This window comes from Streptomyces sp. NPDC048352 (assembly GCF_040651895.1).
Lineage (GTDB): Bacteria > Actinomycetota > Actinomycetes > Streptomycetales > Streptomycetaceae > Streptomyces.
Window position 1 is genome coordinate 1 of sequence record NZ_JBEZKZ010000017.1, and the last position, 55281, is coordinate 55281.

General features: G+C 72.4%; 57 protein-coding genes and 1 pseudogene (1 of these 58 only partly in view). 46 read left to right on the top strand and 12 right to left on the bottom strand.

Annotated features, from left to right (window positions below; all coding sequences use genetic code 11):
• Positions 1–651 precede the first annotated feature (651 nt).
• The 3 genes from AB0D45_RS11835 to AB0D45_RS11845 all read left to right on the top strand — a co-directional run bounded on the left by AB0D45_RS11835 (position 652) and on the right by AB0D45_RS11845 (position 3311).
• A complete protein-coding gene (locus tag AB0D45_RS11835) occupies positions 652–1092 on the top strand; it encodes a hypothetical protein (protein WP_362457442.1) in 441 nt (146 codons plus the stop codon).
• Between the two features lie 1032 nt (positions 1093–2124).
• Positions 2125–2841 (top strand): hypothetical protein, encoded by a 717-nt coding sequence (locus AB0D45_RS11840; protein WP_323188313.1) that lies wholly within the window; start codon positions 2125–2127, stop codon positions 2839–2841.
• Positions 2838–3311 (top strand): MarR family transcriptional regulator, encoded by a 474-nt coding sequence (locus AB0D45_RS11845; RefSeq protein ID WP_123996001.1) that lies wholly within the window; start codon positions 2838–2840, stop codon positions 3309–3311. The genes AB0D45_RS11840 and AB0D45_RS11845 overlap by 4 nt, the downstream gene beginning before the upstream one ends.
• A 160-nt stretch (positions 3312–3471) precedes the next feature.
• On the opposite strand, the gene AB0D45_RS11850 is transcribed toward AB0D45_RS11845, so the two are convergent.
• The 5 genes from AB0D45_RS11850 to AB0D45_RS11870 all read right to left on the bottom strand — a co-directional run bounded on the left by AB0D45_RS11850 (position 3472) and on the right by AB0D45_RS11870 (position 9447).
• The gene (locus AB0D45_RS11850; protein ID WP_361603416.1) at positions 3472–4026 is read right to left on the bottom strand and encodes an XRE family transcriptional regulator; all 555 of its coding nucleotides are present in this window, start codon (positions 4024–4026) and stop codon (positions 3472–3474) included.
• 3 nt (positions 4027–4029) lie between these two features.
• The gene (locus AB0D45_RS11855; RefSeq protein ID WP_362457609.1) at positions 4030–6312 is read right to left on the bottom strand and encodes a helix-turn-helix transcriptional regulator; all 2283 of its coding nucleotides are present in this window, start codon (positions 6310–6312) and stop codon (positions 4030–4032) included.
• 121 nt (positions 6313–6433) lie between these two features.
• Complete coding sequence (locus tag AB0D45_RS11860) at positions 6434–7342, bottom strand: ParB/RepB/Spo0J family partition protein (protein WP_361603419.1); 909 nt, start codon at positions 7340–7342, stop codon at positions 6434–6436.
• The gene (locus AB0D45_RS11865; protein WP_361603422.1) at positions 7339–8592 is read right to left on the bottom strand and encodes a ParA family protein; all 1254 of its coding nucleotides are present in this window, start codon (positions 8590–8592) and stop codon (positions 7339–7341) included. Before AB0D45_RS11865 ends, AB0D45_RS11860 begins: the two co-directional genes overlap by 4 nt.
• 159 nt (positions 8593–8751) lie before the next feature.
• On the bottom strand, positions 8752–9447 hold the full coding sequence (locus AB0D45_RS11870) for a ScbR family autoregulator-binding transcription factor (protein WP_362457447.1): 696 nt from the start codon (positions 9445–9447) through the stop codon (positions 8752–8754).
• A 585-nt stretch (positions 9448–10032) separates the two neighbouring features.
• Between AB0D45_RS11870 and AB0D45_RS11875 the strand changes: the two are divergent.
• A pseudogene (locus tag AB0D45_RS11875) lies at positions 10033–10239 on the top strand (IS5/IS1182 family transposase); the annotation flags it as partial.
• A gap of 150 nt (positions 10240–10389) precedes the next feature.
• On the opposite strand, the gene AB0D45_RS11880 reads toward AB0D45_RS11875, so the two are convergent.
• Complete coding sequence (locus tag AB0D45_RS11880) at positions 10390–10791, bottom strand: hypothetical protein (protein WP_362457450.1); 402 nt, start codon at positions 10789–10791, stop codon at positions 10390–10392.
• 122 nt (positions 10792–10913) lie between these two features.
• Here AB0D45_RS11880 and AB0D45_RS11885 point away from each other — a divergent pair, with 122 nt between their 5' ends.
• From AB0D45_RS11885 to AB0D45_RS11915, 7 genes are all read left to right on the top strand, one after another.
• The gene (locus tag AB0D45_RS11885; protein WP_361603432.1) at positions 10914–11540 is read left to right on the top strand and encodes a ScbR family autoregulator-binding transcription factor; all 627 of its coding nucleotides are present in this window, start codon (positions 10914–10916) and stop codon (positions 11538–11540) included.
• A gap of 238 nt (positions 11541–11778) precedes the next feature.
• Entirely contained in the window at positions 11779–12624 is an 846-nt protein-coding gene (locus AB0D45_RS11890; RefSeq protein ID WP_362457453.1) for an AfsR/SARP family transcriptional regulator, read from the top strand.
• A gap of 79 nt (positions 12625–12703) precedes the next feature.
• Positions 12704–13423, top strand: coding sequence for a ScbR family autoregulator-binding transcription factor (locus AB0D45_RS11895; protein ID WP_362457456.1), 720 nt, complete (start codon positions 12704–12706; stop codon positions 13421–13423).
• Positions 13424–13599: 176 nt separating this feature from the next.
• Positions 13600–14421 carry an AfsR/SARP family transcriptional regulator gene (locus tag AB0D45_RS11900; RefSeq protein ID WP_361603441.1) on the top strand — a complete coding sequence of 274 codons (822 nt, stop codon included), beginning with the start codon at positions 13600–13602 and terminating at the stop codon, positions 14419–14421.
• A gap of 56 nt (positions 14422–14477) precedes the next feature.
• On the top strand, positions 14478–14891 hold the full coding sequence (locus AB0D45_RS11905) for an SgcJ/EcaC family oxidoreductase (protein ID WP_362457460.1): 414 nt from the start codon (positions 14478–14480) through the stop codon (positions 14889–14891).
• Between the two features lie 12 nt (positions 14892–14903).
• Positions 14904–16106: an epoxide hydrolase family protein gene (locus tag AB0D45_RS11910; protein WP_362457463.1), complete on the top strand. Its 1203-nt coding sequence runs from the start codon at positions 14904–14906 to the stop codon at positions 16104–16106.
• Positions 16107–16116: 10 nt separating this feature from the next.
• Complete coding sequence (locus AB0D45_RS11915; protein ID WP_361603450.1) at positions 16117–16623, top strand: DinB family protein; 507 nt, start codon at positions 16117–16119, stop codon at positions 16621–16623.
• Between the two features lie 9 nt (positions 16624–16632).
• Here the strand turns inward: AB0D45_RS11915 and AB0D45_RS11920 are convergent, their stop codons facing one another.
• Both AB0D45_RS11920 and AB0D45_RS11925 read right to left on the bottom strand, forming a co-directional pair.
• Positions 16633–17178 carry a flavoprotein gene (locus tag AB0D45_RS11920; protein WP_361603453.1) on the bottom strand — a complete coding sequence of 182 codons (546 nt, stop codon included), beginning with the start codon at positions 17176–17178 and terminating at the stop codon, positions 16633–16635.
• Positions 17179–17291: 113 nt separating this feature from the next.
• On the bottom strand, positions 17292–17804 hold the full coding sequence (locus tag AB0D45_RS11925; protein ID WP_361603456.1) for an FBP domain-containing protein: 513 nt from the start codon (positions 17802–17804) through the stop codon (positions 17292–17294).
• 242 nt (positions 17805–18046) lie between these two features.
• On the opposite strand from AB0D45_RS11925, the gene AB0D45_RS11930 reads away from it, so the two are divergent.
• The 4 genes from AB0D45_RS11930 (at position 18047) to AB0D45_RS11945 (ending at position 20772) form a co-directional block, all read left to right on the top strand.
• Positions 18047–18607 carry a dihydrofolate reductase family protein gene (locus tag AB0D45_RS11930; RefSeq protein WP_362457467.1) on the top strand — a complete coding sequence of 187 codons (561 nt, stop codon included), beginning with the start codon at positions 18047–18049 and terminating at the stop codon, positions 18605–18607.
• A gap of 59 nt (positions 18608–18666) precedes the next feature.
• Positions 18667–18873 carry a DUF4287 domain-containing protein gene (locus tag AB0D45_RS11935; protein ID WP_362457470.1) on the top strand — a complete coding sequence of 69 codons (207 nt, stop codon included), beginning with the start codon at positions 18667–18669 and terminating at the stop codon, positions 18871–18873.
• A gap of 68 nt (positions 18874–18941) precedes the next feature.
• Positions 18942–19781 (top strand): NmrA family transcriptional regulator, encoded by an 840-nt coding sequence (locus AB0D45_RS11940; RefSeq protein ID WP_362457473.1) that lies wholly within the window; start codon positions 18942–18944, stop codon positions 19779–19781.
• A gap of 4 nt (positions 19782–19785) precedes the next feature.
• Entirely contained in the window at positions 19786–20772 is a 987-nt protein-coding gene (locus AB0D45_RS11945) for an AraC family transcriptional regulator (protein ID WP_361603468.1), read from the top strand.
• 58 nt (positions 20773–20830) lie between these two features.
• Here the strand turns inward: AB0D45_RS11945 and AB0D45_RS11950 are convergent, their stop codons facing one another.
• A complete protein-coding gene (locus tag AB0D45_RS11950; protein ID WP_362457476.1) occupies positions 20831–21304 on the bottom strand; it encodes a GNAT family N-acetyltransferase in 474 nt (157 codons plus the stop codon).
• A gap of 83 nt (positions 21305–21387) precedes the next feature.
• Between AB0D45_RS11950 and AB0D45_RS11955 the strand changes: the two genes are divergently transcribed.
• Positions 21388–22899, top strand: a complete 1512-nt coding sequence (locus AB0D45_RS11955) for an FAD-dependent monooxygenase (protein ID WP_362457479.1) — start codon at positions 21388–21390, stop codon at positions 22897–22899.
• Here the strand turns inward: AB0D45_RS11955 and AB0D45_RS11960 are convergent.
• The gene (locus tag AB0D45_RS11960; protein ID WP_361603477.1) at positions 22892–23563 is read right to left on the bottom strand and encodes a ScbR family autoregulator-binding transcription factor; all 672 of its coding nucleotides are present in this window, start codon (positions 23561–23563) and stop codon (positions 22892–22894) included. The genes AB0D45_RS11955 and AB0D45_RS11960 overlap by 8 nt on opposite strands.
• Before the next feature lie 141 nt (positions 23564–23704).
• Between AB0D45_RS11960 and AB0D45_RS11965 the strand changes: the two genes are divergently transcribed.
• Positions 23705–24553 carry an SDR family oxidoreductase gene (locus AB0D45_RS11965; protein ID WP_362457482.1) on the top strand — a complete coding sequence of 283 codons (849 nt, stop codon included), beginning with the start codon at positions 23705–23707 and terminating at the stop codon, positions 24551–24553.
• A gap of 14 nt (positions 24554–24567) precedes the next feature.
• Here the strand turns inward: AB0D45_RS11965 and AB0D45_RS11970 are convergent, their stop codons facing one another.
• Positions 24568–25494: a ScbA/BarX family gamma-butyrolactone biosynthesis protein gene (locus tag AB0D45_RS11970; protein ID WP_361603483.1), complete on the bottom strand. Its 927-nt coding sequence runs from the start codon at positions 25492–25494 to the stop codon at positions 24568–24570.
• 1242 nt (positions 25495–26736) lie between these two features.
• Between AB0D45_RS11970 and AB0D45_RS11975 the strand changes: the two genes are divergently transcribed.
• From AB0D45_RS11975 to AB0D45_RS11990, 4 genes are all read left to right on the top strand, one after another.
• Entirely contained in the window at positions 26737–27558 is an 822-nt protein-coding gene (locus AB0D45_RS11975) for an AfsR/SARP family transcriptional regulator (RefSeq protein WP_362457612.1), read from the top strand.
• Between the two features lie 311 nt (positions 27559–27869).
• Complete coding sequence (locus tag AB0D45_RS11980; protein ID WP_362457485.1) at positions 27870–28691, top strand: AfsR/SARP family transcriptional regulator; 822 nt, start codon at positions 27870–27872, stop codon at positions 28689–28691.
• Positions 28692–28814: 123 nt separating this feature from the next.
• The gene (locus tag AB0D45_RS11985) at positions 28815–29087 is read left to right on the top strand and encodes an actinorhodin polyketide synthase (RefSeq protein WP_361599273.1); all 273 of its coding nucleotides are present in this window, start codon (positions 28815–28817) and stop codon (positions 29085–29087) included.
• Between the two features lie 84 nt (positions 29088–29171).
• A complete protein-coding gene (locus AB0D45_RS11990; protein WP_362457488.1) occupies positions 29172–30134 on the top strand; it encodes an SRPBCC family protein in 963 nt (320 codons plus the stop codon).
• A gap of 184 nt (positions 30135–30318) precedes the next feature.
• Here AB0D45_RS11990 and AB0D45_RS11995 read toward each other — a convergent pair whose 3' ends face one another.
• A complete protein-coding gene (locus tag AB0D45_RS11995) occupies positions 30319–30933 on the bottom strand; it encodes a ScbR family autoregulator-binding transcription factor (protein WP_361599279.1) in 615 nt (204 codons plus the stop codon).
• A 231-nt stretch (positions 30934–31164) separates the two neighbouring features.
• Between AB0D45_RS11995 and AB0D45_RS12000 the strand changes: the two genes are divergently transcribed.
• The 25 genes from AB0D45_RS12000 to AB0D45_RS12120 all read left to right on the top strand — a co-directional run.
• Positions 31165–31938, top strand: coding sequence for a response regulator transcription factor (locus tag AB0D45_RS12000; RefSeq protein ID WP_361599282.1), 774 nt, complete (start codon positions 31165–31167; stop codon positions 31936–31938).
• A gap of 66 nt (positions 31939–32004) precedes the next feature.
• Positions 32005–32853 carry a hypothetical protein gene (locus AB0D45_RS12005; protein WP_362457493.1) on the top strand — a complete coding sequence of 283 codons (849 nt, stop codon included), beginning with the start codon at positions 32005–32007 and terminating at the stop codon, positions 32851–32853.
• Between the two features lie 257 nt (positions 32854–33110).
• A complete protein-coding gene (locus AB0D45_RS12010) occupies positions 33111–34580 on the top strand; it encodes an FAD-dependent monooxygenase (RefSeq protein ID WP_362457496.1) in 1470 nt (489 codons plus the stop codon).
• Between the two features lie 141 nt (positions 34581–34721).
• Positions 34722–35390, top strand: coding sequence for a TetR/AcrR family transcriptional regulator C-terminal domain-containing protein (locus tag AB0D45_RS12015; RefSeq protein ID WP_362457499.1), 669 nt, complete (start codon positions 34722–34724; stop codon positions 35388–35390).
• A gap of 31 nt (positions 35391–35421) precedes the next feature.
• On the top strand, positions 35422–35751 hold the full coding sequence (locus AB0D45_RS12020) for a TcmI family type II polyketide cyclase (RefSeq protein ID WP_362457502.1): 330 nt from the start codon (positions 35422–35424) through the stop codon (positions 35749–35751).
• Between the two features lie 37 nt (positions 35752–35788).
• The gene (locus AB0D45_RS12025) at positions 35789–37057 is read left to right on the top strand and encodes a beta-ketoacyl-[acyl-carrier-protein] synthase family protein (RefSeq protein WP_362457505.1); all 1269 of its coding nucleotides are present in this window, start codon (positions 35789–35791) and stop codon (positions 37055–37057) included.
• Positions 37054–38271 carry a ketosynthase chain-length factor gene (locus tag AB0D45_RS12030; protein WP_362457507.1) on the top strand — a complete coding sequence of 406 codons (1218 nt, stop codon included), beginning with the start codon at positions 37054–37056 and terminating at the stop codon, positions 38269–38271. Before AB0D45_RS12025 ends, AB0D45_RS12030 begins: the two co-directional genes overlap by 4 nt.
• Before the next feature lie 118 nt (positions 38272–38389).
• Positions 38390–38659, top strand: coding sequence for an acyl carrier protein (locus tag AB0D45_RS12035; RefSeq protein ID WP_361599302.1), 270 nt, complete (start codon positions 38390–38392; stop codon positions 38657–38659).
• 58 nt (positions 38660–38717) lie between these two features.
• Complete coding sequence (locus AB0D45_RS12040) at positions 38718–41111, top strand: SDR family oxidoreductase (protein WP_362457509.1); 2394 nt, start codon at positions 38718–38720, stop codon at positions 41109–41111.
• Positions 41112–41255: 144 nt separating this feature from the next.
• Complete coding sequence (locus AB0D45_RS12045) at positions 41256–42710, top strand: MFS transporter (protein ID WP_362457511.1); 1455 nt, start codon at positions 41256–41258, stop codon at positions 42708–42710.
• A gap of 11 nt (positions 42711–42721) precedes the next feature.
• Positions 42722–43084, top strand: coding sequence for an acyl carrier protein (locus AB0D45_RS12050; protein WP_362457514.1), 363 nt, complete (start codon positions 42722–42724; stop codon positions 43082–43084).
• On the top strand, positions 43081–43911 hold the full coding sequence (locus AB0D45_RS12055) for a 4'-phosphopantetheinyl transferase superfamily protein (RefSeq protein ID WP_362457517.1): 831 nt from the start codon (positions 43081–43083) through the stop codon (positions 43909–43911). The genes AB0D45_RS12050 and AB0D45_RS12055 overlap by 4 nt, the downstream gene beginning before the upstream one ends.
• 23 nt (positions 43912–43934) lie before the next feature.
• Positions 43935–44885 carry an ACP S-malonyltransferase gene (locus tag AB0D45_RS12060; RefSeq protein ID WP_362457520.1) on the top strand — a complete coding sequence of 317 codons (951 nt, stop codon included), beginning with the start codon at positions 43935–43937 and terminating at the stop codon, positions 44883–44885.
• A gap of 225 nt (positions 44886–45110) precedes the next feature.
• Positions 45111–45338, top strand: coding sequence for an acyl-CoA carboxylase subunit epsilon (locus AB0D45_RS12065; RefSeq protein WP_361599320.1), 228 nt, complete (start codon positions 45111–45113; stop codon positions 45336–45338).
• 250 nt (positions 45339–45588) lie between these two features.
• Positions 45589–46086: a nuclear transport factor 2 family protein gene (locus AB0D45_RS12070; protein ID WP_362457523.1), complete on the top strand. Its 498-nt coding sequence runs from the start codon at positions 45589–45591 to the stop codon at positions 46084–46086.
• A gap of 7 nt (positions 46087–46093) precedes the next feature.
• Positions 46094–46273, top strand: a complete 180-nt coding sequence (locus AB0D45_RS12075) for a hypothetical protein (RefSeq protein ID WP_362457526.1) — start codon at positions 46094–46096, stop codon at positions 46271–46273.
• 20 nt (positions 46274–46293) lie between these two features.
• Positions 46294–47232 (top strand): alpha/beta fold hydrolase, encoded by a 939-nt coding sequence (locus AB0D45_RS12080; RefSeq protein WP_362457529.1) that lies wholly within the window; start codon positions 46294–46296, stop codon positions 47230–47232.
• A 144-nt stretch (positions 47233–47376) separates the two neighbouring features.
• On the top strand, positions 47377–48066 hold the full coding sequence (locus AB0D45_RS12085) for a phosphoribosylanthranilate isomerase (RefSeq protein WP_361599332.1): 690 nt from the start codon (positions 47377–47379) through the stop codon (positions 48064–48066).
• 98 nt (positions 48067–48164) lie between these two features.
• Positions 48165–48830, top strand: coding sequence for a uracil phosphoribosyltransferase (gene upp, locus AB0D45_RS12090; protein WP_361599335.1), 666 nt, complete (start codon positions 48165–48167; stop codon positions 48828–48830).
• Positions 48830–49747 carry an EamA family transporter gene (locus tag AB0D45_RS12095; protein ID WP_362457533.1) on the top strand — a complete coding sequence of 306 codons (918 nt, stop codon included), beginning with the start codon at positions 48830–48832 and terminating at the stop codon, positions 49745–49747. Before upp ends, AB0D45_RS12095 begins: the two co-directional genes overlap by 1 nt.
• Positions 49748–49892: 145 nt before the next feature.
• On the top strand, positions 49893–50126 hold the full coding sequence (locus tag AB0D45_RS12100) for a tautomerase family protein (protein WP_361599341.1): 234 nt from the start codon (positions 49893–49895) through the stop codon (positions 50124–50126).
• Positions 50127–50137: 11 nt separating this feature from the next.
• Positions 50138–51082: a pseudouridine-5'-phosphate glycosidase gene (locus AB0D45_RS12105; protein WP_361599344.1), complete on the top strand. Its 945-nt coding sequence runs from the start codon at positions 50138–50140 to the stop codon at positions 51080–51082.
• Between the two features lie 56 nt (positions 51083–51138).
• A complete protein-coding gene (locus AB0D45_RS12110; protein ID WP_362457536.1) occupies positions 51139–52221 on the top strand; it encodes an alkene reductase in 1083 nt (360 codons plus the stop codon).
• 14 nt (positions 52222–52235) lie between these two features.
• Positions 52236–53177 carry a ribose-phosphate diphosphokinase gene (locus tag AB0D45_RS12115; protein WP_361599389.1) on the top strand — a complete coding sequence of 314 codons (942 nt, stop codon included), beginning with the start codon at positions 52236–52238 and terminating at the stop codon, positions 53175–53177.
• Positions 53178–53490: 313 nt separating this feature from the next.
• A protein-coding gene (locus AB0D45_RS12120; RefSeq protein WP_362457539.1) for an amino acid adenylation domain-containing protein crosses the window boundary here: on the top strand, positions 53491–55281 show its 5' end (the start). It continues 2058 nt past the right edge of the window; only the first 1791 of its 3849 coding nucleotides appear in the window; its start codon is at positions 53491–53493; its stop codon lies off the right edge, out of view.

A 55281-nucleotide genomic window follows, 5' to 3' on the forward strand; every position in this document is an offset into this window, starting at 1 on the left:
GCCAGAGCCGGCCTTCGGCCGGGGGCCTCCGCTTCGCTCCGGCCCACTGCCCTCGCTTCGCTCGGGGAGGGCCTCGCTGCGCTCGGCGGAGGCCCGCTCCGCGGGCCAAAGCCGGCCTTCGGCCGGGAGGCCTTCGCTTCGCTCCGGCCCACTGCCCCTCGCTTCGCTCGGGGATGGCCTCGCTGCGCTCGGCGGAGGCCCGCTCCGCGGGCCAAAGCCGGCCTTCGGCCGGATGGCCTTCGCTTCGCTTCGGCCGAAACGCCCTCGCTTCGCTCGGGGAATGGCCCGCTTCGCGGGCTGGGGGCTTTCGACTCGGTTGAGTCTCCGCTTCGCTTCGACTGAACCGCCTTGCTGCGCTCGGCAGAGGCTCACTCCGCGAGCCAGAGCCGGCCTTCGGCCGGATGGCCTCCGCTCCGCTCCGGCCAAAACGCCCTCGCTCCGGTCGGGCGGAACACCCTCGCTTCGCTCGGGGAGGGGGCCCGCTTTGCGGCCCAGAGCCGACCTTCGGCCGGTGGTCCTCCGCTTCGCTCCGGACAGTTGCTTCGCTTTGTTTCGGGGGGCGGCTCGCGCTGGGGGCTAGGAGTCGTCCTGGCGATCACTGATAAGGCGCCTCGGTGTTACTTTGCCCGGAAGTGGTAGGGGGGCACGTAGGTGGATAGGGAGTTGCGGCGTGCCGCTGTCGTGGCGCTCGGGGAACTCGGGCGAAGTCGCGACTACCGTGATCGCGCAGATGCCGGCCATGGCCTGGCGGGGTTTGCCGAGATGCAGGAGGCCCATGGGTCACTGGTGGAGTTTGTGCTCGACGCCGGTGACACCTTTGTCACCCGGGTGACCGCGGAAGCGCTGCTTCGGCGAAAGGACAGGGCGGGACTGATGACAGTCTCGTCCGCGCTGGCAGTTGCTGATCCGAATCAGGGGGACTGGATCCGTACCGCAGTCGTCGATGTGTTCAGAATCTTTTCCCCCGACCGGGACCAGGCGATCCGGTTGTGCGAGGAACTGTGGCAGGACGCTGACGACCGGGTTGCCCGGGGGTCTCGTCAGCTGCACGAACTCCTGGCTGAGATCGACCCTCCTCATCGCCCCGCATAGTGCGGGGCTACCGCTGTCGTGAGAGCGCAGGTGATCGACAGCAGAACTTTGGAGCCGCCACTTGCCCATGTGCCAAGCCAAATGACTACGGCGGCAGCGGGGGATGAAGCTTGGCGGTGAAGCGGCCGCGCGAGTGGCCGAGGCTCTCTTGCCTCGCTCACGACATCGAGGCGGCCGACCAGATTTTGCCTAGGTGTCCTGTGCTGGTGTTCTGGTGTGCTGTCCCCCATTGATGTGCCCGGTGCTGGAGCGGGGTCCATCCGGGGGTCCGCCGCGTGCTGGTGCGCGCACGATGGTCAAGTCCACTGAGACTGCCCAGGTCATCTTGCTCGCCGCATCGGCTGCGGCCTGAACCTGCTGCACCAGTTGTTCCTCAGTGCCGTTCGCCGATTTGAAGGCGACTTCGGTTGGTCCTGTCCGGAGGCTTGTTCGAAGTCGGCTCGAGGATTGACTGGGAATGGGGGCAGGGTGTTAACGGCGTTAATGGTCGATGAGGGCGTGATTCAAAGTGATGTGGGGATAGAGATAGGAATCAGTCAGATTCTGCGCGGTTACGGACACGGTGTCCGGTGGGCGTCGGTAGGTGGGCTGGGGTGCTGTGACGTCAGGAAGTGGCGTCGGCGCGGGGGTTCTGGACGGCGTTGAGTGCGCGCAGCGCGGCAGGAGACGGCCTATAGAAGGTACGGATATGCGTTGCCGCAGGTCAGAGGGGGTGCGGGGGGAAAGTTATGTCCCCTCAGAAGGGACATAACTCGGGGGATGTGTCGCTGCTAGGGGGACAGAACTCCTGCAAAACGTCAGCGAGACTGACGCTTTTTCGCCCAAAACGTCGGGGGGACTGACGTTCTTGTGGAGATACGTCGGTGAACTGAGCGGGGGGTGGGAGGGGTTGGGCTCGGGTGTCCGGGAGCGGCCGAAGAGGGGCCGTGGCTGAGATGTGTCCCTCCTGGGGGGACACAAGACACGCCGAACGTCAACGAGCGTGACATTAGTGTCACCCTTGTTGACATACTCTCTCTGCAGATCAACGAAGTGGAGAGCATCCTCGTGTCATCAGAGCCACAGCGCCGTCGGCCGAGTCCGTCGCGCGCGCCGCGTCCTGATCTCCCCGTTGATGACGCGATCTCGGCGTGGAGTCAGCCGCTGGCTCCGGTCAAGGATCTGGACAGCCTGGCGAAGCGGTACCCCAGCCGGAAGCTCACGCTGGACGGTGAGCGCAAGCCGCTGGAGTTCTACGGGACGCAAAGTCAGCCAAACGCGTTCTCGATGGACAGCCTCGAGTTCTTCCTGGTGATTGCCCAGTACTTCAGGGAAGCCTTGCCCCTGAGGCTCATCCTGCTGCTGATCGCGTGCCAGCGGGCGGGTGGGCGGATTCCACTTACGCAGGAGGAGATGGCTACGATCCTTGACGTCAGTCGGACAAAGACGTCGGAGGCACTGCACACCGTCATGTCTCATGGGATCGTCTTCAAGGTGCGGCGGGGTGTGTACCAGTTCAACCCGCCCTACAGTTACCGGGTGGCCGAGTTCATTCCGGGTACGGAGACGGCGGGTGAGTTCGTGAAGGTGGAGCAGCACAGCACCATCTCGCAGATTCGCAGCGACACGAGCCTGCCCGATCTGGTGCGGTTCCCGTCGCTGGACCACATGCGGCAGGCAATCGAGGAACTGCGGGCCGAACGGTCCAAAGAGCGCGCTGCGCGCCGGCTGAGCCGGGCGCAGCGCAAGGAAGAAGGGACAGCTCAGTGAGCACCTTGCGATTCGCTGCGGTCAACGCCGACGGGCTTCTCTCCGACCTGGACCTTCCGCCCGCCGCGTACCGTGTGCTGCTGAAGCTGCGTTCGCTGAGCGAGCCGGGCGGGCGGATCCTGATCGACCAGGCCACCATCGGCGGGCTGCTGGAGCTGAGCAGGCCGAGCGTCAACGCCGCTCTGCGCAGCCTGGAGCTGGCGAAGCTCGTGCGGAAGGTCAGGAACGGGGTGTACCAGATCAACCCGATGCTGGCCGGGTACAACTCTTTCGAGGACGCCGTCGCGGCGGTGAACGAGATGGCTGCCGACGAGCGGCTGGACGCGCGTGGGTACGTGGCCAGTTACCACCAGGCGGTGGCGGAGTATCAGGACCAGCTCGCGGAGCAGCGGAAGAAGCGGGCGGCGCAGGCCGCGGCGAAGAAGGCTGCGGAGTCGAAGCGGCGTCGGACGCTGCACGCTGTGGGCTGAGCGGCTTGAGGAGGGGCCCGTAAGGGCTTCTGAGGGCCTTTCAACAGCCTTTGAGGGCCCCGGGGATATTCCCGGGGCCCTCAAAGGGTTTCAGGGCCCTGAGGGGGCTCCTGTGGCTTTGTGTTGGTCGGCTCTTCGGTGACGGCGCGTACGGCGCGGGTCAGAAGGCGAAGTCGACGTAGTCGATGTCGGTGAACTCGACCAGGAGGCTCGTGGCGCGGGCGCCGTTGTCCTTGAAGTAGATCTCCTGGAGGGCTTCGGCCGTGATGTGGCGGAGCTGGGCTTCGGTGGCTCCGGTTTCCTGGGCCGCGAAGAGGCGCTGTGCGTACTCGGGGGGCAGGTGCTGCGTGATGCGGCGCATCCGGCCGTCGTCGGTGGTGCCGGGGGCCGCGGTGAAGCCGAAGCGGGCGCGGGTCTCGATGACCAGTCCCGTGGTGCGGGCGGCCTGTTCGCGGGCGCGCTTGCGGACCAGCGGCTGCCAGCGGCGCCGCACTTCGGCTTCCAGGCGGGCGGCCAGGGCGGGCTTGGGCTGCTTGATCTCGTTCTTCACGTAGCGCTCGACCGTGCGTTGGGAGATGCCCAGGGTGGCGGCCACGGCCTTCGTCGACTTGAGCTGTTTGACGAGGAAGCGCATCTGCGCGCCGGCGGATTTGGGGATGGGTCGGGTGAAGTGGAGTTCGTCCGCTTTGGTGAGGCTGTCTGAGATGTCGGACATCGGTTACTCGCCGTCTGCTGCCGCGTCGTGGCCCTTGATGTGGCGGGCCGGGTTCAGGTGCTGGTCCAGGAGCTGGACGGCCCACAGGAGGGGCTGGGTGCCCTCGTGCTTGACCATGCCGGGGCTGACGCCGAGGCGGAAGCCGCCGGGGAGGGGCTTGCCCTCGGGAGTGCGGGGGAGGAAGTCCAGGGGGCTGGGGCCGTCGGAGAGGTAGACCGCGCAGTCGGAGAGGACCGCGATGGGGTACAGGCCGGCTTGCGTGGCGAGCTTCTGCATCTTGCGGTGCATGTTGACGCGGGCCGTGGAGATGACGGCGGCGCGGATGTCGGGGCGCCAGGTGGGGCGCTCCAGGGCGGGCCACGCTTCACCGGGGCGGTAGGCGGCGCCCTGGGGGCGTTCGCGGAGCTTGCCGATGCCGCCCTTGACCGTGGACTTGATGGCGGAGAGGACCGCCGTCGTGGTGTGCGGGGCGTTCGCCTTGTACGTCGACATGGCGGTCAGGAACTCGGATTCCGTGAGGGACGGGGTGACGCCGAGGTCCGCCATCGTGGCCAGGTAGGCGTCGCGGAGGCGGGCGTACCAGGCGTCGAGGTAGGGGCCGTTCTCCGGGCGGAGCCAGCCCTCGGTCGGCCGGACGTCGTGGCCGAGCTCCTGGGCGTAGGCGAGCGTCGGGGTCGCGTACCAGGCGGGGCCGGTGGGGGGGCCGCCGTGTGGGGTGAAGGGGCTGGGGAGGCGGGGGTCGAGGGAGAGGGAGGAGAGGTCCGCGAGCCAGCACCCGGGGAGCTTCGGATCGAAGCGGGGGGCGGTGGTGTGCACGGCCGGGCCGAGGCCGACGGTGAGGCGGTTCGCGGCGGCGGCGAAGGCCATGTTCACGTCGATGCCGACGGCGTGGGTGCGGGCGCACTCGGCGTCGGTGAGGAGCTCCGGGTCGCGGATCCAGTCGTACGCCTCCTCGTCGAGGACCTCGTCCGGGGTCCGCTGGTGGGCGCGGGGGTAGAGGGCGGCGACCACCGGGTGCTCGTCGGGCGCCTCCGGTGGGGCGGGGTCGACGGGGCGGGTGAGGGAGCCGGGCACGGGGGCCGACTCCCAGGTGTTCGTCTCCGGGTTGCGGGCGGCGCGGGTGGGCGGGCGCAGGGCCGTCATGAGTTCCAGCCCGGTGACGGCGGTGGAGCCGCGGGGGGTGAGGACGCGGGCGGCGTAGGTGGTGAGCAGTTCGGCGAGCTCGGGGGCGGGGAGGTCGGCGGTGTCCTCGCCCCAGGCGCGGGGGTCGAGGGCGCCCCAGGGGAGGACGGCGAGCTGGACGCACTGGCGGCCGGTGGTGGGGGAGGCCGGGCGGTAGATGCGGGCCCAGGGGCCGAAGCCGCGGCGGGTGAGCTGCCACTTGGCCTTGGTGAGCTGCTTGATGACGGGGTGGTTGTCCGGGAGGCGCAGGGCGCGGCGGTCTTCCAGGGTGAGGGGGAGGCCGAGGCGCTCGGCGGCCGGGGCGGTGAGGACGAGGAGGGGGTCGCCGTCCCGGCCGTTGTGGTGGAGGCGGGGGGCGCGGAGGTCGGCGTCGGGGCCGAGGGCCCAGGCGATGAGGGAGGGGAGGTCGGCGGTGGGGTGGGGGAGGAGGAGGCCGCCTGCGGCGTGGGCGCGGCCGGTGCCGTCGAGGACGGCCAGGGGGCCGTTGCCTTCCAGGGCGGCGGGGGCGGGGCGCTGCGGCCGGCGGGGGCGGGTGGGGGGCTTCTGGGTGGAGGTGGGTGGGGTGGGCGTGGGCGGCTGACCGTTAACGGCGTTAACGGCGTTGACGATTTCGGGGGAGTGGGGCTGGGGGGTGGGTGCCGGGGCGTTAACGGCGTTAACGCTGTGGGGGATGGTGGGTGCGGCTGGGGGAGGCGGCGGGGGTGTGGCGTTAACGGCGTTAACGGTCGTGGTGGTAGTGGGGGTCGCTCGCGGGGGCGACGGGGGTGTGGCGTTAACGGCGTTAACGGTCGTGGGGGTGGTGGGGGTCGCTGGCGCGGGAGCGGCGTTAACGGCGTTAACCGTGGCCGGGGGGTGGAGGGCGGCGAGGCCTTCGAGGAGGCGGGCGTACGCGGCGCGCTTGGGGGGACGGGGAGCGGTGCGGCCGGTTTCCCAGGAGGTAACGGTTTCGCGGCGGACCGAGAGGGCCTTGGCGATCTGGTCCTGGCTCAGGCCGGCGGCCTCGCGCAGGCGCTTGCGCTCGTCGGGGCGGGGGAGCCCGTCCTGGGCGGCCGCTTCTTCGAGCAGGGCGTCGACCGCTGCGAAGAGGGTGGTCTGTTCGTTCATCTCGCTCATCGGTACCTCCAGCAGCACCTTATGTGAATCGCACGCTTGAACACACACGGAACGCACGTGGGGGCGTTAACGGCGTTAATGCCGCCAGCGCCCCCGCCGTGGGTGCGACAGCTCAGATGCGCTGCATCAGGAGTTCCGTGACGGCCTTGAGGTCGTCCGGGGTGAGGTGGGCGGTGAGGGCGTCCGCGATGGTCTCCGGGGAGTGGGCGGAGATCGTGATGCGGGGGGCGGGGGCCGGGGTGGGGGTGGGTGTCGGGGCGTTAACGGCGTTAACGGTCGGGGGCGCCGGTCGGGTGCGCTGGCGCGGGGGGTTAACGGCGTTAATGGTCTCGTCGGCGGCCGCGGCCTGCTCCTCCTGGGGGAGCCGGCCGATCCGGCGGGCGGGTTCGACCTTCAGCTCGCCCGTCTCCACCTTCTCCTGGAGGGTGGGCGTCAGGTTCAGCAGGGTCAGGCGCTGGGAGACCCAGGCCGCCGTCTTCCCGATCCGCTTGGCCACCTGCGCCTGGGATCCGTGGACCTCGACCAGCTCCTGGAGGGCGCGGGCCTGGTCCATGGGGGCCACGTCGACCCGGTGGACGTTGGCGATGAGCGCCGATTCGAGGATGTCGGCCGCCGACGCGGACAAGGCGTCGTTGACGTGGATGTGCATCGTCTTGAGCCCGGCGAGCTGGGCGGCCGCGAGGCGGCGGTTGCCGTCGATGACCACGTACGGGGCGCGGCCCAGGCCGTCGGTCTGGCCCGGGTGGGCTTCCATGAAGGCGAGCCGGGTCGCGACCGCGAGGGGCTGCAGCTGGCCCCGTACGGTGAGGGACTGGGCGAGCTCGTCGAGATCCGTGAGGTCTTCGCGAAGGTTGAACGGGTTGTGGGCGAGGGCGTCGATGGGGACCTCGGAGGGCGGGACGACCCCGGAGGTCGGGGCGCCCGTGGCCTCGGCGATGGCCGCGCGGCGGGAACTGACGCCGACGGGCTGGGCCCGTGCGAAGGAAGCCGAGACTCCGAGTTTGTCGGCCTTGCTGCTCATGAGATCTCCCGGGCGAGGGCGCGCAGGGCGACGGCCTGGTCGCCGTTGGGGGCATAGACGAAGAGGGGCTGCTTGAGGCGGACGGACTCGCGCTGTTCCTTGAGGTCGGGGACGATCGCCACGACCCGGGGATCCTTTATGTCCATCCAAGCTTGGAGGGAGCTGGTCGCAATGTAGCCGCGGCGGCCGTCGTAGAGGTTCACGACGAGGCCGAGGTAGTCGATGTCCAGGCTGAGGTCGTCGCGGAGGTCGTTGATCTGCGAGGTGAGGAGGTCATACGCGTCCGCGGAGGAGTCCTCCGCCTGTACGACGATCAGCGCGCCGGAGGCGCCCGGCTGTTCGGCGTCACGGCGGCGGCCGTAGTAGATCGCCGCGTCCATGCTCAGGCCGAGGCTGGGCGGGCAGTCGATGAGGATGACGTCGTAGTCGGACTCGACGGGGGCGAGGGCGCGTTCGAGGGCGGCCTCGCGGGCGCGGACGGTGGAGAGGCGGACGTCCAGGAGGAAGGCGTCCGTGCAGGCGGGCAGGATGTGGAGGCGGTCCCCGAACCGGTCGTGCTCGATGGGCACGATCAGATCCTGGAGGGGCCCCTTGGCCTCGCCGGCCATGTGACAGGTCAGGCTGTCGCCGCCGATGGGGAGCGGCTGCTGGCCGAGCTGCTTGGTGAGGTGGCCCTGGGGGTCGAAGTCGACGAGCAGCACGCGCATGCCGAGACCCGGGAGGTCTTCCAGGTCGAGGGGCGTGGTGGGCGTCGGGTCTCCGGCTACGGGGGTGGCGAGGCGGGCCAGTTGGCGGGCGATGCGGACCGGGTGCAGGCTCGCGGGGTCCTCGGCGAGGGCCTCCGCGGTGCCGGCGGTGATGGCGGTCTTGCCGACGCCGCCCTTCTGGTTGCAGACGACGATGCGGCGTACGACGGAGGGCCGCTGGACGGTGGGGGCCGGGTTCATCTCCAGCCAGAGGTGGACGGCTTGGGCGAGGCCCTGGATGAGGGAGACGCCGCGGTCCTTGGAAGCGGTGCGGAAGGACTCCCACTGGCCGGCCGGCAGCCACGTCGAGAACGACTCGGCGCCGGAGGTGTCGACGGGGGAGGGGGCGGAGGCGAGGGCGCTCCAGTGGGCGATGCCCTGGTGGACGGCGTCCTGGATGTCGACCCGCAGCTGGGCGGTGCGGATCTTCAACTCCTGGCGGAGCCGCGGGGGGAGTTTGGAGACGACCTTCTCTCGGTCGTTCTGGGACGAGGGCGAAGTCATGAGAGGGACTTTACTAACGTTCTTGGGTGCGCGTGAGCGCCACGCTTGGGTTTTGCTAACGAAATGGGTGGTGGGGTCGCACGGGGGTGTGGTGGGGCGCCCGGGTACGCCACAGGGCGGCCTCCCCGTCGTGGGTGGGGGGCCGCCCTGTGTGTGACGTCAACCGACCGGGGTGGGTGGGGGAGTGGGCAGCGGGGCGGGTGTCCCGGGGGCGTTGAGGGCGAGTTCGGCGCGGCAGGCCGGCGAGCCCGCGGGGTCGAAGAGGGGGATGCGCGGGGCGGGCACGATTCCCGGGAGGAGGTAGTTCCACAGGTCGACGACCCGGGCGTGCAGGTCCTCGCGGTCGGCACGGACGTGCGAGGTGACCTGGATGCCGGTGAACGAGCCGACGAGGAACGTCGAGAGGTCGGACACGTCGAGCGAGGGAAGGATGTCGCCGCGTGCCTGGGCCGGTGTCAGACAGCTGCGGCAGGTCTCGATCCAGGCGTTGTACGGGGACGGGTCCGGGCTCGTGAAGGAGCCGAACTCGATGACCAGGCGGATGCCGGCGCGGATGCGGACGTTGGTGCGCAGCCCGAACGCCATCTGGTGGGTGAGGTCGATGACCGTCTGGAGGCCGGGGTCTTCCAGGGCGGGGACGTCCTTGGACACCTGGAACTGCTCGTCCACCAGGGTGCGGGCGAGGGCTTCCTTGGACGGGAAGTGGAAGTAGAGGGCGCCCTTGGTGACTCCGGCGTGTTTGACGACGTCGCTGAGGCTGGTGCCGTCGAAGCCGGAGCGGTCGAAGGCGACGGCCGCGCCGTCGAGGATCGCCTGCCGGGTGAGCTCGGCTCGTTCCTGCCTGACCCTCGCCACGTGTGTGTCTCCTGCTGCGCTTGCGTCTGGTGATACGGGGGCAATCTAGTGGGATTGAGTCAAAGAAAACCAGTCGACAAGTACTTTTTCCGGTTGATGGGGCGGGAGTCTGGGGTCTGTTGGGCGGTTTTGGGGTGGGTGGTACCCGAGGGGTGAAGGCGGCCGGCAGGTGGTGCGATGGCTGCGGGAGTTTGCGGTGCCGGTGATGCTGCCGCTGTTCGTCGTGAGGAGCGGGCTTCGGACCGATGTGGGGGTGCTGCACGGTGGAGGGAGCTGGCTGTGGCGACGGGAGTGCTGGGGGCGGGGTGTTAACGGCGTTAAGGGTGGCGGGGTGGACGGCGGCCGGCTGCGGGTCGGGCGGAAGGCGTGAGGCCGGTGGGGTCCGCCTGCGGGGTTGGTGTGGGGCGCGGGCTCAGGGCGGCAGGGTGGGGCAGCCCGTCTGGCAGGTGGGTTCGTGCAGAGTGGTGTTAACGGCGTTAATGCTCGGGGGGGGCTTGAGGGGTTGGGTCGCGTTTATTCAGAGCGGGGAAGGAGAGCGGCGTGTCACTGGCAGGTGGCGCATGCGGGGTGGCGTTAACGCCGTTAATGCTCGCCGGGGTGTGGGGTGAGCTCAGTGATGCCGAATGGGAACGGCTGCGGCCGTTCCTTCCGGTCAGCAACAGGCGTCGGCAGGTGGCGGGACCGCCGGCGTGACCCGTCTATGAACGCCACCGGTGGTCGGCCGATCGGGCGTGGGAGCGTCTGCTTCAGCAGGTCCAGGTCGCAGCCGAAGCGGTAGGTGAGATCGACTGGGATGTCTCGGTCGATTCGATCACGTCCGTGCGCATCAGTAGCTGCGGGTAGAGCGAGCCATCGGCGGTCTCGACAGACGAGCAGCCCGGGGACCGTGAGGGGTGGCGTTAACGGCGTTAATGCTCGGGGCGGTCATGCGATCCGTGCCGGTCAGAGGTCCGTGGCGTCCGGGAAGTGGTGGCGGAGTTCGGTGAGGACGCGCTCGTCCGCTGCCCTGACGTCCCACAAGGAGCTGTCCACTTCGGTCAGGACGACCCTCACGCCGCCCTCGGCGGAGCCCCTTGCCTCGGCGTCGATCAGTTGGAGGAAGGGGGTCGTCAGCGACAACAGCGTCAGTGTGTCCATGCCGCCGTCCGCAGACCGCTTCTCCATCTCGACGCAGCGAGGATCGACGATCTCATCGAATGCGACGTGCCAGTTCAGGTGCAGGCCGAAGCTGCCCAGGCGGACCAGGAGCTCGGCCAGGGTCACGTAGTGCTTTCCGCGCCAGGCACGAAACGTGATCCCCTTCATCCCGGTCTGTGCTTCGGCTGTATCGCGAGACAACGTCATGAGGGGGGCTCCGTCGGGAGTCCGGTGGCGCTCCGGTGCGGGCGTCGACTGTGGCCCAGGATCTCGTACCCCCTCGGTGTGGGGCGAACCGCGGACGCGGTGATTGCGGTGTGGAGCCCCTCATGGTCAAGCAGGAGCGTGCGGCACGCACGCGGGAGTCGCTGGTGCTCGCTGCCGCGGAGGTGTTCGCCGAGCAGGGTTTCACCGCCGCGTCGATCGCCGCGATCAGCGAACGGGCCGGAGTGACCTCCGGCGCGGTCCAGTTCCACTTCGACGGCAAGCCCGCCCTCGCCCGGGCGGTGGAGGCCCGGGCGGCGCGCACGCTGCTGCGGATCGCCCGGACGGAAGGCGCACCGGGGCGGGCCGGCGACCCCCTGGAGGTGCTCGTCGACGCGACATACGCGCTGCTGGAACTGCTGGCCCGGGACGTCGTCGTCCGCGCCGGGTTCGCACTGGGTGCGGACGCCGCCCACCAGAGCCGGGTGGACCTGCGCGGACGGTGCCGTCTGTGGGTGGAGGAGCTGATGGTCACCGCGCAGCGGACCGGGCTCCTCGCCGACGGGGTCTCGCCCCAGGACGCGACGCGGGTGGCGGTCGCCGTCACCGCCGGGCTGCGGGCGTTGCGCATCGTGGAACCGGAGTGGACTCCCCGTCAGGCGATGGCCCGCATCTGGACGGTGGTCCTGCCGGGGCTCGTCCCCGACGAGGTGGCGGCTGGAGCCGAACTCTTCCGGCAAGAAACAGACTGAATGGTTTGATTTTCAGGCCTTGTTGGGTGTTATATGACCTCTGTAGCAAGGCGGCTGAAGAGCTCCGGGCTGTCATGGGTGTGTGAGTTGCTCGCAAAAGCCCAGGTCAGAGGAGATTTCTGGGTGGCGCCGCGATATCGCCAGGCCGAAAACTGTCTGACTGGTTGGGCATTGACAAACCGTCCGGCCTGTTTTCTACTGACTCTTGCGACTCATCCAAAGGACAGGGGAGTACGACGTGGACATCGATGTACTGGGCGCACTCGCCGTGCGGGAGAACGGGATCTCCATCACTCCCACCGCCCCCAAGCCCCGGCAGGTCCTGGCGCTCCTGGCCCTCCACGCCGATCAGGTCGTGCCGGTGTCGGCGCTGATCGAGGAGCTGTGGGGGGCCGTGCCCCCGCGCAGCGCCCGTACCACCCTCCAGACCTACGTCCTCCAGCTGCGCGCGCTCATCGCGACCGCCCTGGAGGGGAACGAGGACGAGGAGCGGACGGCGAAGGACGTGCTCGTGACGCTGCCCGGCGGCTACCTGCTGAACAGCGACGGCGGCACCAGCGACGTACGGGAGTTCGACCGGCTGGCCGGGATGGGTTACCGGGCGATCGACGCCGGCGACTACCCCGTCGCCGCCCAGCGGCTGCGCGAGGCGCTCGCCCTGTGGTCGGGGCCGGCCTTCGCCGACGTGCAGGGCGGTGTGCAGCTGGACATGGAGACGCGGCGCCTGGAGGAGACCCGGCTGTGCGCGCTCGACCAGCGCATCGAGGCCGATCTGAAGCTGGGCCGCCACCGCGAGCTGCTGGCGGAGCTGACGGTGCTGGTGAGCCGGTACCGCACGCACGAGAACCTGCACGGGCAGTTCATGCTCGCCCTGCACCGCTCCGGCCGGCGCGGCGAGGCGCTGGACGTGTACCAGCGGCTGCGCGCCACGCTCGTACGGGACCTGGGCCTCGAGCCGTCCACCGCGCTGCGCAGGCTGCAGCGCTCGATCCTGATGGCCGGTCCGGAGGGTGTGGGCAAGGCGGCGGCGGTGGCCACGGTCGCCGGGGCGGGCCCGCGGGCCGACCGGCTCGTACGGGCCTGACCCGCGCGCGGGCCGCCGCAGGGTGCGGCGGTCAGCGGTAGGTGCAGGGACGCAGCGGGGGCGAAAGGGAGACGGAGCGGTGCAGGAGAGGTCGGAGCGGACCCGCAGGCGGTTGGTCTTCGCCGGGGCCGAGTTGTTCCACCGCAACGGATACGCCAACGCCACACTCGGTGAGATCGCCGGTGCGGCGGGGGTGACGAAGGGGGCGTTGTACTTTCACTTCGCCTCGAAGGACGAGCTCGCGGACGCGGTGCAGCAGCGCGGTTGCGGCCTGCTGCACGAGGCGGTCCGGGGACTGCGCGAGGGCGGAGCCTCGCCCTTGCAGGCGCTGATCGACACGACCCACTGGCTGGCGCGGACGCTGCACGAGGATCCGGCGATCCCGGCGAGCTTCCGGATCACCAAGGAGTGCGCCGGCCACCAGCCGGCCGCGGTCGACTTCCACGGGGCGTGGCTGGAGGCGGTGTGCGAGCTGCTGCGGATGGCGCGGGACGTGGGTGAACTGCCGCTGGAGGGGCCGTTCCCGGGCGTGCCCGACGGCGGCGGCGGTTCGGCCGCCGACCGGTGGGAGAGCGCCGAGGCGCTGGTGGCGGCCGCCGTCTGCGGTATCGAGGTGCTGGCCGGGACCGGGCTGTCGTACGAGGAGCTCCAGCGGAAGGTGGCCGCCCTGTGGGGGCTGCTGCTGCCGAGCCTGGTGGGCCCGGAGCGGGTACGGGAGTACCGGACGCAGGCCGCTGACGCCGCCGTCGGCGCGCCGGGCGGGGAGCGGAGCTACGAGTTCCTCGGGAGCCCGGTCTAGGCCCTGCCTCATGACCGGCCCGCGGACGCCCGGGGCTCCGGTGTGCGGAACGCCGTTTCCGGCCGGGCCGCACGGGGTGTGCGGCGCCCGGGGGAGCGGGGCGGGAAGGCGGAGCCGGGCCGCTGGGGGGCTCGGCTCCGATCGAGGTGAATCGACGAACTGCCGAGGGGGAGACCGTGAGGATTCAGATTCTGGGACCGCTCAGTGCCGAGGTCGACGGGGAGTCGATCGTGCCGACGGCGGGCAAGCCGCGGCAGATCCTGGCCCTGCTCGCCCTGCACCCCGGGCGCGTGCTGCCGGTGCCCACCCTCATGGAGGAGATCTGGGGCCATGAGCTGCCCAACAGTGCGCTGACCACCCTGCAGACGTACATCCTCCAGCTGCGCCGCAGGCTGGGCACGGCCATGGGGCCGGGCCGGCCGGGGGCCGCGAAGGAGGTCCTCACGACGCGGCACGGCGGGTACCTGTTGCAGGTGCCGCGGGAGTCCGTCGACGTCCACGCGTACGAAGACCTCGTCGCGCGGGGTCTCGCCGCCTTCGAGGGCGGCGACGACGAGGGCGCCGCGGCCCTGCTGCGGGCGGGGCTCGCGCAGTGGCAGGGGCCCGCGCTGGTCGACGTACGGGTCGGGCCGGTCCTCGCGATCGAGGTCATGCGGCTGGAGGAGAGCAGGCTGGTCACGGTGGAGCGGCGGATCGACATCGACCTGCGGCTCGGGCGGCACACCGAGCTCCTCGCCGAACTGACCGAGCTGACCGCCCGGCACCCCCAGCACGAGGGGCTGCACTCCCAGCTGATGGTGGCGCTGTACCGGTCCGGGCGGCAGGGCGCGGCGCTGGACGTCTACCGGCGGCTGCGCGGCCGGCTGATCGGGGAGCTGGGCGTCGAGCCGTCACCGCAGTTGCAGCGGCTGCACCAGGCGATCCTGACGGTCGATCCGGCCCTGGACGTGGTGGCGGGCCCCAAGCGGGGATCCACCTTCGACCTCTACGCGGCGTGAGCCCGGCGCCGGGAGGGCTTGACCTCAAGCGTGCTTGAGGGAAGAGGGTGGCGCGCATGGACAAGGACACCACGCGGCACACGGCTGGCCTCGAAGCGATCCGCCACCTCGTCGCCACCGTCGAGCGCTCGCAGCAGAACAAGGACCCCGAGGAGTTCCTCGGGCTCTTCCACCCGGACGCGATCTGGACCACGGCCCACGGCAAGGTCCTCATCGGCTTCGAGGAGATCGCGGAGTTCACCCGCCGGGTGCTGCCGGCGGCGGACTGGGACGGCACGGTCACCTACGAGGTGGCGCACGTGCTCTTCGTGCGGGACGACGTCGCGGCGGTCAAGGTGCGCCAGTGCTACCAGGGCGCCGGCGAGGGGAGCGAGGGCGCCCCGCTGTACGTGGTCTCCCGGCAGGACGACGGGCGCTGGCTGCTGACCGCCTGCCAGAACACCCAGGTGCTCCGGCCCGGCCCGGCGTGACATCGTGGCGGCATGGACGATCTTGAGATGAGGCCGTTTCGGCTCGCGGTGCCGCAGGAGGAGCTGGACGACCTCGACGAGCGGCTGCGGCGCGTGCGGTGGCCCGACGAGCTGGACGGCGTGGGGTGGGCGTACGGGATGCCGCTGGGCGAGATGCGGGAACTCGTACGGTACTGGCGCGAGGAGTACGACTGGCGGTCCGCCGAGGCGCTGCTGAACGCCTGGCCGCAGTTCACCACCGTGATCGACGGGGCCCGGGTGCACTTCGCGCACATCCGCTCGCCCGAGCCGGGCGCCACGCCGCTGCTGATGACGCACGGCTGGCCGGGGTCGTTCGTGGAGTTCCTGAAGGTCGCGGGTCCCCTGACCGACCCGCGGGCGCACGGCGGGGATCCCGCCGACGCCTTCCACCTGGTGCTGCCCGCCATCCCCGGCTTCGGGCTGTCCGGGCCGACCACCGGCACCGGCTGGGAGTTCAAGCGGGTCGCGCGGGCCTTCGGGGTGCTGATGGAGCGGCTCGGCTACGGGACGTACGGGGTCCAGGGCGGCGACTGGGGCGCCGCGGTGTCCCGGGAGCTGGGGCGGATCCGGCCCGGCAACGTGATCGGGGTGCACCTGAACCTGCTGCCCGGAGCCGGGGCCACCGCCGAGCCCGAGGAGGAGGAGCTGGCGGCGCTGAGCCCCGCCGAGCGGGAGCGGACGCTGGCCTCCTGGGAGCGCTACCGGATGTGGGTGCGGGAGCGGCAGGGGTACGCCGACATCCAGGCGACCCGGCCGCAGACCCTCGCGTACGGGCTGAACGATTCGCCGGTCGGGCTGCTCGCCTGGATCGGGGAGAAGTTCGCCGAGTGGAGCGACCCGCGGACCCCGGTCGACCGGGACCAGATGCTGACCAACGTGATGCTGTACTGGCTGACCGGGACGGCGGGTTCGGCCGCCCGCATCTACTACGAGCGGGCGCACGCCGACTACTACGGGCAGCCGCCCGAGGTGTCCGACACCCCGACGGCGCTCGCCGACTTCCCCCGGGACAACTTCATCCCGCTGCGGCACGTCGCCGCGCGCACCGACCGCGTCGTGCGCTGGACCTCCTACGACAGGGGCGGGCACTTCCCCGCGATGGAGGTGCCGGAGCTGCTCGTGGAGGACGTCCGGAGTTTCTTCCGGGGTGTCCGGCATGTGGAAAGGGAGGCCGCGCGCCGCGCGGTGCTGTGATCATCGGACGATGGACCTGGAGCAGCGCACACCGCCCGTACTGACCGGGGACGAACGGGCCACCCTGACCAGCGTGCTGCAGTGGCAGCGCGACACCCTGCGCATGAAGTGCGCGGGCCTGACGGACGAGCAGCTGCGGCGCAAGGCCGTCGCACCGTCCGCGCTGAGCCTGCTGGGACTGGTGAGGCACCTGGCGGAGGTGGAGCGGGGCTGGTTCCGCAACGTGCTGAACGGTGAGGACGTACGCGGCTACTTCCCGCAGAACGCCGCCGGGGAGCGGACGGAGTTCCACGTGGAGGACGCGGACCCCGCCGAGTCCTTCCGGATCTGGGAGGAGACCTGCGAGCGGTCGCGGGCCATCGTGGCGGCCGCCGAGTCCCTCGACGTACGAGGGCACTTCGGCGACCAGGCGTACTCCCTGCACTACGTCCTGGCGCACATGATCGAGGAGTACGCCCGGCACAACGGGCACGCCGACCTGCTGCGCGAGGCCATCGACGGGGCCACCGGCGAGTAGCCGCGGGCCCTACGCGGGGACCGTGCCGGCGCGGTCCACGGCGTCCAGGGCGACCTGCCAGGGGAAGTGCGGCGGGGCGTCCGGGCCGGCCGGGCCGGGCAGGAAACCGCCCTCGCCGAAGAGCAGTTCGGCGCCCGCGCCGCGCAGGACCGCCAGCGACTGCTCGAACTGGGGGTGCGCGGCGAGGGCGGCGTTCGTGCACGGCATGGCGACCACCGGGGTGCCCTTGCCGAGGGCCTCGGCGGCCACGCCGACGGTGAACCGGTCGGTGAGGCCCAGGGCCCAGGCGTTGACCGAGGTGAAGGTGGCCGGCGCGAAGAGGACGGCGTCGGCGGCCGGCCACACGTCCGGTTCGCCGGGGAGCTTGTACTGCCAGCGCACCGGGTTGCCGGTGAGGGCGGCGAGGCCGTCGAGGCTTTCCGACACCCACTGAGCCGCCGTCGGGGTCAGGCCCAGGCACACGTCCCAGCCGCGCGCCTGGGCGTCCTCGATCACGTGGGCCACGTCGAAGACGGGCGGGGCGGCGGAGCAGAACAGGTAAAGAGTCCTCGTCATACGATCATGTGATCACATTTCTGGTCTGCAACTCTCCTCCGCGGCCCGCCCGCTCACATCGTGGTGGTCGCGGGCGTGAGGCGGAACGGGGTGCCGGGGCCCGCGCGCCCGGCTCAGGCGGCCGCCCCCGCGGTGATCCTGGCGGTGAAGGAATCCAGGTTGGCCCACATCCGCGCGAGGCGGTCGTCCACCGTCAGGGACTCCTCCTGGCGGCCCGCGCGCAGCTTCGGCTGCCGCTTGCCGCGGATGTAGAGGGAGCAGGCGAGGTCGGCGCAGATGTACGTGCCGACCGTGTTGCCCTCGCGGCCGCGGGCGCCCGCCAGGGGAGCGGCGAGCAGGGTGACCCCGGAGGAGGCGTGCCCGGTCAGGCAGATCTGGCACAGGCTGGACTTCACCGCGCTGGTGCGGGTCGCGGCGGGCACGCGCAGGGAGATGCCGACGGGCCCCTCGGGGCGGGGGACGACCAGGTGCGCCCGCAGCGGGGCCCCGGGGTCCACCCATCCCAGGAAGTCCAGGTCCTGCCAGGGCAGGTCGGCGAAGTCGAGGGGCAGGCGCAGGCGCGCCGCCTCGCCCTTGGTGCAGTTCACGAAGGACGACCGGATGTGCTTTTCGGTGAGCGGTTCCACGGGAGTCGACCCTACGGGGCACGGCGGCCGGCCCGCATCCCATTTGTGCAGGTGTGGGCCGGGCCGCGGGCGGCTCCCCGAGATTTCCGCAGGACGGCGATGAGTTGGCCGAAGGGCAGCGGTCTACCCCTGGGAGGAGCGGGAGTCGGGCCGCGGAAGCAGATGTGGACGGCGTCCACTTTTCTGGGTAGGCTGCGGAGGGTCCGAATGTGAACGCCGTACACATAGTCAGGGGAAACGTCATGCGCAAGGTCATCGCCTCCGTCTTCGTCTCGGTCGACGGCGTCTTCGAGGACCCCAGCTGGTCCATGCCGTTCTGGAACTCCGAGGCCGCGAAGTTCGCCGACGAGCAACTCGCCGCCGCCGACGCGCTGCTGCTGGGCCGGGTGACCTACGAGGGCATGGCGCCGGCCTGGATGGCGCGCGCCGAGGGCGCCGACACCGGGACCGAGCGGATGAACGCCCTGCCGAAGTACGTCGTGACCTCCACCCTCGGCACCCCCGAGTGGAACGCCACCTTCCTGACCGGCGACCTGGCCGCCGAGGTCACCGCCCTCAAGCAGCAGGACGGCGGCGACCTGCTCGTCTTCGGCAGCGGACGGCTCGTCAACGCCCTGCTGGCGCACGACCTGCTCGACGAGCTGCGGCTGTGGACCCTGCCGGTGGTGCAGGGCGGGGGCCGGAGGCTCTTCGGCGACGACGCACCGGTGAAGACCCTGCGGCCGGTGGGCACCACCGCGCTCGGCAGCAGCGGGGCGCAGGTGCACGCGTACGTGCCGGTGGCCGCCCCCGCGGCGGGCTGAACCCCGCGCCCCCGTTTCCGAACCCGTTTCCGGACCCGCACAGCAAGGAGAACCACGGTATGAGCGAGCAGTCGGTGAAGGGGCCCGCCAGCTACTTCCCCTCGATCGAGAAGAAGTACGGCCGCCCGGTGGCGTACTGGACGGGCCTCATCCGGTCCTCCCCGCTGACCCGGCACATGGAGCTCGTCTCCTGGCTGAAGACCGAGCACGGGATCGGCCACGGACACGCCAACGCGCTCGTCGCGCACACCCTCGCGCAGAAGTAGACGCTCGCGCATGCGGGCGAGCGTCTGAGCCATGTCGTGTCTCACCCGGCCCGGCTTGACTGGGTGTCATGACGAAGAACACGAACGGGACGCGAAGCGCCACGACCCTGGTCATCGGCGGCAACGGCAAGACGGGACGGCGGGTCGCCGAGCGGCTCCAGGGCCTGGGGCGGGCGGTGCGGATCGGCTCGCGCGCCGGTGAGCCGCCCTTCGACTGGGACCGGCCCGACACCTGGGGCCCGGCGCTGCACGGCGTGGACCGCGCGTACGTGACCTACCACCCCGACCTGGCCTTTCCCGGAGCCGCCGACCGGATCGGCGCCTTCGCCGAGGCGGCCGTGGCCGCCGGGGCGCGGCGGCTGGTGCTGCTGTCCGGGCGCGGGGAGGAGGCGGCCCGGCTCGCCGAGAGCCGGCTGCAGGCCTCGGGGGCCGACTGGACCGTCGTACGCGCCAGCTGGTTCAACCAGAACTTCGACGAGAGCTTCTTCCTGGAGCCCGTACTCGCCGGGGAGATCGCCCTGCCGGTGGGGGAGGCGGTGGAACCCTTCGTGGACGCCGGGGACATCGCCGACGTGGTGGTGGCCGCGCTCACCGACGACCGGCACGTCGGCCGGACGTACGAACTGTCCGGGCCGCGGCTGATCGGCTTCGGGGAAGTGGCCGCCGAGCTGTCGAAGGCCACGGGGCGCCGGATCGCGTACGTGCCCGTCTCGGACGCGGAGTACCGGGCGGTGCTGCGGGAGAACGGCCTGTCGGAGGAGTTCGCCGAGCTGTTCACCCTCATCTCGGACGGGCGCAACGCGCACCTGGTGCACGGGGTGGAGGAGGTGCTGGGGCGTCCGCCCCGGGACTTCGCCGACTACGTGCGCGAAGCGGCCGCGAGCGGGGTCTGGGACGTCCGAGGATGAGGGCATGGACACGCTGACCGGTCTGCTCGAAGGACCCAGGGCCCGGGGGGCCTTCCTCATGAAGTCCGTCTTCGACCCGCCCTGGGCCATGCGGGTGGAGGACCGGGCCCCGCTGTCGGTGATGACGCTGGTGCGCGGTTCGGCCTGGCTGCTGCCGGACGACGGGGAGGCCGTGCGGATCGGGCCGGGCGACGTCGCCGTCGTACGGGGGCCCGCGCCGTACACGCTCGCCGACGCCCCGGACACCGCGGTGGGCATCAGGATCGGCCCCGACCAGCGGTGCAGCACGCGGGAGGGCGAGGACGTCACCGAGCGGATGTCGCTCGGGGTGCGCACCTGGGGCGTGCCGGGGGAGGACGCCGGCTCGGCGGTGGTGCTCAGCGGCACCTACCAGGCGCCGAGCGAGATCGGGCGGCGGGTGTTGGGGGCGCTGCCGGCGGTCCTGGTACGGCCGGTGGGGGCGGCCGACGCCGCTCTGATCACGCTGCTGGCCTCCGAGGTGGCGCGGGACGAGCCGGGGCAGGAGATCGTGCTGGACCGGCTGCTGGACCTGCTGCTGATCCGGGTGCTGCGGGCCTGGCTCGCCGCTCCCGGCTCGGGGGCGCCGGCCTGGCACCGGGCCCAGGGCGACCCGGTCGTCGGGACCGCGCTACGGCTGCTGCACGGGGAGCCCGCGTACGGGTGGACCGTCGCGGAACTGGCGCGCCGGGCCGGGGTGTCGCGGGCCGCGCTGGCCCGGCGCTTCACCGAGCTCGTCGGGGAGCCGCCCGTGGCCTATCTGACGGGCTGGCGGATCGCCCTGGCCGCCGACCTGCTGCGCGAGCCGGACGCCACGGTGGCGACGGTGGCCCGGAGGGTGGGGTACGGGAGCGCGTTCGCGCTGTCGGCGGCCTTCAAGCGGGTGCGGGGGGTGAGCCCGCAGCAGTTCCGGGCCGGGGCGGCCGCGGGCGCGGCGCCCGGCGGCGTACCCGGCACGGTGGTGCTCGGCTAGGGGGCGATGGGGGGTTGTCGTCGGGGGGAGGCGCCGTTGGGTGGTGGTGATCCTGGGGTCAGGCGAGTTCGAGGACGCCGACGGGCTGGGTGCCGCTCAGCTCGCCGGTGGGGCGGAAGCCGAGGCCGAGGTAGAAGGGCGCCGGGCTGTCCGCGCCGTCGTGCCAGGTGACGTACACCCGCTCGCCGCCACGACGCCGGATCTCCTCGGCGACGGCCTCCACGGCGAAGCGGCCGTAGCCCTTGCCCTGCTGACCGGCGGCGATGTTCAGGCGCCAGACGCCGGAGCGCCGGTGCTCGGGGTCCTTCGCCGGGTTCCAGACGATGTCCAGGAACGCCATGACGAAGCCGACGACCTCGTCGCCGTCGACTATGGCGCGCGGCCAGGCGGTCGCGCCGTGGACGTAGGCCTCGGCGAGGGACGTCGTGACGGGCTCGACGAGGTGTTCCTGGTCGGCGCGGACGCGCACGGCGGTGACGGCGTCGAAGTTCTCCGGGATCACCGGCACCAGGCGCAGGGATGAGCTGATCATCCGAGGAGCTTAGACGGTGCAGGACGATTGAAAAGAACGGGGCAGCCGGTATATTTTCTCTCCGTCTAGGGGAGGGGAAAACGGTGCGGGCACAGGTGGCCGTGGTCGGCGGAGGGCCGGTCGGCATGCTGGTGGCGGCGGAGCTCGCCGGGTACGGGGTGGACACGCTGGTTCTGGAAGAGCGGGCGGAGATCTCCGAGCGGCCCAAGGCGACCACCCTGCACGCCCGGGCGGTACAGAGCCTCGCCCGGCGCGGGCACCTGCCCGACAGCGCCTGGCACGGGGCGCCGGGCGACTTCCACTTCGCCGGGATCCACGGCCTGGTCATCACCGCGCCCGCGCTGGAGCCCGACCCCATCCTCAAGTGCCCCCAGGCCCGGCTGGAAAGGCTCTTCGAGGCGCGCGCCCGGGCGGCGGGCGCACGGATCCTGCGCGGGCACCGCGTCACCGGGATCACGCAGGAGGAGGACGGAGTACGGCTCACCGTCGAGGGGCCCGGCGGCCGGGCGGCCTGCCGCGTCGCCTACCTCGTCGGCGCCGACGGGGCCCGCAGCACCGTGCGCGAGCAGCTGGGCATCGGCTCCGACACCTCGCCGGCCACGGTCTCCGCCCTGGTGGGGCTGGCCAGACTGGAGGACCCCGGAGCCCTGGAGCAGGGCTGGCTGCGCACCCCGCGCGGCTGGATCGTCTCCAAGCGCACGCCCGGGGGCGAGACGCACATCCGGACGCTCGACTGCGCGGGCGCGTACGAGGGCCGGGAACGGCCGCCGACCCCGCAGGAGCTGTGCCGCGAGGTCTCCCGGATCGCCGGACGGGACGTCGCGATGACGGGGGCACGCTGGATCAGCAGGTTCAGCGACTTCACGCGGCTGGCCCGGACCTACCGCGCGGGACGCGCCTTCCTGGTCGGGGACGCGGCGCACCTGCACTTCCCCATCGGCGGGCAGGGCCTGAGCACCGGGGTGCTGGACGCCCTGAATCTGGGCTGGAAGCTGGCGCTGGCGGTACGGGGCGAGGCGGGACCGCGGCTGCTCGACAGTTACGGCCTGGAGCGCCGCCCCGCGGCCGAGGGGGTCATCGACAACACCCGGGCGCAGCTCGCGCTGATGCGGCACGGGGACGACGTCGACGCGCTGCGCGCGGTGTTCACCCCGCTGCTGGCCGCGGACCGGGGCAGCGGCCGGCTCGGCGACATGATCAGCGCGCAGGGGACGGTGCTCCCCGCGTACACGGACCGGCCGTCGCCGTGGGAGGGCCGGTTCCTGCCGAACGCCCGGCTCCGCACCCCGGCGGGGGAGACCGAGCTCACCACGCTGCTGCGGGACGGCCGCCCGCTGCTGCTGCTCGGCGGGGAACAAGGGGCCCGCCACGAGGAAGAGGCCCGGCCGTGGGCCGGGACGCTGCGCGTGGTGCACGCGCGCGAGGCGCCGGACGGGGCGCCCGACGCGCTGCTGGTGCGGCCCGACGGCTACGTCGCCTGGTCGCCGGGCGGCGGCGCGCTGGGCGACGCGCTCCCGGCGTACTTCGGCGACGGCGCCCGGGTGCCCGAACCGGCGGCGGTGTCAGGAGACGGGCATGGGCGACGGTTCAGCTGACCGCGCCCGCGGCTTCGCGCTCCTGGGCCAGCATCAGGGCTTCGTGGTAGACGTCCGACGCCCGCGCCTCGGTGATCTGCAGCGAGGCCAGCACGGAGGACTGCGCGATGCTGGGCAGCAGGTGGCGCAGGAGCGCACTGACCCGGACCACGAGGTCCGCGTAGTCGGTGATCGCCTGGGACATGGACTGGATGCCGGCGTAGGCGCCGACGATCACGTCGGCGGTCTCGAAGGGGTCCACGTGGGGCAGCAGCTCCCCCTGGGCCTGGGCCTTCTCCAGCCGTCCGCGGACGGGGATCGCCCAGTTGAGGAAGGGCCCGCTGCGGTCGAGCCCCTCGGCGCGCTGGTCCATGGTCAGCCGCACGCCCGCGCGGACCATGGGATCCGTCTGCAGGCGGTAGGTGTGCAGCATGACGATGTCCACGATCTCCTGGAGCTTGGACGCGCGGTCCGGGAGCGGGAGATCCTGGTTCTGGGCGTTGAGGACCCCGAGAGCCAGGTCCTCCTTCGACTGGAAGTGGAAGTACAGGGCTCCCTTCGTCACTCCGGCGACCGTCAGGATTTCGGAGATGGTCGACGCCTGGTAGCCCCGCTCCTCGAAGATTTTTGCCGCTGCGCTCAGGATCGCCTGACGCGTGCGGATGGCTCGTACCTGCTCAGCCACTTTGGCTCCTTCCCTCAACAGGATTCTCGGAGCGTCGGAAGCCCTGATGCAAACCGTCCGTCCCGTACGTATCTTACAGCGGGTGACTCCGACGCCAACCATGCGGCCGCGCGGAGGACCGAAAATGAGTGAGGACGGACGATGATTCTTGTGACGGGCGCCACCGGCACGGTCGGGCGTGAGCTGCTGAAACGCCTCGGACCGGACCTGCCGGTCAGGGTGATGGCCCGGGAGCCGGCCCGGGTGGCGGACGCGCCCCGGACGGCCGGGACCGTCCGGGCGGACTACGACGATCCCGCCTCGCTCGCCCGGGCGCTGGAGGGCGTGGACCGCGTGTTCCTGGTGACCAGCCGGGTCGGGCGCGATGACGACGCGCGGTTCCTGAGGCTCGCGCGGTCGGCCGGGGTGCGGCACGTGGTGAAGCTCTCGGCCGCCGCCGTCGCGGACGAGCGGGCCGATGACCTGATCACGCGGTGGCAGCGGGACAACGAGGAGCTGCTGCGCGGCTCCGGCATGGAGTGGACGCTACTGCGTCCCCGTTCCTTCATGTCCAACACCCTCTCCTGGGCGTCCTCCATCCGCTCGGAGGGTGTCGTACGGGCCTTGTACGGGGAGTCGGTGAACTCCTGCGTCGATCCGCGGGACATCGCGGAGGTGGCGGTGCGTACGCTGACGCAGCCCGGGCACACGGGCAGGGCGTACACCCTGACCGGACCGCAGGCGGTCTCCGCGGCCGGCCAGACCGCGCAGCTGGCCGAACTGCTGGGCCGCCCGCTGCGTTTCGAGGAGCTGGAACCGGGGCAGGCGCGTGCCATGTGGGCCGCACGCCACCCCGAGCCCGTGGTCGAGGCGCTGCTCGGCAGTGCCGAGCGGCAGCGCCGCGGTGCCAAGTCGGGGGTCGAGGACACGGTGGAGGAGCTGGCCGGGAGGCCGGCCGGCTCCTTCCGGGAGTGGGCCGCGGACCATCTGTCCGCCTTCGCACGGCCCTGAGGCCGCCGCCCCGGTCAGTGGCCGTACGCGGCCGCCGTGACGATGGCGCTGTACACCAGCTGCCCGTCCTGGCGGCCCGTCACGCGTACGGCTTCCTCGGCTCCCTGGACGTCCTGGTCGAGCCGCTCGGCCTCGATCACGCAGGGGATGTCGAGCTCGGCGTACCGCTTGAAGTCGCCGGCGATGCTCAGCGGCAGGAAGGAGGAACGCCCCAGGGCGGCCGCGGCCGCCTGCCGGGCGGCTTCCAGGAGCACCATGCCCGGAACGTGGTCGACCGGGTGGTCGAAGAGCACCGGGTGGAGGGTGTCCACCCGCAGCTGCCAGCGGTTGGGCTCGCCGCTCGGGGAGAGGACCACGTCGGTGGGCGACAGGCGCCCCACGCTCTGCGGCGCCGCGGGAGCCGTCAGCGGCAGCGCGCGGTGGTCGGGCTCGAGCGTGTGGGCGGGACGCACCCGCTTGTAGACGGAAGGGCTGGTGCAGGTGTAGGAGGCGCGTCCGGTCGCGACGACGTGTCCGTCGCGGCGGACGACCGCCTCGTAGCCGAGTCCCGCCAGCCGGCCCGCCCGCCGGTTGACCGTCGTGCACGTGACCTCGATGACGAGGGACGCCGGGGTCTGGCGCACCTGGAGGTGCTCCGGGTGCACGGTGAGGCTGAGGTCCCACATCAGGAAGTGGTGGCCGAACGGGACGGCGAACTCCGCGTGGCCCAGCAGGCTGCCGATCTGGCGGATCGTTTCCGTGCAGATCAGCGGGTCGTAGTAGCCGCCCGCCACCGGGGTGAAGAAGCTGTGGCTGCGGGGCCACTGGGCGGTGACGGAGAAGTGGGTGTCGTCGATCCGCTGCCAGTCGGTCAGCAGGACCTCGGCGACGGACGCGCGGTGGACCAGTTCCTTCGGGACCGTGGCGGTGAAGGACGGGAAGCGGTAACCGCTCTGCTCCATGGGTGACACCGCAGCCCGCCAACCCGGGTCGTGGATCGCTGCCCGCTCGACATGAAACGTGCTCGCGCTCATTGTTCCCCCTAGACAGCGCTGGCCAGTAACAGGCGTGACTGACGAGAAAAATATATACCAACCGGTTTTTTATCCAGAGGCAGTCCGGTCATTGGCAGGGGAATATGCGGAAGAATTGATTCCGGCCATCCTCCCCGCGGCTGTTTCCCCTGGTCTCCGGCCCTCGGCACCCGTCGAATCTGCGCCACCCCACAGGAAACTCTCCAGCGGGTCAAGAGCGATTCTTTAGCCGGTCGAAGCCGGAGCGGTAAAGAGACGGTGAAGCCGATGCGGCGATTCGCGGTAGACGGTTCGCTTTGCACCTTTGGGGGTGAACCCGTCCACCGACGGGAGCGCTCGGCGGGGAGCGGGGGCGGCGGAGGGGCGCGGAGTGGAGGCGGGAAGCCGGGGCCGCGGGGAGGGTGCGGCCCACCTTGGCGGATGTGGGCTGTGGCGGCGGTGCCCGGTGTGGCGGGTGGGGAACGCCCCGGGGCGGCGCGCGGCCGCTCGCCGCCCCGCCGGAGATCCCCGGTGCTTAGCTCACGCAAAGTGCCGAGGGGGGTCGCTCCTGTCCCGCCGGCGGTCGTCGCGGGGCGGCCGGCGACAATCCGGCCAGCGGCCGGGGCGCGGCCGCTCCGGGGGCCGCGCCCCGGCCGGGGGCCCCCATGCCCTTGCGGCGTCTGCGTCGTGGCCCGAACTTCCTGCCGCGCGGGGCGCCCGGGCCGCGTCGCCTCGCCTCGGTTTCGAGCCGTTCTCCAGCGCCTCTCCTCCGAGGCTCCGGCGCTCCCTGAGCTGTGTTGACGTTCAGCAAACCGCTAAAGCGGTTTGTAGAGGTGGATCAGTTCCGTACTAAGGGGGCCAGGAAGAGCTCCGGGGCAGGGAGGAGCGGTCGGCTTTGTGGGCTCAGGGGCGAGATTGAGCCAACCATCCGGTCGGTTAACGGCGGTTTCAAGCCACTCCGCTGTGGGATCCGCAGGGATTCCGGCCCGTTCAGGAGGCGTCGAGGGTGTCCTCGACTTCCCGTCGAACCATTGAAGACCCAGGTCAGAGTGCATCTTGAGGAGGTCGCGAGGGCGCCGGCCCGGCAAAAACGGTACAGCCGGTTTGGTATTGACAAACCGGCGCAGCTGTTTTTTGCTCATTCCAGCGAAAGTCGAGGGCTCATCCATGGACGAAGCAGGGGAGTACGGCGTGGACATCGATGTACTGGGCGCATTGACCGTGCGGGAGAACGGGGTCTCCATCACGCCGACCGCGGCCAAGCCCCGGCAGGTCCTGGCCCTCCTCGCCCTGCACGCGGACCAGGTGGTGCCCGTGGCCGCGCTCATCGAGGAGCTGTGGGGGACGGAGCCGCCGCGCAGTGCGCGCACCACGCTCCAGACGTACGTGCTCCAGCTGCGCGGGCTCATCGCCACCGCGCTCGAGGGGACCGACGGGACGCGCACGCCCAAGGACGTCCTCGTCACGCTGCCCGGCGGGTACATGCTGAACAGCGCCGGCGGCACCAGTGACGTGCGCGAATTCGACCGGCTGGCCGGAATGGGGTACCGGGCCATGGACGCGGGGGACTTCCCCAACGCCGCACGGCTGCTGCGCGAGGCGCTGGCGCTGTGGTCGGGGCCCGCCTTCGCGGACGTCGACGGCGGCGTGCAGCTCGACATGGAGACGCGGCGGCTGGAGGAGACCCGGCTGTGTGCGCTCGACCAGCGCATAGAGGCCGACCTGCGGCTCGGCCGGCACCGGGAGTTGCTCGCGGAACTGACCGTGCTGGCCAGCCGCTACCGCATCCACGAGAACCTGCACGGCCAGTTCATGCTCGCCCTGCACCGCTCGGGGCGCCGCGGCGAGGCGCTCAGCGTCTACCAGCGGCTGCGCGCCACGCTGGTGCGCGAGCTCGGCATCGAGCCGTCGGCGGCCCTGCGCAGCCTCCAGCGCTCCATCCTCATGAGCGGACCGGAGACTTCCGCCGAATCTCCGGAGACGGCCCGCAAGAGGCTCGCCCGGGTCGGCTGAACGGACGCGCGCCGATCGCCGGGTGCGGTGTGTCAGGGGATTTAAGAAAGAGCTGGGATAAACCTGAGGGTTAATTTGCACGAACGGGAATCGGAACCAGGACGACGAGCCCCATCAGCGGGCTGAGCACGGGGTTTGGTCTCCGATCGAATCCTGTCTTTCGAATCCGCCGTCTGTCCGCCTGTTTCGGAGGTCCGCTCGATGTCGGCTCGAATTCCCGGTGATGTTGCCCTGGGCTGCCTTACCGTCATCGGGTCGAATACTGAAAACCGAGAGTATCTCGACGAAATATGGAGGGGAGACGGGAGACCGTGAAGATTCAGGTTCTGGGTCCGTTGAGTGCCGAGGTCAACGGGGCATCGATCGTTCCTACGGCGGGCAAGCCGCGTCAGATCCTGGCGCTTCTCGCGCTCTACCCGGGCCGGGTGATGCCCGTACCGACCCTCATGGAGGAGATCTGGGGGACGAAGCTTCCCGAGAGCGCGCTCACCACGCTCCAGACGTACATCCTCCAGCTGCGCCGCCGGCTCGGTACGGCGATGGGTCCCGGTGCCCCCGGCACCGCCAAGGACGTGCTCGCCACCCGGCACGGCGGCTACCTGCTCCAGATCCCGCAGGAGTCGGTGGACGTCCACGAGTACGAGGCCCTCGTGGCGGCCGGCCAGACCGCCTTCGACGACGGTGACGACGAGCGCGCCGCCGACCTGCTGCGCAAGGCGCTGGACCTGTGGCAGGGGCCCGCGCTGGTCGACGTACGCGTCGGGCCGATCCTGGAGATCGAGGTGCTGCGGCTGGCGGAGAGCCGGCTGGTGACCACCGAGCGGCGCATCGACGTCGACCTGCGGCTGGGCCGGCACACCGAACTCCTCGCCGAGCTGACCGAGCTGATGGCCCGCAACCCGCAGCACGAGGGCCTGCACTCCCAGGCCATGGTCGCGCTGTACCGCTCGGGCCGGCAGGCCACCGCCCTCGACGTCTACCGCAGGCTCCGGGCCCGGCTGATCGGGGAGCTCGGCGTCGAGCCCTCGCAGCAGCTCCAGCGCCTGCACCAGGCGATGCTGCGGGTGGACCCGGCGCTCGACGTGGTCGCGGGACCGCGCCGCAGCTCCACCTTCGACCTGTACGCGGCGTAGGGGGAGGGCGGGCGGCTCCAGCGGGGCTCGTTCCCGGCGTGAGGGACTCTCCAGGGCGGGCGGTCAGGCTCCTGGCGACCCGGTATGAGCCGCTGCGCCGGCGGACGAGGAGAGAGGCAAACCATGCAAGCCACGGCCCGGCTGGAACTCGCCGACCTCACCCGCATCCTGCGGGTCTGGGGCGGCGAGGAGGACTGCGTCGAGCTGACCGAGGACGTCCAGGACCTGTACTGGATCGAACTCGGCTACGACAGCCTCTCCATCCTGCAGACCATAGGCTCGGTCGAGCGGAAGTTCGACATCCTCCTCGACGGGGAGATCCTCGAACTGGCCGACACCCCGCGGCTCTTCCTCGAACTGGTCAACGACGTGCTCGGCAGCCGCGCCGCCGTCTGAGGCCGTCCGGGACTCCAGCGCCGTTCGACGCGGACTCCGGCGGACGCCGACAGGCTCTGCGCCAAGCGTTGAGAGAGGTGTCCGATGTCTGTCGAGCGAGTGCACCGGATGTCATACGTGGTCGACGCGGCCGCGCCCGCCGGAGCCCTGTACACCCTGGTGGCCGACGTCACCCAGTGGCCGCTGTTCCTGCCGGACACCGTCCACGTGGAACGGCTCGACTTCGACGCCGCCGGCGACCGGTACGCCCGGTGGGCCGACGCCGACGGGGAACTGCGGCGCTCGCTGGTGCGGCGGAGTCTGGACGCCGGCGGGCGGCGCGTCGTCTTCCGCGAGGAGCGCCCCGACGAGCCGGTCGCCGCCTCCGGCGGCAGCTGGACCGTGGAGGAGCTGGCCCCCGGGTGGTCGCGGCTGACCCTGGAGCAGGAACTCGTCCTCGGCGGCCCGGCGGCCGCGGCCGAGCGTGCCGTGGCGTCCGCCGAAGAGGGGGCGCGGGCCGCGCTGGCGGGGCTGCGGGGCGCCGCCGAGCGCTGGCGGCGGCTGGACGAACTGCTGATGTCCTTCGAGGAGTCTGTACGGATCGAAGGTCCGGCCGAGCCGGTGTACGAGTTCCTGTACGGGGTGGAGTCCTGGCCCGGCCGGGTCGCGCACGTCCTGGAGGCCGAGGTCGCCGAGGACCGGCCCGGCGTGCAGCGCACCCGGCTGCTCAACCTGGCCGACGACGGGTCCGTCCACCCCACCGAAGCGGTACGGGTGTGCTTCCCGGCGGCCGGACGGATCGTCTTCCGGCAGACCCGGCCCCACCCGCTGCTGGCGGCGCACGCGGGCGAGTGGTCCGTGGAGCCCGACCCGTCCGGGGTCACCGTCTTCTGCCGGCACGACGTGCTGCTGGACGAGCGGGCGGCGGAGCGGGTCCTGGGCCCCGGTGCGGAGCCGGCGGCGGCGCGCCGCTACGTGCGCGAGGTGCTCGGCCGCGAGAGCCGGGCGGCGCTGGAGCCGGCGACGCGGTACGCGGGCGACCCCGTCAGGGCCCTGCGGTCGGTCTGAGACGCCGCGGGCCTGCGGGCGGTCCGGCGGCGGGCCTGCGGGCGGTCCGGGACGTGAGGTGATGCCGTCAGGGCCCTGCGGTCGGTGTGAGGCGCCGCGGGCCTGCGGGCGGTCCGGGGTGGCCCCCGGGGCGGGAGAGGCCCGCCACCGTTGTCGTCCCGCGGTGGCGGGCCTTCCGCGTGGCTCAGCTCCCGCGCCCGGCGGTGTCGAGTCTCCTCAGGGTGGCGGGGGCGGCCAGACAGGGCATGACCACCCGCCAGAAGCCCGCCAGGGTGCGCGGCGCGAGCCACTGCGGGTCGTCGCGGCCGAGGGCCTCGAAGCCGAGGGTGGCCGCCACCACCGTCGCCGCGACGCTGCGGTGGTTGAGGCCGGGCAGCAGGGCGCCCTCCTCGGCGGCCTCCGCCAGCAGCCGGTGCACGTACTCGTGCCACTCCCGGGGCAGGGCGTAGGACGAGGTGTACGCCGGCTCCCGGCCCAGCCTGAAGCCGGCCCGGGCCACGGGGTCGGTCAGGAGCAGTCCGGCGAGCGCCTGCGAGCTGTCGGCCAGGGCCTGGAGGGCGGACGTCCGCTGCGCGTACACCTCGCGGGCGGCCGCCCGCAGGGCCGCGGCCCCGGCGGCCTCGACGGCCGCGGCCACCGCCGCCTTGTTCTCGAAGTGGAAGTGCAGCGCGCCCGGGCTCACCCCGGCGCCGACGCTGATCATGCTCAGCGTCGCCTCGGCGTAACCGCGCCGTCCGAACACGGTCGCGGCTGACTCGATCAGTGCATGACGGGTCCGGACGGCGCGTTCTTGTTTCATCACGCATAGCTCCTGTATCAGTTTCCTTCCATTATTAAACCGCGCCGTTGGTATGGGAACGTCGCTGACGTGCCCGTTCTTGGCTTGTTTGACGGCGAGTCCTGCCCTCCGGTGGCCCGATTTAGTCCATTTATCGCTAACCTTGCCGGGATTTAGGGGCTTTGACAAACCGACGAAGCGGTTTGTATCTTCGTTGACGTTAGCTCAACCGAGCTTGAGGGAGGGGGGCAGATGAACCAGCGGACCATCGCTGTACTGGAACCTCACACAGCCGCCGCGGGAGTCAACGGGGGGTTCCTGCCGGCCGAGGGTCTCAGGGCGCCACAGCACGCGCCGGCGCAGTCGGCCCTGTGGCGGATCCTCATCGTGGAGAGCAGCACGATGGAGGCCGAGACCCTCGCACGCGGCCTGCGCCGCCACGGACACGAGGTCGACATCGTCGGCACCGGCAGCGAGGCCCTGCGCGGCTACGCCGACGCCGACCTCGTCCTGCTGGACCTGGAACTCCCCGACCTGGACGGGCTGGAGGTCTGCCGGGGCATCCGCGCGGCCCACGAGATCCCGGTGATAGCGGTCACCGCCCGGGGCAGCGAGCTGGACCGGGTCCTCGGCCTCCAGGCGGGCGCGGACGACTACCTGGTCAAGCCGTACGGCTTCCGCGAGCTGATGGCGCGGATGGAAGCGGTCATGCGCCGGGCGCGCCCGGCCCGGCCCGCCGCGGCCACCATCAGCTGCGGGCCGCTGCGGATCGACGCGGGAACGCGCGAGGTCACCTTGAACGGGGAGCCCGTCGAGACCACGCGCAAGGAGTTCGACATGCTCTACCTCCTCGCCTCCCACCCCGACACCGTCATCCCGCGCAAGACGCTGATGCAGCAGGTCTGGGGCGACTCCTGGTCCCGCCGGACCGTGGACACGCACGTGAGCACGCTGCGCAACAAGATCGGCGCCGGCTGGATCATCACGATCCGCGGCGTCGGCTTCCGGTTCGGCCAGGGCGCCTGAACCCGGCCCCGCGCACCGCCGCGGGGGAGACCGCCGAGTACGACGCAAGCCGAGGGGGGAACGAGCATGGCCGTGACGGCGCTGTGCCAGGGGGAGGGCTGCCGCACCGGCCACACCGGCGGCAGGGCCCGCAGGCGTACCACCGACGGCAGCCGGCTGTGCCGGTCCTGCGCGGAGCACCTCACCGCGGGCCTCGCGGAGCTGGCGCACCTGTACGAGGAGTGCGGCCGGGTCCTGGGCGGCGCGGCTCCCGGCAGCCTGCGCGAGCGCACCAGCGGCGGGGAACTGCCCGGGCTGCCCTTCAACGGGGCCGCCGCCGACGTACGCGCCCGCATGGTCTCCGTACTGGGCTCCTGGAGCGGCCTGGTCGCCCAGGAACGCGGCCTCACCCCGCCGCCGCGCACCGTCGCCGCGCTCACAGCCTTCCTGGGGCGCAACGCCGCCTGGCTCGCCGCCCACGCCGCGGCCGGCGAGGCCAGCGGGGAGATCGCCCGGCTGGTACGGGCCGGCCGCCGCGCCGCCTTCCCCGACCCCGCCCGCAGCATCCGCCTCGGCGACTGCCCCGAGTCCGGCTGCTCCGGCGCCCTGACCCTCGCCGTACGCGCCGGGGCGCGGGCCGACGCACCGGCGATCGTCTGCGCCGCCGATGCGGCCCACCGCTGGACCAGCGACCAGTGGAGCGCGCTCAGCCGCTCCATGGACTCCGCGCGCGAAGGCGGCGCCCCCGCGGCCGCGGCCACCGAGCGCTGGCTGACCGCGGCCGACATCGCGCAGCTGTGGCAGACGCCGACGGGCACCGTCTACCGGCTGGCGAGCGAGGGCCGCTGGCGGCGGCGCAACCGCGCGGGGCGCACGTACTACAACGAGAGCGATGTGCGCGACTGCTTCGCCCGGCGGGCGGCGGCGCGCACCTGACCCCCCGTCATAGCCGCACGCGCGGCAGAAGACCGAGCAGCACCCCGCAGCGGTCCGCACGGCATCCGGTAGGACCCGGATCCAGGCGTCTGACCGGTGTTTGACATTCCCTTGGCCGCCCTCCGACGCACCGGACCGGGCCTTGTGGAACCTGACCTACTCCTGAATCCAGCGCCATTGAACGGCCGCTCGCGTCCGAAGAACCTTGTAGTCAAGATCCGGTGCACTGTCTCCGGAGGCGAATTCAAGGAGACGCGATGGACGCCCCTGTGATCGTCGTCGGCGCGGGTCCCGCGGGCATGATGCTCGCCGGGGAACTGCGGCTGGCGGGAGTCGCCGTCGTCGTCCTGGAACGCCTTGACCGGCGTACAGGCGAATCCCGCGGGCTCGGCTTCACCACGCGCACGCTGGAGACCTTCGACCAGCGCGGCCTGCTCGCGCGCTTCGGCGAGATCGAACGGAGCACGCTGGGCCACTTCGGCGGGCTGCCCCTGGACTTCGGCGTGCTCGACGGCGCCTGCCAGGCCGCCAAGACCGTGCCCCAGTCCGTCACCGAGACCCACCTCGAGGAATGGGCCACCGCCCTGGGCGCCGACATCCGGCGCGGCCACGAGGTGCTCTCCGTACGCGACGACGGCGAGGGCGTCGACGTCGAGGTCCGCGGCCCGGACGGGACGCACACCCTGCGCACCGGCTGGCTGGTCGGCTGCGACGGCGGGCGCAGCACCGTGCGCAAGGCGGCCGGCTTCGACTTCCCCGGCTCGGCGGCCACCATGGAGATGTACCTCGCCGACATCGAGGGCATCGAGCTCAAGCCCCGCATGATCGGCGAGACCCTGCCCGGCGGCATGGTGATGGTGGGCCCGCTGCCCGGCGGCACCACCCGCATCGTCGTCTGCGAGCGCGGCACACCGCCGCGCCGGCGCGAGGGCCCGCCGCCCTTCGAGGAGGTCGCGGCCGCCTGGCAGCGGCTGACCGGCGAGGACATATCGGCCGCAGAGCCGGTGTGGGTGAGCGCCTTCGGCGACGCGGCACGGCAGGTCACCGAGTACCGGCGCGGCCGGGTGCTGCTGGCCGGCGACGCCGCGCACATCCACCTGCCCGCCGGCGGGCAGGGCATGAACACCGGGATCCAGGACGCCGTCAACCTCGGCTGGAAGCTCGCCTCGGTCGTGCTCGGCCGCGCCCCGCTCGGCCTGCTCGACACCTACCACGGCGAGCGCCACCCCGTCGGCAGGCGGCTGCTGATGAACACCCGGGCCCAGGGGCTGCTGTTCCTGAGCGGCGCGGAGGTGCAGCCGCTGCGCGACTCCCTGCGGGAACTCATGGCGTACGAGGACGTGGCCCGCCACCTCGCCGCCATGGTGACCGGCCTGGAGATCACCTACGACGTCGGCAGGGGCGGCCACCCGCTGCTCGGCCGGCGCATGCCCCACCTGGAACTGGCCGCGGCCGGCGGCCCCACCTCCAGCACCGAACTGCTGCACCCCGCCCGCGGGGTGCTCCTCGACCTGGCCGACAACCCCCGGCTGCGCCAGCGCGCCGCAGCCTGGGCGGAGCGGGTCGACACCGTCACCGCCCGGCCGCGGGAGGCGCCGTCGGAGGCCGACGGGCTGCACGGGACCACCGCCCTGCTGATCCGGCCCGACGGGTACGTGGCATGGGCCGCGCCCGGCAGCCACCACGACCTGCCGATGGCGCTCGAGCGCTGGTTCGGGACTCCCTGAGGCCGGGCTCCCCCTGACCGCGGGACTCCCCGAGGGCCGGCGCGCACCCCTGGCGGCCGACGCACCCCCGGGCGGCCGGCACACCCCTGGCGGCCGGCTCATCCGGCGGCCGGACCAGAACGTCAACCGGAGGAACCACACATGGCAACGCCCCGAGCAACGATCGAGCGCGTCCCGGCCGGCCCGGCCGGCCCGGACAGGGAGCGACGCGCCGTCGTACGGGCGGCCCGGACCGTCCTGGCCCGCGAGGGCTGGAGGCGCTGCACCGCCGAGGCCACGGCCGCCGAGGCCGGAGTGGCGCCGGACGCCGTGGGACGGCACTTCCCCGACCACGAACAGCTGCTGCTGGGCGTCCTGCTGGACAGCTCCGCCTCCGTCGCGGCTTGCCTCACGGCCGTGGCCGAGAGCCACCTCGCGGAGACCGGCGACCTGCGCGAGGACCTGATCGGGCTGGGCCGGGCCTGGCTGGCGCCGCTGGAGGCCTTCCGCGAGCACTTCGCGATCGTCCGGCACATCAGCGCCGAGGTCACCACCCTGCCCGCCGGGGCCGTCGACAAGTGGCAGGCCACCGGCCCCCGCCAGGCCCGCCGCGCGCTGGCCCGCCGGCTGGAGCAGGTCGCCGGCCGGGGCCTGCTCGAGATCACCGACGCCGACCAGGCGGCGGAACGCTTCATCCTGCTGGTCCCCTCGTCCGTCGTGCAGCGCTCCTTCCACGGCGCGCTGCCGCTCGGGCGCCACGAGGAGGACGCGCTCATCGCCGACGGAGTCGACGACTTCATCAGGCTCTACGGCCCGCCCGCCTCCCGCTGACCCCGCCGAATCCCTGGAGAGAGTAGAAAACATGCACAGCAACCTGATCGTGGCGCGGATGGACGTCCGCTCGAGCGCCGAGGTGGCCAAGCTCTTCGCCGAGTTCGACAAGACCGACATGCCACGGCGCATGGGCACGCTGCGCCGGCGGCTGTTCTCGTACAACGGGCTCTACTTCCACCTCCAGGACTTCGCCGAGGACGACGGCGGCGAGCGCATCCAGGAGTCCCGCAACGACCCCCGGTTCATGCAGATCAGCTACGAGCTCCAGCCCTTCATCCAGCCGTACGACCCGGAGACCTGGCGCTCCCCGGCCGACGCGATGGCCACGCGCTTCTACGACTGGACGGCGACGGAGTGATGCCCGACACCGCAGACATGACAGGAGGGCACCGCTCGTGGCCCGCCGGGTAGTCGTCACAGGCATCGGGGTACTGGCGCCGGGAGGCATCGGGGTCCGCGAGTTCTGGGAGCTGCTGAGCTCGGGGCGCACCGCCACCCGGGAGATCACCCACTTCGACGCCTCCCCCTTCCGCAGCAGGGTGGCCGCCGAGGCCGACTTCCTCCCGGAGCTGCACGGGCTGACGCAGGAGGAGATCCGGCGCATGGACCGCGCCGCCCAGTTCGGGGTGGTGGCAGCCCGCGAGGCGGTCGAGGACAGCGGCATCGACTTCGCCGCCCTGGACCCGTACCGCACGGGCGTCAGCATCGGCACCGGGGTGGGAGCCGTCGGCAGCCTCGACAAGGCGTACCGCGCGGCCAGCCTCGACGGCCGGCTCACGGCCGTCGACCACCAGAGCGCGCCGCAGCACCTCCACGACCACTTCGTGCCCGGCTCCTTCGCCACCGAGGTGGCCTGGGCCGTCGGCGCGGAAGGGCCGGCCGCGGTGGTCTCCTCCGGCTGCACCTCCGGGATCGACTCGGTCGCGCACGCCGCCGACCTCATCCGCGAGGGCAGCGCCGACGTCATGGTCACCGGCGCCACCGACGCCCCGATCACGCCGCTCACCCTGGCGTGCTTCGACGCGATCAAGGCGACGACCTCCCTCAACGACGACCCGGAGCGCGCCTCCAGGCCCTTCGACGCCACCCGCAGGGGATTCGTCCTCGGCGAGGGCGCGGCGGTGTTCGTCCTGGAGGAGCTGGAGAGCGCCCGCGCCCGCGGCGCGCACCTCTACGCCGAGGTGGCCGGCTACGCCTCCCGCTCCAGCGCCTTCCACATGACGGGACTGCGCCCCGACGGCCGGGAGCTGGCGGAGGCCATCACCGTCGCCCTGGACGAGGCCAGGCTCGGGCCCGCCGACGTCGACTACGTCAACGCCCACGGCTCCGGCACCCGGCAGAACGACACCCACGAGACGGCCGCGTACCGGCTGGCCCTGGGCCCGCACGCCTACCGGACCCCCGTGAGCTCGATCAAGTCGATGATCGGGCACTCGCTGGGCTCCGTCGGCTCCATGGAGATCGCCGCGTCCGTCCTCGCGATGGAGCACCACGTGGTGCCGCCCACCGCGAACCTGCGCATCCGCGATCCCCAGTGCGACCTCGACTACGTCCCGCTCGTCGCGCGGGAGCACCGCACCGACGCCGTCCTGACCGTGGGCAGCGGCTTCGGCGGGTTCCAGAGCGCGATGGTGCTGGCCCGGCCCGACAGGAGGACCGCATGAGCGCCAGGACCCTGGTCACCGGCATCGGTGTGGCCGCCCCCAGCGGACTCGGGGTGGAGGACTTCTGGGCGGCGACCCGCGTCGGCAAGAACGCCATCGGGCCCGTCACCCGCTTCGACGCCTCCTCCTACCCCGCCCGCCTGGCCGGGGAGATCCACGGCTTCGACCCCAAGGACCACCTGCCCGGCCGGCTCGTACCGCAGACCGACCGGGTGACCCAGCTCGCCCTCGTCGCCGCCGACTGCGCCTTCGAGGACGCCGGGATCGCCCCGGGCGACATCCACCCCTGCGACATGGGCGTGGTCACCGCCGCCGGGTCGGGAGGCCTCGCATTCGGCGAGAACGAGCTGCGCAAGCTCTGGAGCCGGGGCGCCAAGCACGTCAGCGCGTACCAGTCCTTCGCCTGGTTCTACGCCGTCAACAGCGGGCAGATCTCCGTACGCAACGACCTGCGCGGGCCCACCGGGGTCTTCGTCGGCGACCAGACGAGCGGCCTCGACGCCCTCGCCCACGCCCGGCGCCGGCTCGGCAAGGGCAGCCGGCTGATCGCCACCGGCGGCTTCGACGCCTCCATCTGCTCGCTGGGCTGGGCCGCGCACCTGGCCGGCGGGTCCCTCTCCACCAGTGACGAACCCGAGCGCGCCTACCTGCCCTTCGACGAGGCCGCACGCGGCTACGTACCGGGCGAGGGCGGCGCCATGCTCGTCCTGGAGGACGAGGACAGCGCCCGCGCCCGCGGCGCGCGCAACGTCTACGCCGAGTTCGCCGGCTACGGGGCCACCCTCGACCCGCGGCCGGGCAGCGGCCGTCCGCCCGGCCTGCGCCGCGCCATCGACGCGGCGCTCGCCGACGCCGGCTGCCACCCGGCGGAGGTCGACGTGGTCTTCGCCGACGGCGCGGGCGTCCCGCGGCTCGACCGCGAGGAGGCCGAGGCCATCACCGCCGTCTTCGGCCCGCGCGGGGTGCCGGTCACCGCCCCCAAGACGATGACCGGGCGGATCTCCGCGGGCGGCGCGCCGATCGACGTGGTCTGCGCCGTCCTCGCCATGCGCGAGGGCCTGATCCCGCCGACCACCAACGTGGAGCTCTCGCCGGCCCACGACATCGACCTGGTGGCGGTGCGGCCGCGCACCGCCTCGGTGCACACCGCACTCGTCCTCGCCCGGGGCAGCGGCGGCTTCAACGCCGCCGCCGTGGTGCGCGCCGTCGACTGAGGACGCCCCGTGGGTGCGCGCCGCCGACCGCAGGCGCAGGCGGTCCGAGGGCACAGCGCGACAGAACCCCCGCAGCCGGACTCCCCGGATGCGGAACGACCGATGAAGGGACCCACCCGTGTCCAAGCAGGAATTCACCTTCGACGACCTCAAGCGCATCCTCCTGGAGGGCGCCGGCGCCGACGAGGGGGTCGACCTCGACGGCGACATCCTCGACACCGACTTCGAGTCCCTGGGCTACGAGTCGCTGGCGCTCCTGGAGACCGGCGGGCGCATCGAGCGCGAGTTCGGCATCACCCTCGACGACGACATCTTCGCCGACAACAGCACCCCGCGCTCCCTCGTCGAGGCCGTCAACGCGAGCCTCAAGGTCACCGTCAGCGCCTGACGCGCCCCTGACGCCACCACTCCGCCCCCACCCCCGCCCACAGAGAGGGAGTACGCCCATGGCCATCGATCAGGACTGCACCGAGACCCAGGTGCTCGTGGTCGGCGCGGGCCCCGTCGGACTGCTGCTCGCCGGAGAACTCCGGCTGGCGGGTGCGGACGTGGTGGTGCTCGACACGCTCACCGCCCCGGCCACCGCGTCGCGGGCGTCGACCCTGCACGCCCGCACCATGGAGATCCTCGACAGCCGCGGCCTGCTGGAACGGCTCGGCGACGTACCGCGCGAGAACGCCGGCCACTTCGGGGGCATCCCCCTCGACCTCGCCCTGCCCGGCCCCTACCCGGGGCAGTGGAAGGTCGCCCAGACCCGCCTGGAGGAAGTCCTCGGGGAATGGGCGGCCGACCTGGGCGCGGACATCCGGCGCGGCCACGAGCTGACCGCCCTGACCACGACGGCCGACGGAGTGCTGGCCACCGTACGGGGCGAGGGCGGCGAGGAGCTGGCCTTCCGGGCCGGCCACCTCGTGGGCTGCGACGGCGAGGACAGCACCGTGCGGCGCCTGGGCGGCTTCGGCTTCCCCGGCACCGACGCCGAACGCGAACTGCTGCGCGCCGACGTGGCCGGCATCGACATCCCCGGCCGCCGCTTCCAGCGGCTGGAGGGCGGCCTGGTCGTCGCGGCCCGCAGGCCCGACGGGGTGACCCGGGTGATGGTGCACGAGTTCGGGGCGCGCCCCCGGCCCGGGCAGCCCTCCTTCGAGGAGGTGGCCGACACCTGGAAGCGCATCACCGGCGAGGACATCGGCGCCGGCACCCCGCTGTGGGTCAACTCCTTCGGCGACGCCTCCCGGCAGGCCGCCGAGTACCGCCGGGGTCCGCTGCTGCTCGCCGGCGACGCGGCGCACCGGCAGATGCCGATCGGCGGGCAGTCCCTCAACCTCGGGCTGCAGGACGCCTTCAACCTCGGCTGGAAGCTCGGCGCCCGCGTCGCCGGCCACGGGACCGAGGAACTGCTCGACAGCTACCACGAGGAACGGCACCCGGTCGGCCAGGCCGTCCAGAGCAACATCCGCACCCAGGCGCTGCTGCTGCTCGGCGGCACCGAGGTGGACGCGGTCCGGGAGGTGTTCACCGAGCTGACCGCCAGTGAGAACGTACGGACGCACCTGGCCGGGCTGGTCTCGGGCCTCTCGGTGCGCCACGCCGTCGGCGGTACGGACGGCGACGGCGACGGCGACGGCGGCTCCGGCTCCGGGCTGCTCGGCCTGCGGGTGCCGCACTGGGAGGTCACCACCGCCGAGGGCCGCACCGACACCTTCGAACTGCTGCGCCCGGGGCGGGGCCTGCTGCTCCTGCCCCCGGGCGGGGAGGCCCGCCGGGCCGAACTCGCCGGGGCGGCGGCGCCCTGGGCCGGCCGGGTGCGTACGGTGGCCGCCGCCTCGGTGGCGGGCGGGGCCGGCGAGGAGCCGGCCGCCGTACTCGTACGCCCCGACGGGCACGTGGTCTGGGCCGACGGTCCGGACGCCGGTCCGCTGACCGCGGCGCTCGGCCGCTGGTTCGGGCCCGAACGGGCCGGGGAGCCCGCCGCCCGGCCGGCGGCGGCGGTGACCGCCCCTGCCCCTGCCGCTGCCGGCGTCCCGGCCGCGTCGCTCACGGCGCACGCGGCGGCGCCGGGGCGCGGCGGCGCCGGCGCGGAGCGGCTCACGGGCCGCACCGCGCTGGTCACCGGTTCGAGCCGGGGCATGGGCCGGGCGGCCGCGATGCGGCTGGCGGAGGAGGGCGCGCTGGTCGCCGTCCACTACCACCGGGACGAGGCGGCCGCCCACGAGGTGGTCGCCTCGGTCGAGAAGGACGGCGGCCGCGCCTTCGCGCTGCGGACCGAACTGGGCGTCGACGGGGACGTGGAGACCCTGTTCACCGCGCTGGAGGGCGAGCTGCTGGACCGTACCGGCTCCACCGACCTGCACATCCTGGTCAACAACGCCGGGGTGATGGGCGGTGTCCCGGCGGAAGAGGTCACCCCCGAGCAGTTCGACCGGATCTTCGCCGTCAACGCCAAGGCGCCGTTCTTCCTGATCCAGCGGGCGCTGCGGAACATGCCCGACGGCGGCCGGATCATCAACATCTCCTCCGGCCTGACCCGGTTCGCGAACCCGGACGAGATCGCGTACGCGATGAGCAAGGGCGCGCTCGAACAGCTCGCGCTGCACTTCGCGAAGGCCCTCGGCCCCCGGGGCATCACCATCAACTCGGTGGCGCCCGGCATCACCCGCAACGGCAGTCCGGTCTTCGACATCCCCGAGGCCGTCGAGCAGATGGCCGGCCTGTCCGCCTTCAACCGGGTCGGCGAGCCGGAGGACGTCGCCGACGTGGTGGCGTTCCTGGCCACCGACGAGGCGCGCTGGATCACCGGCTCCTTCGTCGACGCCACCGGCGGCACGCTCCTCGGCTGACGCCGGCCGCTCCAAGACCCCGCCGGCGCACCATCCCACGCGCCGCGCCGGCGGCGGGCGGGCGGCGCGGGGATTCCTCCCCGGGCCGCCCGCCCCCTTCTCCCCGTCCTCCTTCTCTTCCGAAACGCGAGCGTGCAGACCCCGATGAACATCCCGTCCGGCGGCCGGGCCCGGGCCCGCTGGGCCCTGGTGTCCGTCCTCGCCGCCAACATGCTGGTGGACGCCCTGGAGGTGTCCGCGACCCTGGTGGCCCTGCCCTCCGTCGGCAGCGGGCTGGGGCTGTCCGCCACCCGGGTGCAGTGGCTCGTCAGCGGCTTCGCCGCCGGGTTCGGCGGGCTGCTGCTGCTCGGCGGCCGGCTCGTCGAGCGGCTGGGCCGCCGCCGGGTCTACCTCGCGGCGCTGCTCGCCTTCGCCGCGGCCTCGCTGGCGGGCGCGCTGACGGACAGCGCGCTCCTGCTGACGGCCACCCGCGTGGTGAAAGGGTTCTGTGTGGCGCTGACCGCGCCCACCGGCCTCGCCATCATCCTGTCCGCCGTCCCCGAGGGCGCCGAGCGCCGCCGCGCGGTGTCCGTCTACTCCTTCTTCGGCGCCGCCGGCTTCTGCTCGGGGCTGCTGCTCTCAGGGCTGCTCACCGGCAGCAGCTGGCGCTGGACCATCGCCTTCCCGGCGCCCGTGGCCCTGCTGCTGTTCGCCGCCGGGCAGCGGCTGGTCCCCCGCGACGGGGACGGGCCGCGCGGCCGGCTCGGCCGGCACCCCGTCGTGGCGGGCAGCGCCCTGACCGGGGCGGTACTGCTGCTGGTGTACGCGCTCTCCTCCCTCGCCGGCTCGGCGGGGCAGCAGCGGCGCGCCGCCGGGGCCTTCGCGGGGGCGCTGCTGCTGGGCGCCGTCCTCGTACGGGCCGAACGCACCGCGCCGCACCCGCTGCTGCGCACCGAACTGCTGCGGCACCCACCACTGTTGCGCTCCGCGCTCGGGGCGGCCGCGCTCAACGGCTCGTACCTGGGGTTCCTGCTGGTGGCCGCGCTCGACCTGCGGCGGGCCGGCTGGAGTTCCTGGCAGACGGCCCTCGCCTTCCTGCCGGCCAGTGCCCCGCTCGCGCTGAGCGCCCTGCACTCGGGCCGGATCGCCGCCCGGCTGGGACCCGCGCGGGCCGTGGCGGCGGGAGCGCTCGCCGCCCCCGCCGGCTACGCCCTCTACCCGCACGGCGGTGCGGACGGCGTCGGCTACGCCGACCTGCTGCCCGCCATGTCCTTCGTCGGCGCCGCCTTCGTGCTGGCCTTCACGGCCCTGCACCTCCAGGCCACCGCCACCGTCCCGGCCGCGCTCCAGCCGGCGGCGGGCGGCCTCTACCAGACCTGCGTCCAGCTGGGCGCGGCGCTGACCACCGCGCTGACGTCCGCCCTGTACGCGGCCGGCGGCCGGAGCCCGGCGCTCTGGCTGGTCACCGCAGTCGGCCTGGCCGGCGCGTGCGTGGCCCTGCGCGGCCTGCTCCACCCCTTCGACCCGTCCCCGACCACCGCCGGATCCCTCTCCCGCCCGGCGGCTCCGACCACGGACGGACGGGGTCACCCGTCCGCCTCGACCCGGAAAGCATCATGAACACACTTCACATGTCACAGACGTACGAAACAGACAACGGCCTGGTCCACATGACCACGCCCGACATGACGGTGCTGGCCACCGCCGGGCTGCGCGAGCGCACCCGGATCCTCGAGCAGTACGTGCGCGAGGAGCTCGGCCGCATCCTCGGCATCGAACCGCACCTCGTCGACACCACGGGCCGCCCCATGGGCTGCCTGGGCATCGGCTCCATCTCCGGGATCGAACTCCAGTACCGGATGGAGAACACGCTCGGCGTCGACGTGAACCTCCAGCGGCTGCTGCTCGCCAACAGCGCCCAGGAGCTCATCGACTGCCTCGCCGGCCAGTTCGGCCCCGAGGCCCACCTGCACGGGGCAGCGGTGCCGGCATGAGCACTACGACCCTGCTGCCGGCCGTCCGCCCGGTGGTCAACCACCAGGGGCTCGACCGGCCCGACTTCACCCTCTCCGCCGACCGGGTCGACCTCTGGCTGATCCGCCGTCCCACCGGGGCGGACGCCGAGGCCCTGGCGATCGGCGAGCTCGACGCGGAGGAGCGCAAGCGCACCGACGCCTTCATCCGCAAGTCGGACGGCCTGCTGTACGCGGCGGCCCACGTGGCGGTGCGCCGGCTGCTCGGACGATACACGGCCACCTTGCCCCAGGACGTGCGCTTCATGCGGGAGCCCTGCCCGGGCTGCGGCGAGGCGCACGGCCGTCCCGCGCTGTCCCCTCCTCCGCCGCCGCTGCACTACTCCCTCTCGCACAGCGGGGGCGTGGCCATGGTGGGTGTCGGCACCACGCCGCTCGGCGTTGACGTGGAGAAACTGCCCGGCGCCGAGACGGTGGACATCTGCTCCAAGGCACTGCACCCGGACGAGCAGCTGGAGATCGCCGCGGCCGAGCCGGGGGAGGAGCGCCGGCAGCTGTTCGGCCAGATCTGGACGCGCAAGGAAGCGTTCCTCAAGGGCCTTGGGACAGGGTTGAGCCGCTCGCCCGCCGAGGACTACCTGGGCACCGACCACGGCCGCCACCCCGACGGCTGGACCATGGTCGGCGTCCCGGCCGACACCACCCACGCCGCCGCCGTGGCCGTGGCCGGGCCGGCCCCCAGGGTGGTCGACGTCAGGTGGGTGCCCGACACCTGGCTGGCCGCCGGCACCCCCGTGTGCGGCGGCGCCGCCGCCCCCGGACCGCACCACACGGTCCTCGCCAGTTGAACCGCAAGTAAGGACGTGACCGGATGACCCGCACCGCCTTCGTCTTCCCTGGCCAGGGCTCCGCATGCGCCGGCATGGGCAAGGAGCTGCTCGCCCTGCGGCCCGACCTCGCCGACACCCACTACCGCACCGCCGACGACCTGCTCGGGTTCCCGCTGGCCCGGGTCTGCCTGGAGGGGTCGCCCCGGGACCTGGAGGACCCGGCGGTGGAGCAGCCGGCGATCTTCCTGACGAGCCTGGCCGTCCTGGAGGTGCTGCGCGGCGAGGGCCTGCGGCCGGACGCCGTGGCCGGGCACAGCCTGGGCGAGTACGCGGCGCTGGCGGCCGCCGGCGTCCTGGAGTGGACCGAGGCCCTGTGGCTGGTCCGGCTCCGCGGCGAGCTCGTCGCCACGGTCGGGGACCGCGTCGGCAGCGCCACCGCGGCGGTCATCGGCCTGCGCCGCACCGACCTGACGCGGATGTGCGCCGAGGCCCGGGCGGCCACGGGCCAGGTGGTCGAGGTGGCCGGGGACAACGAGCCCCGCCAGACCGTGGTGTCCGGCCAGGCCGAGGCGGTGGCCCACGCCACCGGCGCGGCCCGGGCGGCCGGGGCGCGGGTGGCGTGGCTGCGGACCGGCGGCCCCTTCCACTCCAGCCTGCTGGTCGACGCCGAGGCCGAGTTCACCGAGACGCTGATCGCGACGGAGTTCCGCGACCCGGCCGTGCCGCTGGTCTCCGGTGTCACCGGCGGGTGGGTGACGACGGCCGCCGAGGCCATCGTCGCGCTGCGCGGCCAGCTCACCAGCCCGGTGCGGTGGACCGAGGCCGTCGGGACGCTCGCCGCCTCGGGGACCGACCGGTTCGTGGAGGTGGGGCCGGGCCGGGTGCTCGGCGGCCTGGTCCGGCGGATCCTGCCGGACGCCCGCGTCCACAGCACGCACACGGCGGACCGGCTGGCACTGGCCGTCGACGAGCTCACCGCCACCGCGGTCTGACTCCGGGGCCGTCCCGCGCGGCGGACCGCCGCGTACGGGGACCGGCCGGCGCACCCCGCACCACGCGGCCGGGGCGACCCGGTGGACGGCCTCGTAGAACCGCGCGAGACCCGTGCGGTAGTGATCCGTTGCCTGGAGACGCCGCACGCCGGCGTCCCCGCCCGCACGTACGTCAGACCCGCCGCGGTGAGCGCCGGCGGGGCATCACGAGACGAGGAGCGGACTGTGGAGACACGAGTCGAACCCGGCCGGGCCATCCGCGTGGTGAAGGGAAGCCCCGACACCGAGGAGCTGGCGGCGCTGACCGCCGTCGTGCTCGCGCGGGCGGCGGCGTACGAGGGCCAGCACGGCGGCACGGCCGGCGGCGGACCGGCCCTGGCGGGCTGGCGCTGTCCCCGGCAGGCCCGCGGCTTCCACGGCTCGCGCAGCTGGCGCGAGCCCCGCCCGGCCTGACCCTCCGTCCGGCCGGCGCCCCGCCAGGGCGCGCGGGGGTGTCCGCGAGGTCCCGCCTGCCCTGCGACGCCTGGCACCGCACCTCGCCGCGTTGTCGGGCCCGCCCTTCGGGCGGCCGGCGCTACTTCGCGGACACCCCCGCGGTCCGCTCCCGAAACGCCCGACATCGTCATCGCCCCGGTCAAGGAGTTCGAGGGCGGACACTCCTGACCGGTCGGCCCGTGCCCGAAGTCCGCCAACTGGAGAGGCCATGCCATCGACCCACGACGACATCGCGGCGCTGCGCGAGCAGATACAGGTCCTGCGCGACCGCGCCGAACTGCGCGAACTGTTCGACCGCTACGTGACCGCCCTCGACACCCACGGCGGCAGCGGCCCGGAGGAGTCCCGGTACGCCTCGCTCTTCACCGAGGACGCCACCTTCGCCTTCCCGATCGGGGTGTGCGCGGGGGTGGAGGCCTTCGCCGCCTTCCAGCGCGAGGCCCGGGAGCGGTGGGCGCGCACCCACCACTCCAGCTCCAACCACCAGGTCGTCCTCGACGGGGACCGGGCCACCCTGCGGGCCCAGCAGCTCACCACCCACGTCCACCATGGCGACGACCGGCCCGCCGCACACTTCGAGGTCGGCGGGTACTGCGAGGCGCGCGCCGTCCGCACGCCGGACGGCTGGCGGCTGAGCCACGTCGCCTTCCACGTCGTGTGGGACGCCGGGGTGCGCCTGCCCGAACTCGCCGGAGTCCGGCTGTGAGAACCGGATGAACGCCGCGCGGATCGCCGGCTACCGGGTCCCCGCGCGGGGACCCGTACGCGACCTCGTACGCCCCTCGCGCCCGCACCCCCTGCCGCCCCTGACGACGCTGCTGCGCCGCAGGGCCGCCTGGGCGCTGGCCGTCACCCGGGCGCGGCGCACCCCGCCCGCCCGGCCGCCCTCCTGACCCCCGTGGAGAACCCCCTCATGGCCCCTGAGCCGCCCCCCGGCGCGCCCCCGGTCCGGTCCGTCACGCTCGACGCCGGCGGGATCCCGCTCTCCGGGCTGCTGGCCCTGCCCGCGCAGCCGGTGCCCCGGGCCCTGGTCGTGGCCCTGCACGGCTCGGGGATGAGCGCCGGCTACTTCGACAGCCGGGCCCGGCCCGGGCTGTCGCTGCTGGAGCTCGGCGCCGGCCTCGGCTACGCCGTACTCGCGCTGGACCGGCCCGGGTACGGCGCCTCGGCCGCCGTCCTGCCCGAGGGGCAGGACCTCCAGGGGCAGACCGCGGCGGTGCTCGCGGCCCTGGAGGGCTTCGTCCGCGACCGCGACCCGGGCGCCGGAGTCCTCCTCGTGGGCCACTCGGGCGGCGGCAGGGTCGCGCTCGCGGCGGCCGCCGCCGCCCGGGGCGGCCTCGTACCGCTCGGCGTGGACCTCTCGGGCCTGGGCCGGCGCTTCCTCGTCGAGCCCTGGCGGCTGCCCGGCCCGGACCTGCCCGGCGAGTGGCGCCGGCACTGGGGGGCGCTGCGGTTCTACCCCCCGGACGCCTTCCGGCTCGGGCAGCGGCTGCTGCGGCCGGTGCCCGCCGTCGAGATGCGCGAGACGCTGCGGTGGCCGGAAATGTACCCCTCCGTAGCGGCCGGAGTGGGGGTGCCCGTGCGCTTCACGTTCGCCGAACAGGAGCTGTGGTGGAGGCACGACGGCGAGGCGCTGGAGGAACTGCTGACTCCGCTGATGGGGGCCTCCCCGGAGGTGGCCCGGCAGGCCCATGCTGGACACAACATCAGTCTGGGCTGGGCCGCCCGCACCTACCACCTGAGGGTCCTGTCCTTCCTGGAGGAGTGCCTGCTCGCCCGCGACACGGCCGTTGGCCGGGTCGCGACGGGTGCTGACAGAGACCTGAAGAAGGTTGACGCGGATCTGACATAGACCCCGTTGACCCACGGATCGGCGCCAACGAGGCTTTTGGTGAGCATCCCGTGACGTGTAACGAAATCCGTCATACCGGGACACGTCGACTCGGTCTCCCGATATCTGTTTGATTCATATGATTCATCCCGAAAAGGAACACACATGAGTGACGTGAAGGATCTGGTGCAGGTCGCCGGAATCATCGACGCCGAGGAGGCCAAGCTGCTGGCCGAGGAAGGCTGCGACTGGTTCGGCTTCCCGCTCCGCCTCCCGTCGGGCAAGGACGACATCTCCGAGGCCGCGGCCACGGAGATCATCGCCGGCCTGGCGTCTCCTCAGGAGGGCGTCCTCATCAGCTACATGACGGACGCCGACGAGATCAGCGCCTTCACCACGCAGCTCGGTGTCAAGGCCGTCCAGCTCCACGGCGACGTCGAGCCGGAGCAGCTGCGCAAGCTCAAGGCCAACCGTCCCGACCTGTACGTCCTCAAGAGCCTGGTGGTGAAGGAGGACAACGCCGAGGAGCTGCTCCAGCTCGTCGACGAGGTCTCCGACGTGGTGGACATGTTCATCACCGACACCTTCAACCCGGCCACCGGCGCCAAGGGCGCCACCGGTCTGACGCACGACTGGAACGTCAGCGCCGAGCTCGTGCGCCGTTCGCCGAAGCCCCTGATGATGGCCGGCGGCCTGAACGCGGACAACGTCGCCGACGCGATCCGCTTCGTCAAGCCCGCCGCCGTCGACGCCCACACCGGTCTCGAGGGCCCCGACGGCCGCAAGGACCGGGCCAAGGTCGCGAAGTTCGTCTCCGAGTCGCGCAAGGCCTTCGCCGAGATCGCCGCCTCCTGACCTCGGCACCCGACCACACGGTTGCGGTCCCCGGGGCGCCTCCGCGCCCCGGGTCCGGCCGCAGCCCGTCTCCACGACCGACGAGAAGCAGGTTTCTCATGGCGACCGGCCACCACAATGTCCACCCGCTGCCGCAGACCAACCAGCTGCGGGCCATGCACACGATCATCCGCGACCGCGGGGCCTCCCGCGCGGACTTCGTGTTCTACTCCCGGCGCATCATCCGCCTCCTGCTCGAATCGGCGCTCGACCAGCTGCCCTTCGACAAGCACGAGGCCACCACGCCGGTCGGCGAGACGTACGACGGTCTGAAGTTCGGCCCCAAACTGTGCGCCGTGCCCGTGATCCGGGCCGGTGACTCGATGCTCGACGAGCTGCGTCAGGTCATCCCCGACGTCACCGTCGGCAAGCTGCTGATCCAGCGGGACAAGACCACCAAGCTCCCGCACCTCTACTACAAGAACTTCCCCGCGGACATCGCCGAGCGGCACGTCCTCCTCCTGGAGCCGATGCTCGCCACCGGCGGCAGCGCCAACGCCGCCATCGAGGTCCTCCTCGAGGCCGGGGTCCGCGAGAAGAACATCGTCTTCGTCAACTTCCTCGCGGCGCCCGAGGGCATCGAGGCGGTCCACGCCAGGCATCCGGCGGTCAGGATCGTCACCTCCTCCATCGAGGAGCGCCTCAACGACAACGCCTTCATGATCCCGGGTATCGGCGACTTCGGTGACCGCTACTTCGGCACGACCGATTCGGCAGTGGCCTGATGAAGAGCAGCCGTACGCTCGCGGACTCCGCGCTCACCGCGCTCGCCCCGGCGATCTGGGGGTCCACGTACCTGGTCACCACGGAGCTGCTGCCCGAGGGGCGGCCCCTGCTCGCCTCGCTGCTCCGCGCCCTGCCCGCCGGCCTGATCCTGGTGGCCATCGGCCGGACGCTGCCCAAGGGCATCTGGTGGTGGCGCGCCCTGGTGCTCGGCGTGCTGAACATCGGCGCCTTCTTCTACCTGCTCTTCGTGGCCGCCTACCACCTGCCGGGCGGCGTCGCGGCGCTGGTGATGGCCATCCAGCCGATGATCGTGCTGCTGCTCGGCGCGGTGCTGCTGAAGGAGAAGATCAAGCGGATCCACCTGGTCGCCTGCGCCCTCGGCGCGGCCGGCGTGGCCCTGCTGGTCCTCCAGCCGAACGCCGGGCTCAACGCCACCGGTGTCGTCGCCGGTCTGCTGGGCGCGCTCAGCATGGCCTCCGGCATCGTGCTGACCAAGCGCTGGGGCCGGCCCGAAGGCGTGGGCCTGCTGCCCTTCACGGGCTGGCAGCTCACCGTCGGCGGCCTGGTCCTGCTCCCGGTCGCGCTGATCGGCGAGGGCCTGCCGGGCGAGATCACCGCCAAGAACCTCTGGGGCTTCGCCTACCTCGGCATCATCGGGGCCCTGTTCGCCTACGCGATCTGGTTCCGCGGTGTGGCCCGGCTGCCCGCGCTGGCCGTGTCGTTCCTGAGCTTCGCCTCGCCCCTGGCGGCCACCCTGCTCGGCTACTTCGTCCTCGGCCAGTCGCTCTCGCCGCTCCAGATCGTCGGAGCGCTGACGGTCGTCGCGGCGGTGGTGGTGGCCCAGCCGCGGCCGGGCCGCAAGCAGCCCGAGCCCGAGCCGGTCCAGGAGACCCCGCGGGAATCCGTCAAGGCGTAACACGACGGAGTCCCGCCCACGCCTCCCCGCCCGGCCCTGCCCCCCGGGAGCAGGGCGGGGAGCGGTGGTGGCACACCGCGGCCTCCCCCGTCCGCGGTGTGCCGCCCACCCACCCGAACTTCCGCACCGTGAAAGGACCGAGCCCGTGCCCCACGTACACGTCAGGCACTACCCGAGGGACTTCACGGCCGAGCAGCTGAGGGCGATCGACGAGGCGGTCACCGCCGCCGTGACGCGGACCTTCGCCACCGGCGAGGACACCGTCTCGATCTCCCTGGAGCCGGTCACACCGGAGGACTGGGACACCCAGGTCCTCGCCGAGATCGCGGCCCGCCCGGACCAGCTGGTACGGCGGCCCGGCTACTTGAACGAGAGTTGAGAGACATCCCGATGAGCGCAAGCAGCGGCATCCCCGTCGTCTACACGGAGGAGGTCCGCGAGGCCCTCCACGACGGCGCGGCCGTCGTCGCCCTCGAGAGCAACGTCATCACGCACGGCCTGCCCTACCCGGACAACGCCGCCACCGCCCGCAAGGTGGAGGACGCCGTACGGGCCGGCGGCGCGGTGCCCGCGACGATCTGCATCGAGGCCGGCGCGATCCGCGTCGGCATGTCGGACTCCGACATCGAGCGCTTCGCCTCCCTGCCGGGCATCCCGAAGGTGTCCAGCCGCGACCTGCCCGTCGTGCTGGCGCAGGGCGGCCCGGGCGCCACCACCGTGGCCTCCTCGGTCGTGGCGGCCGAGCTCGCGGGGATCCCGTTCTTCTCGTCCGCCGGCATCGGCGGCGTGCACCGGGGGGCGCAGGAGACCTGGGACGTGTCCTCGGACCTGATCCAGTTCACCCGTTCCAAGGTCGCCGTCGTCTGCGCGGGCGCGAAGATGATCCTCGACCTCGGCCTGACGCTGGAGTACCTGGAGACGCAGTGCGTCCCCGTCGTCGCCTACCGCTCGGACGACTTCCCCGCCTTCTACTGCCGTACGAGCGGACACCGGGCGCCCCACCGCCTGGACGACGAGCGGGCCATCGCCCGCGCCGTCGAGGCCCACTGGGCCCTCGGCAACAACAGCTCCTTCCTGATCACCACCCCGGTCCGGGAAGAGGACGCCATCGACTCCGCCGAGGTGGACACGGCCATCCGTGCCGCCGTCGCCGAGGCCACCCGTGACGGGGTCTCGGGCCAGGCCATCACCAAGTACCTGATGCGGGCCGTCGACGCCGCGACCGACGGCCGTTCGGCCAAGGCCAACATGGCGGTCCTCGCCTCCTGCGCCGAAGCGGCCGGCCGCCTGGCCGTCGCCCACTCCGAGCACCTCGCGGAACTCGCGGGCCGCTGAGCCCCCCGAACCACCACCGCACCACCACGCGTTGACCTCAGTCTGGAGAGACACACATGTCCGAGAAGCTGTTCGAGCCGGTCACTCTGGGGAAGCTGGCCCTGAGCAACCGAGTGGTCATGGCTCCCATGTCCCGCAACCGGGCCACCGCCGAGGGGCTGGCCACCGACCTGATGGCCACCTACTACGGCCAGCGCGCGGGCGCCGGCCTGATCATCACCGAGGGCATCCAGCCGTCGGTGACCGGCCAGGGCTTCGGCAACAGCCCCGGCCTGCACACGCAGGAGCAGGCCGCGTCCTGGAAGCCGGTCACCGAGGCCGTGCACGCCAAGGGCGGCCTGATCGCCGCGCAGCTCATGCACTGCGGCCGCATCGGCCACCCCTCGCTGTACCCGAGCGGCCACCAGTCGGTCGCCCCGTCCGCCGTGACCGCGGCCGGCCAGGCCTACGGCCCCCAGGGCCCGCTGGACTACCCGCAGCCGCGCGCCCTGACGGTCGAGGAGATCGCCGGCATCGTCAAGGAGTTCGCGGACTCCGCCGAACTCGCCATCGAGGCCGGCTTCGACGGCGTCGAGATCCACGCGGGCAACGGCTTCCTGCTCCACCAGTTCCTGGCGGAGAACACCAACCAGCGCACCGACCAGTACGGCGGCTCGATCGAGAACCGCGTCCGCTTCGCGATCGAGGTGGTCGAGGCGGTCTCCGAGCGCATCGGCGCCGACCGCGTCGGCGTGCGCATCTCGCCGTCGAACCCGTACAACGACATCGTGGAGGGCGACACCCGCGCCCTCTACGAGGCGCTCGTCGCGGCCCTGCCGCCGGTCGCCTTCCTGCACATCCTCGAGGGCGGCAACCGCGACCACATCGCGGCCCTGCGCGCGCAGTGGACCGGCACGATCATCCTCTGCCCGCACCCGGAGAACGGCGTCGCCGTCTCCGCCGAGATCGCCACCGAGGCCCTGGAGACCGGCGTCGCCTGCGCCGTCGCCTTCGGCTCGGCCTTCATCGCCAACCCGGACCTGCCGGAGCGCATCCGCGCCGGTGCCGCGCTGGCCCAGGCCGACGAGAGCACGTGGTACGGCGGCGACCACACCGGCTACACCGACTACCCGACGCTCGAGGAGGCCGGCGCCGCGTGAGCGACTCCGGACAGATGCTGCTCTTCTCGGGGCGCGCACACCCCGAGCTGGCCGAGGCAATCGCGGCCGAACTGGGCACGACGCTGGTCCCGACGAAGGCGATCGACTTCGCCAACGGCGAGATCTACGTCCGCTACCACGCCTCCGTGCGCGGCGCGGACTGCTTCGTGGTCCAGAGCCACACGGCGCCGATCAACAAGTCGATCATGGAACAGCTCATCATGATCGACGCGTTGAAGCGGGCCTCGGCCCGCAGCATCACGGTGATCCTGCCGTTCTACGGATACGCGCGCCAGGACCGCAAGCACAGCGGCCGGGAACCCATCTCGGCCCGCCTGGTGGCGGACCTGCTCAAGACCGCCGGCGCGGACCGGATCCTGACGGTCGACCTGCACGCCGACCAGATCCAGGGCTTCTTCGACGGTCCCGTGGACCACCTGTTCGCCATGCCGGTCCTCGCGGACCACATCGGCTCCAAGGTGGACCGCGACGCCCTCACCGTCGTGTCGCCCGACGCCGGCCGCGTGCGCGTGGCCGACGGCTGGTGCGACCGCCTCGGCGCTCCGCTGGCCATCGTCCACAAGCGGCGCGACAAGGACGTGGCCCACCAGGTCACGGCCCACGAGGTGGTCGGTGACGTCCGCGACCGGGTCTGCGTCCTGGTCGACGACATGATCGACACCGGCGGCACGATCTGTGCCGCCGCCGACGCCCTGTTCGCCCAGGGCGCTCGGGACGTCATCGTGGCGGCCACGCACGGGGTGCTCTCCGGCCCCGCGGCGGACCGCCTGAAGAACTCGCGCGTCAGCGAGTTCGTCTTCACGGACACCCTGCCGGTGCCCGCGGCACTGGGCATCGACAAGGTCACCGTCCTGTCGATCGCCCCGCTCATCGCGGGTGCCTCACGCGAGGTGTTCGAGAACGGATCAGTAACCCGGCTCCTGCGGAGCCGGTGATCGCCCGGACGGACGGGCCGACGGGGGCCCGTCCGTCCGTAGGGGGAGGCGGCCGCACGCACCGCGCCGTTCCGGTCTTACCGGGTGGTGAGGCATTGCCCTTGCGCCCCTCAGTTCTTCGGTTCTTCCGGCCGAGCAGTCGCCTCGGCCACTGACGCCCCACCGCTTCCGCGGTGTCCGACCCGAGCGGACACCACCCCCACGCTCGCGGTGAGGCGTTCGTTCACACCGGGCACGCCGGCACGCCGGAACCCGGTCGCGGGGGCGCTCGACCGCGCCCGCTGCTCCACAACGGAACGTAAGGAAGCGGGAAATGACTCTTCAGGAGACCAGCGTGCTCGAGCCCACCCTGCGCGGCACCCACACGTTGCCCGGCCTGCTCGCCCAGCGTGTGGCCGAGCACCCCGAGGCGATCGCCGTCGCCTACCGGGAGGAGAAGCTCACCTTCCGTGAGCTGGCTTCCCGGAGCGCGGCCCTGGCCGAGTACCTGAGACACCTCGGTGTCTCCGCGGACGACTGCGTCGGCCTCTTCGTTGAGCCGTCCATCGACCTGATGGTCGGTGCGTGGGGCATCCTGGGCGCCGGCGCCGCCTACCTGCCGCTGTCCCCGGAGTACCCCGAGGACCGGCTCCGCTACATGATCGAGAACAGCCAGGCGAAGATCATCCTGGCGCAGCAGCGCCTCGTGTCCCGCCTGCGCGAGCTGGCCCCGCAGGACGTCACGGTCGTCACCCTGCGCGACTCCGAGGCGTTCGTCCTCCCCGAGGGCCACGAGCTGCCCGCCGTCGAGGGCGCCCGCCCGGACACCCTCGCGTACGTCATCTACACCTCGGGCAGCACGGGCAAGCCCAAGGGCGTGATGATCGAGCACAGCAGTATCGTCAGCCAGCTCGGCTGGCTGCGGGAGACCTACGGGATCGACCGCAGCAAGGTCATCCTGCAGAAGACCCCGATGAGCTTCGACGCCGCCCAGTGGGAGATCCTCTCCCCGGCCAACGGCGCCACCGTCGTCATGGGCGCCCCGGGCGTCTACGCCGACCCCGAGGGCCTCATCGAGACCATCGTCAAGCACGGCGTGACCACCCTCCAGTGCGTCCCGACCCTGCTCCAGGGCCTGCTCGACACCGAGAAGTTCCAGGAGTGCGTCTCGCTCCAGCAGATCTTCAGCGGCGGTGAGGCCCTCTCCCGCCTGCTGGCGATCCAGACCACGCAGGAGATGCCGGGCCGCGCCCTGATCAACGTCTACGGGCCGACGGAGTGCACCATCAACTCCTCCTCGTTCGTGGTCGACCCGGCCGAGCTGGACGAGGGACCGCAGTCCATCTCCATCGGCGCCCCGGTGCACGGCACCACCTACCACATCCTCGGCAGGGAGGACCTCAAGCCGGTCGGCGTCGGCGAGATCGGCGAGCTGTACATCGGCGGCGTCCAGCTGGCGCGCGGCTACCTGCACCGCCCCGACCTGACCGCCGACCGCTTCGTGGAGATCCAGCTCGAGGAGGGCGCCGCGCCCACCCGCCTGTACAAGACGGGCGACCTCGGCCAGTGGAACCCGGACGGCACCGTGCAGTTCGCCGGCCGCGCCGACAACCAGGTCAAGCTGCGCGGCTACCGCGTCGAGCTGGACGAGATATCCCTGGCGATCGAGAACCACGACTGGGTCCGCAACGCCGCCGTCATCGTCAAGAACGACGGCCGCACCGGCTTCCAGAACCTGATCGCCTGCGTCGAGCTGAGCGAGAAGGAAGCCGCCCTGATGGACCAGGGCAACCACGGCTCCCACCACGCGTCGAAGAAGAGCAAGCTCCAGGTCAAGGCGCAGCTCTCCAACCCGGGCCTGCGCGACGACACCGAGCTGGCGGCCCGCCCGGCCTTCGACCTGGAGGGCGCCGAGCCCACCCCCGAGCAGCGCGCCCGGGTCTTCGCCCGCAAGACCTACCGCTTCTACGAGGGCGGCGCGGTCACCGAGGCCGACCTGCTGGGGCTGCTCGGAGCCAAGGTCACCGCGGCCTACTCGCGCAAGGCGGCCGACCTGGCGCCCTCCGAGCTGGGCCAGATCCTGCGCTGGTTCGGCCAGTACGTCAGCGAGGAGCGGCTGCTCCCC

What these genes read in the sequence shown, in the direction of transcription:
- AB0D45_RS11850 (WP_361603416.1), bottom strand. Translation starts at nt 4,026, where the DNA reads ATGTCCGACATCTCAGACAGCCTCACCAAAGCGGACGAACTCCACTTC.
- AB0D45_RS11855 (WP_362457609.1), bottom strand. Translation starts at nt 6,312, where the DNA reads ATGAACGAACAGACCACCCTCTTCGCAGCGGTCGACGCCCTGCTCGAA.
- AB0D45_RS11860 (WP_361603419.1), bottom strand. Translation starts at nt 7,342, where the DNA reads ATGAGCAGCAAGGCCGACAAACTCGGAGTCTCGGCTTCCTTCGCACGG.
- AB0D45_RS11865 (WP_361603422.1), bottom strand. Translation starts at nt 8,592, where the DNA reads ATGACTTCGCCCTCGTCCCAGAACGACCGAGAGAAGGTCGTCTCCAAA.
- AB0D45_RS11880 (WP_362457450.1), bottom strand. Translation starts at nt 10,791, where the DNA reads ATGACGTTGTCTCGCGATACAGCCGAAGCACAGACCGGGATGAAGGGG.
- AB0D45_RS11885 (WP_361603432.1), top strand. Translation starts at nt 10,914, where the DNA reads ATGGTCAAGCAGGAGCGTGCGGCACGCACGCGGGAGTCGCTGGTGCTC.
- AB0D45_RS11905 (WP_362457460.1), top strand. Translation starts at nt 14,478, where the DNA reads ATGGACAAGGACACCACGCGGCACACGGCTGGCCTCGAAGCGATCCGC.
- AB0D45_RS11910 (WP_362457463.1), top strand. Translation starts at nt 14,904, where the DNA reads ATGGACGATCTTGAGATGAGGCCGTTTCGGCTCGCGGTGCCGCAGGAG.
- AB0D45_RS11915 (WP_361603450.1), top strand. Translation starts at nt 16,117, where the DNA reads ATGGACCTGGAGCAGCGCACACCGCCCGTACTGACCGGGGACGAACGG.
- AB0D45_RS11920 (WP_361603453.1), bottom strand. Translation starts at nt 17,178, where the DNA reads ATGACGAGGACTCTTTACCTGTTCTGCTCCGCCGCCCCGCCCGTCTTC.
- AB0D45_RS11930 (WP_362457467.1), top strand. Translation starts at nt 18,047, where the DNA reads ATGCGCAAGGTCATCGCCTCCGTCTTCGTCTCGGTCGACGGCGTCTTC.
- AB0D45_RS11935 (WP_362457470.1), top strand. Translation starts at nt 18,667, where the DNA reads ATGAGCGAGCAGTCGGTGAAGGGGCCCGCCAGCTACTTCCCCTCGATC.
- AB0D45_RS11940 (WP_362457473.1), top strand. Translation starts at nt 18,942, where the DNA reads ATGACGAAGAACACGAACGGGACGCGAAGCGCCACGACCCTGGTCATC.
- AB0D45_RS11945 (WP_361603468.1), top strand. Translation starts at nt 19,786, where the DNA reads ATGGACACGCTGACCGGTCTGCTCGAAGGACCCAGGGCCCGGGGGGCC.
- AB0D45_RS11950 (WP_362457476.1), bottom strand. Translation starts at nt 21,304, where the DNA reads ATGATCAGCTCATCCCTGCGCCTGGTGCCGGTGATCCCGGAGAACTTC.
- AB0D45_RS11965 (WP_362457482.1), top strand. Translation starts at nt 23,705, where the DNA reads ATGATTCTTGTGACGGGCGCCACCGGCACGGTCGGGCGTGAGCTGCTG.
- AB0D45_RS11970 (WP_361603483.1), bottom strand. Translation starts at nt 25,494, where the DNA reads ATGGAGCAGAGCGGTTACCGCTTCCCGTCCTTCACCGCCACGGTCCCG.
- AB0D45_RS11985 (WP_361599273.1), top strand. Translation starts at nt 28,815, where the DNA reads ATGCAAGCCACGGCCCGGCTGGAACTCGCCGACCTCACCCGCATCCTG.
- AB0D45_RS11990 (WP_362457488.1), top strand. Translation starts at nt 29,172, where the DNA reads ATGTCTGTCGAGCGAGTGCACCGGATGTCATACGTGGTCGACGCGGCC.
- AB0D45_RS11995 (WP_361599279.1), bottom strand. Translation starts at nt 30,933, where the DNA reads ATGAAACAAGAACGCGCCGTCCGGACCCGTCATGCACTGATCGAGTCA.
- AB0D45_RS12000 (WP_361599282.1), top strand. Translation starts at nt 31,165, where the DNA reads ATGAACCAGCGGACCATCGCTGTACTGGAACCTCACACAGCCGCCGCG.
- AB0D45_RS12005 (WP_362457493.1), top strand. Translation starts at nt 32,005, where the DNA reads ATGGCCGTGACGGCGCTGTGCCAGGGGGAGGGCTGCCGCACCGGCCAC.
- AB0D45_RS12010 (WP_362457496.1), top strand. Translation starts at nt 33,111, where the DNA reads ATGGACGCCCCTGTGATCGTCGTCGGCGCGGGTCCCGCGGGCATGATG.
- AB0D45_RS12015 (WP_362457499.1), top strand. Translation starts at nt 34,722, where the DNA reads ATGGCAACGCCCCGAGCAACGATCGAGCGCGTCCCGGCCGGCCCGGCC.
- AB0D45_RS12020 (WP_362457502.1), top strand. Translation starts at nt 35,422, where the DNA reads ATGCACAGCAACCTGATCGTGGCGCGGATGGACGTCCGCTCGAGCGCC.
- AB0D45_RS12030 (WP_362457507.1), top strand. Translation starts at nt 37,054, where the DNA reads ATGAGCGCCAGGACCCTGGTCACCGGCATCGGTGTGGCCGCCCCCAGC.
- AB0D45_RS12040 (WP_362457509.1), top strand. Translation starts at nt 38,718, where the DNA reads ATGGCCATCGATCAGGACTGCACCGAGACCCAGGTGCTCGTGGTCGGC.
- AB0D45_RS12045 (WP_362457511.1), top strand. Translation starts at nt 41,256, where the DNA reads ATGAACATCCCGTCCGGCGGCCGGGCCCGGGCCCGCTGGGCCCTGGTG.
- AB0D45_RS12050 (WP_362457514.1), top strand. Translation starts at nt 42,722, where the DNA reads ATGTCACAGACGTACGAAACAGACAACGGCCTGGTCCACATGACCACG.
- AB0D45_RS12055 (WP_362457517.1), top strand. Translation starts at nt 43,081, where the DNA reads ATGAGCACTACGACCCTGCTGCCGGCCGTCCGCCCGGTGGTCAACCAC.
- AB0D45_RS12060 (WP_362457520.1), top strand. Translation starts at nt 43,935, where the DNA reads ATGACCCGCACCGCCTTCGTCTTCCCTGGCCAGGGCTCCGCATGCGCC.
- AB0D45_RS12070 (WP_362457523.1), top strand. Translation starts at nt 45,589, where the DNA reads ATGCCATCGACCCACGACGACATCGCGGCGCTGCGCGAGCAGATACAG.
- AB0D45_RS12075 (WP_362457526.1), top strand. Translation starts at nt 46,094, where the DNA reads ATGAACGCCGCGCGGATCGCCGGCTACCGGGTCCCCGCGCGGGGACCC.
- AB0D45_RS12080 (WP_362457529.1), top strand. Translation starts at nt 46,294, where the DNA reads ATGGCCCCTGAGCCGCCCCCCGGCGCGCCCCCGGTCCGGTCCGTCACG.
- AB0D45_RS12085 (WP_361599332.1), top strand. Translation starts at nt 47,377, where the DNA reads ATGAGTGACGTGAAGGATCTGGTGCAGGTCGCCGGAATCATCGACGCC.
- upp (WP_361599335.1), top strand. Translation starts at nt 48,165, where the DNA reads ATGGCGACCGGCCACCACAATGTCCACCCGCTGCCGCAGACCAACCAG.
- AB0D45_RS12095 (WP_362457533.1), top strand. Translation starts at nt 48,830, where the DNA reads ATGAAGAGCAGCCGTACGCTCGCGGACTCCGCGCTCACCGCGCTCGCC.
- AB0D45_RS12105 (WP_361599344.1), top strand. Translation starts at nt 50,138, where the DNA reads ATGAGCGCAAGCAGCGGCATCCCCGTCGTCTACACGGAGGAGGTCCGC.
- AB0D45_RS12110 (WP_362457536.1), top strand. Translation starts at nt 51,139, where the DNA reads ATGTCCGAGAAGCTGTTCGAGCCGGTCACTCTGGGGAAGCTGGCCCTG.
- AB0D45_RS12115 (WP_361599389.1), top strand. Translation starts at nt 52,236, where the DNA reads ATGCTGCTCTTCTCGGGGCGCGCACACCCCGAGCTGGCCGAGGCAATC.